The sequence below is a fragment of the Escherichia sp. S10b genome (genome assembly GCF_028421345.1).
Lineage (GTDB): Bacteria > Pseudomonadota > Gammaproteobacteria > Enterobacterales > Enterobacteriaceae > ECMA0423.
The window spans coordinates 57672-115342 of record NZ_JAHZSO010000162.1 but is presented as its reverse complement, the minus strand read 5'-3'; the positions used below and the strand labels follow the sequence as shown (position 1 = coordinate 115342).

Here is a 57671-nt window from a genome sequence, read left to right as displayed (position 1 = left end):
AGATCGACGGTCAGGCCGTGATTCTGGCGAAAGATCTGGTTGAAAGCGTAATGCAGCGTATCGGCGTGACCGATTACACCATTCTCGGCACGGTAAAAGGTGCGGAGCTTGAGTTGCTGCGCTTTACCCATCCGTTTATGGGCTTCGACGTTCCGGCAATCCTCGGCGATCACGTTACCCTGGATGCCGGTACCGGTGCCGTTCACACCGCGCCTGGCCACGGCCCGGACGACTATGTGATCGGTCAGAAATACGGCCTGGAAACCGCTAACCCGGTTGGCCCGGACGGCACTTATCTGCCGGGCACTTATCCGACGCTGGATGGCGTGAACGTCTTCAAAGCGAACGACATCGTCGTTGCGCTGCTGCAGGAAAAAGGCGCGCTGCTGCACGTTGAGAAAATGCAGCACAGCTATCCGTGCTGCTGGCGTCACAAAACGCCGATCATCTTCCGCGCGACGCCGCAGTGGTTCGTCAGCATGGATCAGAAAGGTCTGCGTGCGCAGTCACTGAAAGAGATCAAAGGCGTGCAGTGGATCCCGGACTGGGGCCAGGCGCGTATCGAGTCGATGGTTGCTAACCGTCCTGACTGGTGTATCTCCCGTCAGCGCACCTGGGGCGTACCGATGTCACTGTTCGTGCACAAAGACACGGAAGAGCTGCATCCGCGTACTCTCGAACTAATGGAAGAAGTGGCAAAACGCGTTGAAGTTGACGGCATCCAGGCGTGGTGGGATCTTGATGCGAAAGAGATCCTCGGCGATGAAGCTGATCAGTACGTGAAAGTGCCGGACACATTGGATGTATGGTTTGACTCCGGATCTACCCACTCTTCTGTTGTTGACGTGCGTCCGGAATTTGCCGGTCACGCAGCGGACATGTATCTGGAAGGTTCTGACCAGCACCGTGGTTGGTTCATGTCTTCCCTGATGATCTCCACCGCGATGAAAGGCAAAGCGCCGTATCGTCAGGTACTGACCCACGGCTTTACCGTGGATGGTCAGGGTCGCAAGATGTCTAAATCCATCGGCAACACCGTTTCGCCGCAGGATGTGATGAACAAACTGGGCGCGGATATTCTGCGTCTGTGGGTGGCATCAACTGACTACACCGGTGAAATGGCCGTTTCTGATGAGATCCTGAAACGTGCTGCCGACAGCTATCGTCGTATCCGTAACACCGCGCGCTTCCTGCTGGCAAACCTGAACGGTTTTGATCCGGCAAAAGATATGGTGAAACCGGAAGAGATGGTGGTACTGGATCGCTGGGCCGTAGGTTGTGCGAAAGCGGCACAGGAAGACATCCTCAAGGCGTACGAAGCATACGATTTCCACGAAGTGGTACAGCGTCTGATGCGCTTCTGCTCCGTTGAGATGGGTTCCTTCTACCTCGACATCATCAAAGACCGTCAGTACACCGCCAAAGCGGACAGTGTGGCGCGTCGTAGCTGCCAGACTGCGCTGTATCACATCGCAGAAGCGCTGGTGCGCTGGATGGCACCAATCCTCTCCTTCACCGCTGATGAAGTGTGGGGCTACCTGCCGGGCGAACGTGAAAAATACGTCTTTACCGGTGAGTGGTACGAAGGCCTGTTTGGTCTGGCAGACAGTGAAGCGATGAACGATGCGTTCTGGGACGAGCTGTTGAAAGTGCGTGGCGAAGTGAACAAAGTCATTGAGCAAGCGCGTGCCGACAAGAAAGTGGGTGGCTCGCTGGAAGCGGCAGTAACCTTGTATGCAGAACCGGAACTGTCGGCGAAACTGACCGCGCTGGGCGATGAATTACGATTTGTCCTGTTGACCTCCGGCGCTACCGTTGCAGACTATAACGACGCACCTGCTGATGCTCAGCAGAGCGAAGTACTCAAAGGGCTGAAAGTCGCGTTGAGTAAAGCCGAAGGTGAGAAGTGCCCACGCTGCTGGCACTACACCCAGGATGTCGGCAAGGTGGCGGAACACGCAGAAATCTGCGGCCGCTGTGTCAGCAACGTCGCCGGTGACGGTGAAAAACGTAAGTTTGCCTGATGAGTCAATCGATCTGTTCAACAGGGCTACGCTGGCTGTGGCTGGTGGTAGTCGTGCTGATTATCGATCTGGGCAGCAAATACCTGATCCTCCAGAACTTTGCTCTGGGGGATACGGTCCCGCTGTTCCCGTCGCTTAATCTGCATTATGCGCGTAACTATGGCGCGGCGTTTAGTTTCCTTGCCGATAGCGGCGGCTGGCAGCGTTGGTTCTTTGCCGGTATTGCGATTGGTATTAGCGTGATCCTGGCAGTGATGATGTATCGCTCGAAGGCCACGCAGAAGCTAAACAATATCGCTTATGCGCTGATTATTGGCGGCGCGCTGGGCAACCTGTTCGACCGCCTGTGGCACGGCTTCGTTGTCGATATGATCGACTTCTACGTCGGCGACTGGCACTTCGCCACCTTCAACCTTGCCGATACTGCCATTTGTGTCGGTGCGGCACTGATTGTGCTGGAAGGTTTTTTGCCTTCTAAAGCGAAAAAACAATAATAAACCCTGCCGGATAAGGCCTACAGATTGCTGCGAAATCGTAGGCCGCATCCGGCAAAAATCCTCAAAATATAAGAGCAAACCTGCATGTCTGAATCTGTACAGAGCAATAGCGCCGTCCTGGTGCACTTCACGCTAAAACTCGACGATGGCACCACCGCCGAGTCTACCCGCAACAACGGTAAACCGGCGCTGTTCCGCCTGGGTGATGCTTCTCTTTCTGAAGGGCTGGAGCAACACCTGTTGGGGCTGAAAGTGGGCGATAAAACCACCTTCTCGTTGGAGCCAGATGCGGCGTTTGGCGTGCCGTCACCGGACCTGATTCAGTACTTCTCCCGCCGTGAATTTATGGATGCAGGCGAGCCAGAAATTGGCGCAATCATGCTTTTTACCGCAATGGATGGCAGTGAGATGCCTGGCGTGATCCGCGAAATTAACGGCGACTCCATTACCGTTGATTTCAACCATCCGCTGGCCGGGCAGACCGTTCATTTTGATATTGAAGTGCTGGAAATCGATCCGGCACTGGAGGCGTAACATGCAGATCCTGTTGGCCAACCCGCGTGGTTTTTGTGCCGGGGTAGACCGCGCTATCAGCATTGTTGAAAACGCGCTGGCCATTTACGGCGCACCGATATATGTCCGTCACGAAGTGGTACATAACCGCTATGTGGTCGATAGCTTGCGTGAGCGTGGGGCTATCTTTATTGAGCAGATTAGCGAAGTACCGGACGGCGCGATCCTGATTTTCTCCGCACACGGTGTTTCTCAGGCGGTACGTAACGAAGCAAAAAGTCGCGATTTGACGGTATTTGACGCGACCTGTCCGCTGGTGACCAAAGTGCATATGGAAGTCGCCCGCGCTAGTCGCCGTGGCGAAGAATCTATTCTCATCGGTCACGCCGGGCACCCGGAAGTGGAAGGCACGATGGGTCAGTACAGCAACCCGGAAGGGGGAATGTATCTGGTTGAATCACCAGACGATGTGTGGAAACTGACGGTCAAAAACGAAGAGAAACTCTCCTTTATGACCCAGACCACGCTGTCGGTGGATGACACGTCTGATGTGATCGACGCGCTGCGTAAACGCTTCCCGAAAATTGTCGGTCCGCGCAAAGATGACATCTGCTACGCCACGACTAACCGACAGGAAGCGGTACGTGCCCTGGCCGAACAGGCGGAAGTTGTGCTGGTGGTCGGTTCGAAAAACTCCTCTAACTCCAACCGTCTGGCGGAGCTGGCCCAGCGTATGGGCAAAAGCGCGTTTTTGATTGATGATGCGAAAGATATCCAGGAAGAGTGGGTGAAAGAGGTTAAATGCGTCGGCGTGACTGCGGGCGCATCGGCTCCGGATATTCTGGTGCAGAATGTGGTGGCACGTTTGCAACAGCTGGGCGGTGGTGAAGCCATTCCGCTGGAAGGACGTGAAGAAAACATTGTTTTCGAAGTGCCGAAAGAGCTGCGTGTCGATATTCGTGAAGTCGATTAAGTCATTAGCAGCCTAAGTTATGCGAAAATGCCGGTCTTGTTACCGGCATTTTTTATGGAGAAAACATGCGTTTACCTATCTTCCTCGATACTGACCCCGGCATTGACGATGCCGTCGCCATTGCCGCCGCGATTTTTGCACCCGAACTCGACCTGCAACTGATGACCACCGTCGCGGGTAATGTCTCGGTTGAGAAAACTACCCGCAATGCCCTGCAACTGCTGCATTTCTGGAATGCGGAGATTCCGCTCGCCCAAGGGGCCGCTGTGCCGCTGGTACGCGCACCGCGTGATGCGGCATCTGTGCACGGCGAATCGGGAATGGCTGGCTACGACTTTGTTGAGCACAACCGAAAGCCGCTCGGGATACCGGCGTTTCTGGCGATTCGGGATGCCCTGATGCGTGCACCAGAGCCTGTTACCCTGGTGGCCATTGGCCCGTTAACCAATATTGCGCTGTTACTTTCACAATGCCCGGAATGCAAGCCGTATATTCGCCGTCTGGTGATCATGGGTGGTTCTGCCGGACGCGGCAACTGTACGCCAAACGCCGAGTTTAATATCGCTGCCGATCCAGAAGCGGCTGCCTGTGTCTTCCGTAGCGGAATCGAAATCGTCATGTGCGGTCTGGATGTCACCAATCAGGCAATATTAACCCCTGACTATCTCGCTACTTTGCCGGAGTTGAATCGCACCGGAAAAATGCTTCATGCACTGTTTAGCCACTACCGTAGCGGCAGTATGCAAAGCGGTCTGCGAATGCACGATCTCTGCGCCATCGCCTGGCTGGTGCGCCCGGACTTATTCACCCTCAAGCCGTGTTTTGTCGCGGTAGAAACTCAAGGCGAATTTACCTCAGGCACGACGGTGGTTGATATCGACGGTTGCCTGGGCAAACCAGCCAATGTAAAGGTGGCATTGGATCTGGATGTGAAAGGCTTCCAGCAGTGGGTGGCTGAGGTGCTGGCTCTGGCGTCGTAACCTGTCACATGTTATCGGCATGCAGTCATTCATCGACTCATGCCTTTCACTGATATCCCTCCCTGTTTATCATTAATTTCTAATTATCAGCGTTTTTGGCTGGCGGCGTAGCGATGCGCTGGTTACTCTGAAAACGGTCTATGCAAATTAACAAAAGAGAATAGCTATGCATGATGCAAACATCCGCGTTGCCATCGCGGGAGCCGGGGGGCGTATGGGCCGCCAGTTGATTCAGGCGGCGCTGGCATTAGAAGGCGTGCAGCTGGGCGCGGCGCTGGAGCGCGAAGGATCTTCTTTACTGGGCAGCGACGCCGGTGAGCTGGCTGGTGCAGGGAAAACAGGCGTTACCGTGCAAAGCAGCCTCGATGCGGTAAAAGATGATTTTGATGTGTTTATCGATTTTACCCGTCCGGAAGGTACGCTGAACCATCTCGCTTTTTGTCGCCAGCATGGCAAAGGGATGGTGATCGGCACTACGGGGTTTGACGAAGCCGGTAAACAGGCGATTCGTGACGCCGCCGCCGATATTGCGATTGTCTTTGCCGCCAATTTTAGCGTTGGCGTTAACGTCATGCTTAAGCTGCTGGAGAAAGCAGCCAAAGTGATGGGTGACTACACCGATATCGAAATTATTGAAGCACATCATAGACATAAAGTTGATGCGCCGTCAGGCACCGCACTGGCAATGGGAGAGGCGATCGCCCACGCCCTTGATAAAGATCTGAAAGATTGCGCGGTCTACAGTCGTGAAGGCCACACCGGTGAACGTGTGCCTGGCACCATTGGTTTTGCCACCGTGCGTGCAGGTGACATCGTTGGCGAACATACCGCGATGTTTGCCGATATTGGCGAGCGTCTGGAGATCACCCATAAGGCGTCCAGCCGCATGACATTTGCTAACGGCGCGGTAAGATCGGCTTTGTGGTTGAGTGGTAAGGAAAGTGGTCTTTTTGATATGCGAGATGTGCTTGATCTCAATAGTTTGTAACCACAAAATATTTGTTATGGTGCAAAAATAACACATTTAATTTATTGATTGTAAAGGGCTTTAATTTTTGGCCCTTTTATTTTTAGTGTTATGTTTTTAAATTGTCTATAAGTGCCAAAAATTACATGTTTTGTCTTCGGTTTTTGTTGTTTTAATGTAAATTTTGACCATTTGGTCCACTTTTCCCTACTCGCTTTTATTTCATGCAATCTTCTTGCTGCGCAAGCGTTTTCCAGAACAGGTTATATGATCTTTTTGCCGCTTAATGCCTGTAAAACATGCATGAGCCACAAAATAATATAAAAAATCCCGCCATTAAGTTGACTTTTAGCGCCCATATCTCCAGAATGCCGCCGTTTGCCAGAAATTCGTCGGTAAGCAGATTTGCATTGATTTACGTCATCATTGTGAATTAATATGCAAATAAAGTGAGTGAATATTCTCTGGAGGGTGTTTTGATTAAGTCAGCGCTATTGGTTCTGGAAGACGGAACCCAGTTTCACGGTCGGGCCATAGGGGCAACAGGTTCGGCGGTTGGGGAAGTCGTTTTCAATACTTCAATGACCGGTTATCAAGAAATCCTCACTGATCCTTCCTATTCTCGTCAAATCGTTACTCTTACTTATCCCCATATTGGCAATGTCGGCACTAATGACGCCGATGAAGAATCTTCTCAGGTACATGCACAAGGTCTGGTGATTCGCGACCTGCCGCTGATTGCCAGCAACTTCCGTAATACCGAAGACCTCTCTTCTTACCTGAAGCGCCATAACATCGTGGCGATTGCCGATATCGATACCCGTAAGCTGACACGTTTACTGCGCGAGAAAGGCGCACAGAATGGCTGCATTATCGCAGGCGATAACCCGGATGCGGCGTTGGCGTTAGAAAAAGCCCGCGCGTTCCCAGGTCTGAATGGCATGGATCTGGCAAAAGAAGTGACCACCGCAGAAGCCTATAGCTGGACACAAGGGAGCTGGACGTTGACCGGCGGCCTGCCAGAAGCGAAAAAAGAAGACGAGCTGCCGTTCCACGTCGTGGCTTATGATTTTGGTGCCAAGCGCAACATCCTGCGCATGTTGGTGGACAGAGGCTGTCGCCTGACCATCGTTCCGGCGCAAACTTCTGCGGAAGATGTGCTGAAAATGAATCCAGACGGCATCTTCCTCTCCAACGGTCCTGGCGACCCGGCCCCGTGCGATTACGCCATTACCGCCATCCAGAAATTCCTCGAAACCGATATTCCGGTCTTCGGCATCTGCCTCGGTCATCAGCTGCTGGCGCTGGCGAGCGGTGCGAAGACTGTCAAAATGAAATTTGGTCACCACGGCGGCAACCATCCGGTTAAAGATGTTGAGAAAAACGTGGTGATGATCACCGCCCAGAACCACGGTTTTGCGGTGGACGAAGCAACATTACCAGCAAACCTGCGTGTCACGCATAAATCCCTGTTCGACGGTACGTTACAGGGCATTCATCGCACCGATAAACCGGCGTTCAGCTTCCAGGGGCACCCTGAAGCCAGCCCTGGTCCACACGACGCCGCGCCGTTGTTCGACCACTTTATCGAGTTAATTGAGCAGTACCGTAAAACCGCTAAGTAATCAGGAGTAAAAGAGCCATGCCAAAACGTACAGATATAAAAAGTATCCTGATTCTGGGTGCGGGCCCGATTGTTATCGGTCAGGCGTGTGAGTTTGACTACTCTGGCGCGCAAGCATGTAAAGCCCTGCGCGAAGAGGGTTACCGGGTCATTCTGGTGAACTCCAACCCGGCGACCATCATGACCGACCCGGAAATGGCCGATGCGACCTACATCGAGCCGATTCACTGGGAAGTGGTACGCAAGATTATTGAAAAAGAGCGCCCGGACGCGGTGCTGCCAACGATGGGCGGTCAGACGGCGCTGAACTGCGCGCTGGAGCTGGAGCGTCAGGGCGTGTTGGAAGAGTTCGGCGTGACTATGATTGGTGCGACCGCCGATGCGATTGATAAAGCAGAAGACCGCCGTCGTTTCGACGTAGCGATGAAGAAAATTGGTCTGGAAACCGCGCGTTCCGGTATCGCACACACGATGGAAGAAGCGCTGGCGGTTGCCGCTGACGTGGGCTTCCCGTGCATTATTCGCCCATCCTTTACCATGGGCGGTAGCGGCGGCGGTATCGCTTATAACCGCGAAGAGTTTGAAGAAATTTGCGCCCGCGGTCTGGATCTCTCCCCAACCAAAGAGCTGCTGATTGATGAGTCGCTGATCGGCTGGAAAGAGTACGAGATGGAAGTGGTGCGTGATAAAAACGACAACTGCATCATCGTCTGCTCTATCGAAAACTTTGATGCGATGGGCATCCATACCGGTGACTCCATCACTGTCGCGCCAGCCCAAACGCTGACCGACAAAGAATATCAAATCATGCGTAACGCCTCGATGGCGGTGCTGCGTGAAATCGGCGTTGAAACCGGTGGTTCCAATGTCCAGTTTGCGGTGAACCCGAAAAACGGTCGCCTGATTGTTATCGAAATGAACCCACGCGTGTCCCGTTCTTCGGCGCTGGCGTCGAAAGCGACCGGTTTCCCGATTGCTAAAGTGGCGGCGAAACTGGCGGTGGGTTACACCCTCGACGAACTGATGAACGACATCACTGGCGGACGTACTCCGGCCTCCTTCGAGCCGTCCATCGACTATGTGGTTACTAAAATTCCTCGCTTCAACTTCGAAAAATTCGCTGGTGCTAACGACCGTCTGACCACTCAGATGAAATCGGTTGGCGAAGTGATGGCGATTGGTCGCACGCAGCAGGAATCCCTGCAAAAAGCGCTGCGCGGCCTGGAAGTCGGTGCGACTGGATTCGACCCGAAAGTGAGCCTCGATGACCCGGAAGCGTTAACCAAAATCCGTCGCGAACTGAAAGATGCTGGCGCAGAGCGTATCTGGTACATCGCCGATGCCTTCCGTGCGGGCCTGTCTGTGGACGGCGTGTTCAACCTGACCAATATTGACCGTTGGTTCCTGGTACAGATTGAAGAACTGGTGCGTCTGGAAGAGAAAGTAGCGGAAGTGGGCATCACTGGCCTGAACGCTGAATTCCTGCGCCAGCTGAAACGCAAAGGCTTTGCCGATGCGCGTCTGGCAAAACTGGCGGGCGTGCGCGAAGCGGAAATCCGCAAGCTGCGCGACCAGTATGACCTGCACCCGGTTTATAAGCGCGTGGATACCTGTGCGGCAGAGTTCGCCACCGACACCGCTTACATGTACTCCACTTATGAAGAAGAGTGCGAAGCGAATCCGTCTACCGACCGTGAAAAAATCATGGTTCTCGGCGGCGGCCCGAACCGTATCGGTCAGGGTATCGAATTCGACTACTGCTGTGTACACGCCTCGCTGGCGCTGCGCGAAGACGGTTACGAAACCATTATGGTTAACTGTAACCCGGAAACCGTCTCCACCGACTACGACACTTCCGATCGCCTCTACTTCGAGCCGGTAACTCTGGAAGATGTGCTAGAAATCGTGCGTATTGAGAAGCCGAAAGGCGTTATCGTTCAGTACGGCGGTCAGACCCCGCTGAAACTGGCGCGCGCGCTGGAAGCTGCTGGCGTACCGGTTATCGGCACCAGCCCGGATGCTATCGACCGTGCAGAAGACCGTGAACGCTTTCAGCATGCGGTTGAGCGTCTGAAACTGAAACAACCGGCGAACGCCACCGTTACCGCTATTGAAATGGCGGTAGAGAAGGCGAAAGAGATTGGCTACCCGCTGGTGGTACGTCCGTCTTACGTTCTCGGCGGTCGGGCGATGGAAATCGTCTATGACGAAGCTGACCTGCGTCGCTACTTCCAGACGGCGGTCAGCGTGTCTAACGATGCGCCAGTGTTGCTGGATCACTTCCTTGATGACGCGGTAGAAGTTGACGTGGATGCCATCTGCGACGGCGAAATGGTGCTTATTGGCGGCATCATGGAGCACATCGAGCAGGCGGGCGTGCACTCCGGTGACTCCGCATGTTCTCTGCCAGCCTACACCTTAAGTCAGGAAATTCAGGATGTGATGCGCCAGCAGGTGCAGAAACTGGCCTTCGAATTGCAGGTGCGCGGTCTGATGAACGTGCAGTTTGCGGTGAAAAACAACGAAGTCTACCTGATTGAAGTTAACCCGCGTGCGGCGCGTACCGTTCCGTTCGTCTCCAAAGCCACCGGCGTACCGCTGGCAAAAGTGGCGGCGCGTGTGATGGCTGGCAAATCGCTGGCTGAGCAGGGCGTAACCAAAGAAGTTATCCCGCCGTACTACTCGGTGAAAGAAGTGGTGCTGCCGTTCAATAAATTCCCGGGTGTTGACCCGCTGTTAGGGCCAGAAATGCGCTCCACCGGGGAAGTGATGGGCGTGGGCCGCACCTTCGCTGAAGCGTTTGCCAAAGCGCAGCTGGGCAGCAACTCCACCATGAAGAAACACGGTCGTGCGCTGCTTTCCGTGCGCGAAGGCGATAAAGAACGCGTGGTGGACCTGGCGGCAAAATTGCTGAAACAGGGCTTCGAGCTGGATGCGACCCACGGCACGGCGATTGTGCTGGGCGAAGCGGGCATTAATCCGCGTCTGGTGAACAAGGTGCATGAAGGCCGTCCGCACATTCAGGACCGCATCAAGAATGGCGAATATACCTACATCATCAACACCACTTCAGGCCGTCGCGCGATTGAAGACTCCCGCGTGATCCGTCGCAGTGCGCTGCAATATAAAGTGCATTATGACACCACCCTGAACGGTGGTTTCGCTACCGCGATGGCGCTGAATGCCGACGCGACCGAAAAAGTAATTTCGGTGCAGGAAATGCACGCGCAGATCAAATAATAGCGTGTCATGGCGGATATTTTTCATCCGCTAATTTGATCGAATAAGTAATACGGTTCTCTGATGAGGACCGTTTTTTTTGCCCATTAAGTAAATCTTTTGGGGAATCGATATTTTTGATGACATAAGCAGGATTTAGCTCACACTTATCGACGGTGAAGTTGCATACTATCGATATATCCACAATTTTAATATGGCCTTGTTTAATTGCTTCAAAACGAGTCATAGCCAGACTTTTAATTTGTGAAACTGGAGTTCGTATGTGTGAAGGATATGTTGAAAAACCACTCTACTTGTTAATCGCCGAATGGATGATGGCTGAAAATCGGTGGGTGATAGCAAGAGAGATCTCTATTCATTTCGATATTGAACACAGCAAGGCGGTTAATACCCTGACTTATATTCTGTCGGAAGTCGCAGAAATAAGCTGCGAAGTTAAGATGATCCCTAATAAGCTGGAAGGACGGGGATGCCAGTGCCAGCGACTGGTAAAAGTGGTCGATATCGATGAGCAAATTTACGCGCGCCTGCGCAATAACAGCCGGGATAAATTAGTCGGCGTAAGAAAGACGCCGCGTATTCCTGCCGTTCCGCTCACGGAACTTAACCGCGAGCAGAAGTGGCAGATGATGTTGTCAAAGAGTATGCGTCGTTAATTTTATCTCGTTGATACCGGGCGTCCTGCTTGCCAGATGCGATGTTGTAGCATCTTATCCAGCAACCAGGTCGCATCCGGCAAGATCACCGTTTAGGCGTCACATCCGTCGTCCCCTGCAAACGGGGGCGATTTTCCTCCATTTGCCTCAGTGGCTGTGTTTCATGTAACGATGCATGACAGCGCCCGACAAGATCCTGATACTCTTTGGTATTCAACCGTTTCCAGTGTAACTCGTCGTCACTAACACTGCGTACAGCGCGGGCTGGCGTACCCATCAACAACTGGCGTTTCTCGCCGTGAAAGCCTGCTTTGACAAAGCTCATGGCGGCAACAATGCTCTCTTCGCCAATGACCGCGCCATCCATAATCACGCTGTTCATCCCGACCAATGCATCGCGACCAATCACACAACCATGCAGGATCGCTCCGTGCCCGATATGGCCGTTTTCCCCAACGATGGTGTCAGTGTCGCAGTAGCCATGCATAATGCAGCCATCCTGAATATTGGCTCCCGCTTGCACGATCAACCGCCCGTAGTCACCACGCAGTGAGGCGAGTGGGCCGATGTAGACACCGGCTCCCACAATCACATCGCCAATCAAGACGGCACTGGGATGGACAAACGCCGTCGGGTGAACCACCGGAATTAACCCCTCAAAGGCGTAATAGCTCACGGTTGTTAACGTCCTTTCCACACCGGATCGCGCTTCTCGGCAAACGCCAGCGGCCCTTCAATGGCATCCTCCGAATGCAGAACCGACGGATAGTGTTTCAACACGCCGCTGCGAATATAGCGATACGCTTCTTCTACCGGCATTTCGCTGGTGGTGCGGAAGATCTCTTTCAGCGCCGCAATCGCCAGCGGGGCGCTGTTAACCAGCTGCTGCGCCAGTTCGCGGGCGTTATCCATCAGTTCCGCCTGGCTAACCACGCGGTTGACTATCCCCCAACGCAGCGCCTCTTCTGCGCCCATTCGTCTGCCGGTCATCACCATTTCATTGACGATGGCAGGCGGCAGGATCTTCGGTAGACGCAGCACGCCGCCGCTGTCAGGAACGATGCCCAGCTTGGCTTCCGGCAGGGCGAAGCTGGCGTTATCGGCACAAACAATAAAATCTGCCGCCAGCGCCAGTTCGAAACCGCCGCCAAAGGCATAGCCGTTCACAGCTGCGATAACCGGTTTGTCGAGATTGAAAATTTCGGTTAATCCCGCAAATCCACCCGGGCCAAAGTCAGCATCCGGTGCTTCGCCTTCTGCTGCCGCTTTTAAATCCCAGCCCGCGGAAAAGAACTTCTCTCCGGCACCGGTAATAATGGCGACACGTAATTGCGGATCGTCACGGAAATTTAGAAATACTTCGCCCATTTCAAAGCTGGTTTTTGCATCAATAGCATTCGCTTTTGGACGATCAAGGGTAATTTCCAGAATTGATCCATTGCGGGTCAGATGTAATGATTCACTCATTCCTTTTCTCCATTTTTGCTTTTTCAGGGACGACAACATCCCTGCAAAAAATGCATATTGTTTTATAGCGTGATTATTAGCTGGCAGGGTAGTTCCCTGCTGTTTCATTTATTTCAGATTCTTTCTAATTATTTTCCCCGAGCAATTACGTGGCAGATCTTTTCTGATCTCCAGATAAGAGGGCACTTTAAATTTCGCCATATTTTGTTCGCAGAAGCGGAAAAATTCCTCTTCGCTCAATGTTTCACCTTCATTCAGCACCACAAATGCTTTGATGGCTTCATCGCGAATCGAATCTTTAATACCCACAACCACGATATCCTGAATTTTTGGATGGGTGGCGATGATATTTTCCAGCTCCACGCAGGAGACATTCTCGCCACCGCGTTTGATCATATTGCAGCGGCGATCGACGAAATAAAAAAAGCCCTCTTCGTCGCAGTATCCGGTATCGCCGGTATGTAGCCAGCCGTCGGCTTCCAGCACTTTCGCAGTGGCTTTCGGGTTGAGAAAATACTCTTTGAAGATGGTTTTCCCTGGTACGCCTTTAATACAGATTTCACCGATCTCACCTGCCGGGAGCGGGCGATTGTGATCGTCGCGGATCTCCGCTTCGTAGCAAAACCCCGCCCGACCAATCGACGGCCAGCGTCGTTTATCGCCAGGGCGATCGCCGATAATGCCCACAATGGTTTCCGTCATCCCATAAGACGTCAGCAAGCGAACGCCGAAGCGTTCACAAAACGCATCTTTTTCCTGCTCCGACAAGTTGAGATAAAACATCACTTCCCGCAGGCGGTGTTGCCGATCGTTCGCTGAAGGCGGCTGCACCATCAACGTACGGATCATCATCGGAATACATTCGGTAATGGTGGCGCGGTACTTCTGCACCTGTCCCCAGAAGGCGCGGGCGCTGTATTTCTCGACCAGCACAAAGGTGGCCCCGGCAGAAAACGCCGCCATCGCCGCAGTACACTGGCAATCGATATGAAACGCAGGCATTACCGTCAGGTAGACGTCATCGTCACGCAGTGCACACTGCCAGGCGGAGTAATATCCAGCGAAGCGCAGGTTGTAATGGGTAATCACCACACCTTTCGGTCGGGAGGTGGTGCCGGAGGTGAAGAGAATTTCCGCCGTATCGTCAGTCGATAGCGGCGGTGCATAGCACAAGGTGGCAGGTTGTTGATTTTTCAGTTGAGTAAACGAACTCACGCCATCATCAGCGGGAAGTGCCACATCTGTCAGGCAAATGTGCCGCAATTGAGTGGCATCTTCCTGCTGAATCTGTTGATACATAGGATAGAATTGCGCACTGGTCACCAGCAGGCACGCCTGGCTATTTTGCAGGATCCACGCGCTTTCCTCGCGTAACAGGCGGGCGTTAATCGGCACCATAATCGCGCCAATTTTTGCCAGCCCGAACCAGCAAAAGATAAATTCCGGGCAGTTGTCGAGATGTAGTGCAACCTTGTCGCCTTTGCGAATCCCCAGCGTATAAAACAGGTTTGCCGTGCGGTTAATCTCCTGATTTAACTCAAGATAACTATACCGGTTAACGACTCCGCCGCTGGATTCACAAATCAGCGCCGTTTTATGACCGTAAACGTCCGCAAGATCGTCCCACATTTGACGTAGATGTTGTCCGCCAATGATATCCATTGCACCTCTATCCATTTTTGTTCGTTTGTTATTGGGCGGGCGCTAGTCAGGCAAGCCGACTGACGCCACGCGTTTAGTCCTCAACTTTGGCCAGACCTTTGCTGACCAACTCCTGAATGTCGTTTTCGCTGTAGCCGATATTTTTCAAAATGGCAGCCGTGTCCATGCCATGTGAGGGCATTCCGCGCCAGATTTGTCCGGGGTTATTTTTGAATTTCGGCATGATGTTCGGCCCTTTGCAGGTGCGACCATCCATCGTTTGCCACTGAGTGATTGATTCACGGGCAACATACTGTGGATTGCTTTCCAGTTCCGGTACGGTCAGTACTTTGGCACAGGCGATATTCAGTTCGGCAAAGCGTTCTTTAACTTCTGCGATGGTATGTGCCGCCAGCCAGGCATCGAGTTTTTCTTCTACCAGTGGGCCGTAAGGGCATTCGATACGGTGGATAAGCTGAGTGCCTTCCGGGATTTCCGGCGTACTGAGTAGATGTGCGAGGCCAATATCTTTAAAGCACTCTTCAATTTGGGTAATGCCCACCAGTTCCATCACGATGTAGCCGTCGGCACATTTATACAGACCGCAACCGGCGTAGTAGGGATCTTTACCTTTGCTCATGCGCGGGCACATTTCGCCGCCGTTGAAGTAATCCATCATGAAGTACTGGCCCATACGCAGCATCACTTCGTACATGGCGATGTCGATACTTTCGCCTTTACCGGTTTCACGCACTTTATGCAGTGCTGCCAGCGCCGCCGTGGTGGCGGTCAGGCCAGAAAAGTAATCGGCGGTATACGGGAAGGCAGGCATTGGCTGGTCAACATCACCGTTCTGAATCAGGTAACCACTGAAGGCCTGGGCGATGGTGTTATAGGCCGGAAGATTGGTGTACTCCTCGGTGCCGTACTGACCAAAACCGGACAGGTGAGCGATAACCAGTTTCGGGTTGTGCTGCCACAGTACTTCATCGGTAATGCCACGACGGGCAAAGGCCGGACCTTTACTGGCTTCGATGAAGATATCGGTGGTTTCCATTAATTTCAGAAACGCTTCGCGGCCTTCATCTTTGAAAATATTTAACGACAGCGCGTGCAAATTGCGGCGGGAGAGCTGCGGGTAGTTCGGTTGAACGCGAATGGTGTCGGCCCAGGCGACGTTCTCGATCCAAATAACTTCCGCCCCCCATTCTGCGAACATTTGCCCGGCAAACGGTCCGGCGATTTCGATACCGGAGAAGACAACGCGCAATCCGGCCAGCGGCCCGAATTTCGGCATGGGTAGATGATCCATTATTAGCTCCTGAAAAATTTATGTAGCGCATGACTGCCGGATGCGGCGTAAACGCTTTATCCGGCCTACATTCGTGCTCCCGTAGGCCTGATAAGACGCATTAGCGTCGCATCAGGCAGCGCACGGACTTAGCGGTATTGCTTCAGCACCGCGCGACCCAGCGTCAGGATCTGCATTTCGTCAGATCCCCCGGAGACGCGGTCTACACGCAGGTCACGCCAGAAGCGGCTGATGCGGTGGTTGCCCGCAATCCCGACACCGCCCAGCACCTGCATTGCGCTATCCACCACTTCAAATGCCGCATTGGCGCAGAAGTATTTGCACATCGCTGCATCGCCAGAGGTGATGGTGCCGTTGTCTGCTTTCCACGCTGCTTCATACAGCATGTTTTTCATGGAGTTTAATTTGATCGCCATGTGGGCGAATTTTTCCTGAATCAACTGGAAACGACCAATAGCCTCGCCAAACTGCACGCGCTGGTTGGCGTAGCGCGCCGCATCTTCAAAGGCGCACATCGCCGTACCGTAGTTGGTCAGGGCTACCAGGAAACGTTCATGGTCGAACTCTTCTTTGACGCGGTTAAAGCCGTTACCTTCCCGACCGAACATGTCTTTCTCGTCCAGTTCCACGTCGTCAAAGGTGATTTCACAGCAGCTATCCATACGCAGACCGAGCTTTTCAAGTTTGGTCACTTTGATGCCCGGTTTGCTCATATCAACAAACCATTCGGTGTAGACAGGTTTGTCCGGAGAAGCCCCGTCGCGCGCCATCACCACGATGTACGGGGTATAGGCGCTGCTGGTAATAAAACACTTACTACCATTAAGATAAATCTTACCATTTCTACGGGTATAAGTCGTTTTCAGGCTACCCACGTCGGAGCCCGCGCCCGGTTCGGTAATCGCTGAGTTCCACATCTGCTTACCGGTGCCGCGGAAAGCCATAATCTTGTCGATCTGCTCTTGTGTGCCTTCGCGCAGGAAGGTGTTGAACCCGCCCGGCAACTGGTACAGTACATAGGTTGGTGCCCCCAGACGTCCCAGCTCCATCCACACGGCGGCGAGAGTAACAAACCCCGCGTCCAGACCACCGTGCTCTTCAGGGATCAGCAGACTGTCGATACCCATATCCGCCAGTGCTTTGACAAAACGTTCCGGGTAGACGCTGTCACGGTCGCACTCGGCAAAATAGGCCTCCCAGTTTTCGCTGGCCATCAGTTCGCGGATACCGGCGACAAACAGTTCCTGCTCATCATTTAAATTAAAATCCATCTTTCAACCTCTTGATATTTTGGGGGTTAATTAATCTTTCCAGTTCTGTTTCGCGTCTTTAATAAAGGAGAGCGTCACCATAATGTTGACGAAGAACAGCGGGCATCCTCCGGCGATAATGGCAGTTTGAATCGGTTTCAGGCCGCCGAGCGCCAGCAAAACAATACCGATAATGCCAACCAGAATTGACCAACCGATACGCACCAGCAGCGGTGGTTCTTCACCATCGCGTACTTCGCGGCAAGTGGACATCGCCAGGGTATAAGAGCAGGCGTTAACCAGCGTAACGGTGGCAATAAAGCAGAGGATGAAGAAGCCCCACATGGTGGCGGTGCTGAGTGGCAGAGCAGCCCAGGTTTCGATAATGGCGCGCGCCACACCGTACTGTTCGATCAGATTTGGAATGTTGATAATGTTTTTATCTATCAACAGCAGAGTGTTACTACCGAGTACAGTCCACAGGATCCAGGTTGACGCTGTCAGCCCCAGCACCATGCCGAAGCACAGTTCACGCACAGTACGACCACGGGAGATGCGGGCGAGGAAGATACTCATCTGGATAGCATAAATCACCCACCATGCCCAGTAGAACACGGTCCAGCCCTGCGGGAAGCCGCCTTTAGCGATGGGATCGGTATAGAACAACATGCGCGGCAGATACATCAGCAACATCCCCACCGAATCGGTGAAGTAGTTCATGATGAAGCTGGCACCGCTGACAATGAACACCCAACCCAGCATCAGGAAGCTCAGGTAACTACGCACGTCACTGGCGATACGTACCCCTTTTTGCAGACCGCAAGCGACGCAAATGGCGTTGAGGATAATCCAGCAGGTAATGATGATAGCGTCCAGTTGCAGGGTATGCGGAATGCCAAACAACCATTGCATACACTCGGTCACCAGCGGCGTGGCAAGGCCCAGACTGGTACCCATCGCGAAGATCAAGGCGACGAGATAGAAGTTGTCGACGATAGTGCCGAACAACCCTTTGGCGTGTTTTTCACCTACCAGCGGCACCAGTGTCGAGCTGGGGCGAATCACTTCCATTTTGCGGACAAAGAAGAAGTAAGCGAAGGCGACTGAAAGGAAGCTGTAAGTGGCCCACGGCAGAGGTCCCCAGTGGAACAAGCTGTAAGCCAGCCCCAACTCTTTCGCCCCTGTCGAGTTCGGTTCTAAGCCAAACGGCGGGGTGGAGATGTAGTAGTAGATCTCAATCGATCCCCAGAACAGTACGGCAGCAGACGTACAGGAGGCGAACATCATAAAGATCCAACTGGCGGTACTAAATTCAGGTGGTTCGTTACCTAAACGCTTTTTGGCATACGGGCCAAACACCAGCCAGAACCAACCGAAAAGCATCACCACCATATACCATTCAAATGCCCATCCCCATACATTGGTGACGTAACTGAATACAGCATTAATAACGACATTCGCTGCATCCAGATCTCTGACTGTAAGCCAACAAAGTATGCCGACGATTATTAACGGCGGAAAGAAAACCTTCGGTTCTATTCCCGTTTTTCTCTTTTCATTCTTCATGAGTTAATTCCACTGTGAAAACGAATATTTATTTTGCGTTCCCGTTTGTTTTATTTTTGTTAACATTTAATATAATTATTATTAACCTCGTGGACGCGTTAATGGCTAACTCATAATGGGTATTCAATAAGCTGCATTCTGTGATTGTTATCACATTTTTGTTTCGGGTGAATAGAGGGCGCTTTTCTCGTTAATTTTGATTATTAATCAGTTTGTTATGTTGTGTTGTGAGTAAAAAAATAGCATCTGACTTTCAATATTGGTGATCCATAAAGCAATATTGAAAATTTCTTTTTGCTACGCCATGTTTTCAATATTGGTGAGGAACTTAACAATATTGAAAGTTGGATTTATCTGCGTGTGACATTTTCAATATTGGTGATTAAAGTTTTATTTCCAAATTAAAGGGCGTGATATCTGTAATTAACACCACCGATATGAACGACGTTTCCTTCATGATTTCTGGAGATGCAATGAAGATTATTACTTGCTATAAGTGCGTGCCTGATGAACAGGATATTGCGGTCAATAATGCTGATGGTTCATTAGACTTCAGCAAAGCCGATGCCAAAATAAGCCAATACGATCTGAACGCTATTGAAGCGGCTTGCCAGCTAAAGCAACAGGCAGCAGAGGCGCAGGTGACGGCCTTAAGTGTGGGCGGTAAAGCCCTGACCAACGCCAAAGGGCGTAAAGATGTGCTATCGCGCGGCCCGGATGAACTGATTGTGGTGATTGATGACCAGTTCGAGCAGGCACTGCCGCAACAAACGGCGAGCGCACTGGCTGCAGCCGCCCAGAAAGCAGGCTTTGATTTGATCCTCTGTGGCGATGGTTCTTCCGACCTTTATGCCCAGCAGGTTGGTCTGCTGGTGGGCGAAATCCTCAATATTCCGGCAGTTAACGGCGTCAGCAAAATTATCTCCCTGACTGCAGATACCCTCACCGTTGAGCGCGAACTGGAAGATGAAACCGAAACCTTAAGCATTCCGCTGCCTGCGGTTGTTGCTGTTTCCACTGATATCAACTCCCCACAAATTCCTTCGATGAAAGCCATTCTCGGCGCGGCGAAAAAGCCCGTCCAGGTATGGTCGGCGGCGGATATTGGTTTTAACGCAGAGGCAGCCTGGTCAGAACAACAGGTTGCCGCGCCGAAACAGCGCGAACGTCAGCGCATCGTGATTGAAGGCGACGGCGAAGAACAGATCGCCGCATTTGCTGAAAATCTTCGCAAAGTCATTTAATTACAGGGGATGCTATGAACACGTTTTCTCAAGTCTGGGTATTCAGCGATACCCCTTCTCGTCTGCCGGAACTGATGAACGGTGCGCAGGCTTTAGCTAATCAAATCAACACCTTTGTCCTCAATGATGCCGACGGCGTACAGGCAATCCAGCTCGGCGCTAATCATGTCTGGAAATTAAACGGCAAACCGGACGATCGGATGATCGAAGATTACGCCGGTGTCATGGCTGACACTATTCGCCAGCACGGCGCAGACGGCCTGGTGCTGCTGCCAAACACCCGTCGCGGCAAATTACTGGCGGCAAAACTGGGTTATCGCCTTAAAGCGGCGGTGTCTAACGATGCCAGCACCGTCAGCGTACAGGACGGTAAAGCGACAGTGAAACACATGGTTTACGGTGGTCTGGCGATTGGCGAAGAACGCATTGCCACGCCGTATGCGGTACTGACCATCAGCAGCGGCACGTTCGATGCGGCTCAGCCAGACGCGTCACGCACTGGCGAAACGCACACCGTGGAGTGGCAGGCTCCGGCTGTGGCGATTACCCGCACGGCAACCCAGGCGCGCCAGAGCAACAGCGTCGATCTCGACAAAGCCCGTCTGGTGGTCAGCGTCGGTCGCGGTATTGGCAGCAAAGAGAACATTGCGCTGGCAGAACAGCTTTGCAAGGCGATAGGTGCGGAGTTGGCCTGTTCTCGTCCGGTGGCGGAAAACGAAAAATGGATGGAGCACGAACGCTATGTCGGTATCTCCAACCTGATGCTGAAACCTGAACTGTACCTGGCGGTGGGGATCTCCGGGCAGATTCAGCACATGGTTGGTGCTAATGCATCGCAAACCATTTTCGCCATCAATAAAGATAAAAATGCGCCGATCTTCCAGTACGCGGATTACGGCATTGTTGGTGACGCCGTGAAGATCCTTCCGGCGCTGACCGCAGCTTTAGCGCGTTGATCCACTCTGGCAGGGCTGCATTTTGGCCCTGCCGCTGACAGGGAGCTCTTATGTCCGAAGATATCTTTGACGCCATCATCGTCGGTGCTGGGCTTGCCGGTTCGGTTGCCGCACTGGTGCTCGCCCGCGAAGGGGCGCAAGTGTTAGTTATCGAGCGTGGCAATTCCGCAGGTGCCAAGAACGTCACCGGCGGGCGTCTCTATGCCCACAGCCTGGAACACATTATTCCTGGTTTCGCCGACTCCGCCCCCGTAGAACGCCTGATCACCCATGAAAAACTCGCGTTTATGACGGAAAAGTCAGCGATGACTATGGACTACTGCAATGGTGACGAAACCTCGCCATCCCTGCGTTCTTACTCCGTTTTGCGCAGTAAATTTGATGCCTGGCTGATGGAGCAGGCCGAAGAAGCGGGCGCGCAGTTAATTACCGGGATCCGCGTCGATAACCTCGTACAGCGCGATGGCAAAGTCGTCGGTGTAGAAGCCGATGGCGATGTGATTGAAGCGAAAACGGTGATCCTTGCTGATGGAGTGAACTCCATCCTTGCCGAAAAGCTGGGGATGGCAAAACGCGTTAAACCGACGGATGTGGCGGTTGGCGTGAAGGAACTGATCGAGTTACCGAAGTCGGTAATCGAAGACCGTTTTCAGTTGCAGGGTAATCAGGGCGCGGCTTGTCTGTTTGCGGGATCACCCACCGATGGCCTGATGGGCGGCGGCTTCCTTTATACCAATGAAAATACCCTGTCGCTGGGGCTGGTTTGTGGTCTGCATCATCTGCATGACGCAAAAAAATCGGTGCCGCAAATGCTGGAAGATTTCAAACAGCATCCGGCAGTGGCACCGCTGATCGCGGGCGGCAAGCTGGTGGAATATTCCGCTCACGTAGTGCCGGAAGCAGGCATCAACATGCTGCCGGAGTTGGTTGGTGACGGCGTATTGATTGCCGGTGATGCCGCCGGAATGTGTATGAATCTCGGTTTTACCATTCGCGGTATGGATCTGGCGATTGCCGCCGGGGAAGCCGCAGCAAAAACCGTGCTTTCAGCGATGAAAAGCGACGATTTCAGTAAGCAAAAACTGGCGGAATATCGTCAGCATCTTGAGAGTGGTCCGCTGCGCGATATGCGTATGTATCAGAAACTACCGGCGTTCCTTGATAACCCACGCATGTTTAGCGGCTACCCGGAGCTGGCGGTGGGTGTGGCGCGTGACCTGTTCACCATTGATGGCAGCGCGCCGGAACTGATGCGCAAGAAAATCCTCCGCCATGGCAAGAAAGTGGGCTTCATCAATCTAATCAAGGATGGCATGAAAGGAGTGACCGTTTTATGACTTCTCCCGTCAATGTGGACGTCAAACTGGGCGTCAATAAATTCAATGTCGATGAAGAGCATCCGCACATTGTTGTGAAGGCCGATGCTGATAAACAGGCGCTGGAGCTGCTGGTGAAAGCGTGCCCCGCAGGTCTGTACAAGAAGCAGGATGACGGCAGTGTGCGCTTCGATTACGCCGGATGTCTGGAGTGCGGCACCTGTCGCATTCTGGGGCTGGGGTCGGCGCTGGAACAGTGGGAATACCCGCGCGGCACCTTTGGTGTGGAGTTCCGTTACGGCTGATGTTGGTTTGATACGTAACGCCGTACTGACTCTCATTGCAAAAAAACAGGAATAACCCATGCAACCGTCCAGAAACTTTGACGATCTCAAATTCTCCTCAATTCACCGCCGCATTTTGCTGTGGGGAAGCGGTGGTCCGTTTCTGGATGGTTATGTACTGGTAATGATTGGCGTGGCGCTGGAGCAACTGACTCCGGCGCTAAAACTGGACGCTGACTGGATTGGCTTGTTGGGCGCGGGAACGCTCGCCGGGCTGTTCGTTGGCACATCGCTGTTTGGCTATATTTCCGATAAAGTCGGACGGCGAAAAATGTTCCTCATTGATATCATCGCCATCGGCGTGATATCGGTGGCGACGATGTTTGTTTCATCCCCCGTCGAACTGTTGGTGATGCGGGTACTTATCGGCATTGTCATCGGTGCAGATTATCCCATCGCCACCTCAATGATCACCGAGTTCTCCAGTACCCGTCAGCGGGCATTTTCCATCAGCTTTATCGCCGCCATGTGGTATGTCGGCGCGACCTGCGCCGATCTGGTCGGCTACTGGCTTTATGATGTGGAAGGCGGCTGGCGCTGGATGCTGGGTAGCGCGGCGATCCCCTGTTTGTTGATTTTGATTGGTCGATTCGAACTGCCTGAATCTCCCCGCTGGTTATTACGCAAAGGGCGAGTAAAAGAGTGCGAAGAGATGATGATAAAACTGTTTGGCGAACCGGTGGCTTTCGATGAAGAGCAGCCGCAGCAAACCCGTTTTCGCGATCTGTTTAATCGCCGCCATTTTCCTTTTGTTCTGTTTGTTGCCGCCATCTGGACCTGCCAGGTGATCCCAATGTTCGCCATTTACACCTTTGGCCCGCAAATCGTTGGTTTGTTGGGATTGGGTGTTGGCAAAAACGCGGCGCTGGGGAACGTGGTGATTAGCCTGTTCTTTATGCTCGGCTGTATTCCGCCGATGCTGTGGTTAAACACTGCCGGACGGCGTCCATTGTTGATTGGCAGCTTTGCCATGATGACGCTGGCGCTGGCGGTTTTGGGGCTGATCCCGGATATGGGGATCTGGCTGGTAGTGATGGCCTTTGCGGTGTATGCCTTTTTCTCTGGCGGGCCGGGTAATTTGCAGTGGCTCTATCCTAATGAACTCTTCCCGACAGATATCCGCGCCTCTGCCGTGGGCGTGATTATGTCCTTAAGTCGTATTGGCACCATTGTTTCGACCTGGGCACTGCCGATCTTTATCAATAATTACGGTATCAGTAACACGATGCTAATGGGGGCGGGTATCTCGCTGTTTGGCTTGTTGATTTCCGTAGCGTTTGCCCCGGAGACTCGAGGGATGTCACTGGCGCAGACCAGCAATATGACGATCCGCGGGCAGAGAATGGGGTAATTTGTTCAGATTTCTCTCTTTTCTGAATCAATATTATTGACTATAAGCCGCGTGAATATATGACTACACTTTGTGGGAAAACAAAGGCGTAATCACGCGGGCTACCTATGATTCTTATAATTTATGCGCATCCGTATCCGCATCATTCCCATGCGAATAAACGGATGCTTGAACAGGCAAGGACGCTGGAAGGCGTCGAAATTCGCTCTCTTTATCAACTCTATCCTGACTTCAATATCGATATTGCCGCCGAGCAGGAGGCGCTGTCTCGCGCCGATCTGATTGTCTGGCAGCACCCGATGCAGTGGTACAGCATTCCTCCGCTCCTCAAACTTTGGATCGATAAAGTTTTCTCCCACGGCTGGGCTTACGGTCATGGCGGCACGGCGCTGCATGGCAAACATTTGCTGTGGGCGGTGACGACCGGCGGCGGGGAAAGCCATTTTGAAATTGGTGCGCATCCGGGTTTTGATGTGCTGTCGCAGCCGCTACAGGCGACGGCAATCTACTGCGGGCTGAACTGGCTGCCACCGTTTGCCATGCACTGTACCTTTATTTGTGACGACGAAACCCTCGAAGGGCAGGCGCGTCGCTATAAGCAACGTCTGCTGGAATGGCAGGAGGCCCATCATGGATAGCCATACGCTGGTTCAGGCGCTGATCTACCTCGGTTCGGCGGCGCTGATTGTACCCATTGCGGTACGTCTTGGTCTGGGATCGGTACTTGGCTACCTGATCGCCGGCTGCATTATTGGCCCGTGGGGGCTGCGACTGGTGACCGATGCCGAATCTATTCTGCACTTTGCCGAGATTGGCGTGGTGCTGATGCTGTTTATTATCGGCCTCGAACTCGATCCACAAAGGCTGTGGAAGCTGCGTGCGGCAGTGTTCGGCGGTGGCGCATTGCAGATGGTGATTTGCGGCGGCCTGCTGGGGCTGTTCTGTATGTTACTTGGGCTGCGCTGGCAGGTCGCGGAATTGATCGGCATGACGCTGGCGCTCTCATCAACGGCGATTGCCATGCAGGCGATGAATGAACGCAATCTGATGGTGACGCAAATGGGCCGCAGTGCTTTTGCGGTGCTGCTGTTCCAGGATATCGCGGCGATCCCGCTGGTGGCGATGATCCCGCTACTGGCAGCGAGCAGTGCCTCGACGACGATGGGCGCATTTGCTCTCTCGGCGTTAAAAGTGGCGGGCGCGCTGGTGCTGGTGGTACTGCTGGGGCGCTATGTCACGCGTCCGGCGCTGCGTTTTGTTGCCCGCTCTGGCTTGCGGGAAGTGTTTAGTGCCGTGGCGTTATTCCTCGTGTTTGGCTTTGGTTTGCTGCTGGAAGAGGTCGGCTTGTCGATGGCGATGGGCGCGTTTCTGGCGGGCGTACTGCTGGCAAGCTCGGAATACCGTCATGCGCTGGAGAGTGATATCGAACCATTTAAAGGTTTGCTGCTGGGGCTGTTTTTCATCGGTGTTGGCATGTCGATAGACTTTGGCACGCTGCTTGAAAACCCATTGCGCATTGTCATTTTGCTGCTCGGTTTCCTCATCATCAAAATCGCCATGCTGTGGCTGATTGCCCGACCGTTGCAGGTGCCAAATAAACAGCGTCGCTGGTTTGCGGTGCTGTTAGGGCAGGGCAGTGAGTTTGCCTTTGTGGTATTTGGTGCGGCGCAAATGGCGAATGTGCTGGAGCCGGAGTGGGCGAAATCGCTGACTCTGGCGGTGGCGTTGTCGATGGCGGCAACGCCGATTCTGCTGGTGATCCTCAATCGCCTTGAGCAATCTTCTACTGAAGAAGCGCGTGAAGCCGATGAGATCGATGAAGAACAGCCGCGCGTGATTATCGCCGGATTCGGTCGTTTTGGGCAGATTACCGGACGTTTACTGCTCTCCAGCGGGGTGAAAATGGTGGTGCTCGATCACGATCCGGACCATATCGAAACGCTGCGTAAATTTGGTATGAAAGTGTTTTATGGCGATGCAACGCGGATGGATTTACTGGAATCTGCCGGAGCGGCGAAAGCGGAAGTGCTGATTAATGCTATTGATGATCCGCAAACCAACCTGCAACTGACGGAGATGGTGAAAGAACATTTCCCGCATTTGCAGATTATTGCCCGCGCCCGCGATGTCGACCACTACATTCGTTTGCATCAGGCAGGCGTTGAAAAGCCGGAGCGTGAAACCTTCGAAGGTGCGCTGAAAACCGGGCGTCTGGCACTGGAAAGTTTAGGTCTGGGGCCGTATGAAGCGCGAGAACGTGCCGATGTGTTCCGCCGCTTTAATATTCAGATGGTGGAAGAGATGGCAATGGTTGAGAACGACACCAAAGCCCGCGCAGCGGTCTATAAACGCACCAGCGCGATGTTAAGTGAGATCATTACCGAAGACCGCGAACATCTGTCATTAATTCAACGACATGGCTGGCAGGGAACCGAAGAAGGGAAACATACCGGCAACATGGCGGATGAACCGGAAACGAAACCCTCATCCTAATAAAGAGTGACGTAAATCACACTTTACAGCTAACTGTTTGTTTTTGTTTCATTGTAATGTGGCGAGTCCAGTGGGAGAGCGTGGACTCGCCAGCAGAACGTAAAATTTTACTCAACATCATCCTTGCGCCAGTCGACGACGGTTTATGCTTTACGTATAGTGGCGACAATTTTTTATATCCAGGATAAATCAATGATTAGTCTGATTGCGGCGTTAGCGGTAGATCGTGTTATCGGCATGGAAAACGCCATGCCGTGGAACCTGCCTGCCGATCTCGCCTGGTTTAAACGCAACACCTTAAATAAACCCGTGATTATGGGCCGCCATACCTGGGAATCCATCGGTCGTCCGTTGCCAGGACGCAAAAATATTATCCTCAGCAGTCAACCGGGTACGGACGATCGCGTAACGTGGGTGAAATCGGTGGATGAAGCCATCGCGGCGTGTGGTGACGTACCAGAAATCATGGTGATTGGCGGCGGTCGCGTTTATGAGCAGTTCCTGCCAAAAGCGCAGAAACTGTATCTGACGCATATCGACGCAGAAGTGGAAGGCGACACCCATTTCCCGGATTACGAGCCGGATGACTGGGAATCGGTATTCAGCGAATTCCACGATGCTGATGCGCAGAACTCTCACAGCTATTGCTTTGAGATTCTGGAGCGGCGGTAATTTTTTGCCAGGACTACAAATTGAACGATAAGACGTTTGATTTTACCAGTGAGCGCGATTTTGTGAGTCGCGCTCATTGCGTAGGTCTAAACCTTCAAGCCACTCTACAGTGGAATGAAGTAAACGAGGATGCCATCTCGGCATTAAATGAATTTGCAGAAGAAACTGGATGTTTCTCTGATGAGTACCGGAAGTTTTAAGTTTTTAAACTCTGCTATTTCTGTACAGAAGTCAGAATGTTGAGTATCTGCTAAATACTTTCTTTTTGGTCTATCGTCTGGCGATATATTTTGGATTGTTACACATCACATCGTAGCTGAATAACATCAGCAAAGTGTTTTTTGAATAATCGAATCCAGGTTTGGTCATCAAAAACATCACCGATGATGTCAGGAATTTCAATTATTCGAAGATCGTCAGGACTAGAAAGTAGCAGTTCAAGCAATTCCTTAGTGGGTAACTTCTGGGCGTAGGGAATAGTTTCTGGCGGATAAAGCTGTTTAAGTTGTTGCCAAATATCAATGAGTTGGGTCGTTTTACTTTCTGTTATCCATACATCTTCAGCCATCTTGGTTATGTTCATTATTGACTGCTGAGAGACAGAACAGAAGAAGCCGTAGTCGACAGCAACGCTGATGCAATCACATAGAAAAGCGATTCGCCTGCGATGCCAGGTCCGCTGCTCAGCAAACGGGGGGTCATCTGCTTCGTCAATCATTTCCAGAATAATTTCTCTGGTATTAAGCCCGGTGTTGATTTGTCGCACTTAGATATTTTCCGCTTAATAGGTGCGTATTTGTCTCAGGAATTTTTCATTCCCAAAGCCTTTCTCGCTGCTGCACTAACTGGGTAAATTTTTTCTGGCGGCAGGAAGGATTTCGCCTGTGTTGTTTTGCCGTTTATCAAAAGGTTATGACACTTTCGCACCAGCGGCGTCAGATCATCAATAGCAACAATCGCGTCTTCGTTAAATTGACTGATCAAGTTACGAGAAATACCAAGCTGTAATGATCGGTGCTCCAGTTTTTTACCATTTATGCTGCGTTCTGGGTCCCACTGAACATACACATTTGCTTGTGCAAATAACGTTTCCCAAATTCCTGCATGTGGATACACATGGGCTTCCGGCGTGGTTAGCACCGCTTGTTCCAGCAATGTATCAAAGAAGGTGCGTTTGATTCGGATTGCGAGAATGTGTTGTTGATCTTTTTTCAGTCCCCAGTTGCTACGCTCCATCATCCACATAAAAGAGGGTTTAATCCAGGTCATGCGGTTGAATGAAAAAGGTGCGCCAAATCGCCCGTCACGTACGGCGACGTCAGCGATTGCATCATTGTAAGCCTGATAAATCGTGATGGTGTGCTGATTGTAATCAGCACGTATTTCAAAATAGTCAGCCATTATTCCTCCCTGAATGGTAATTCGTTAAGACGCGACCGCCTCTCCCTCACCCAAATCCTTATGCCGGTTCGACGGCTGGACAAAATACTGCTTATCTTCCCAGCGCAGGCAGGTTAATGACCCACCCCAGCAGCAGCCGGTATCCAGCGCGTAAATACCTTCCGGCGTACCTTTGCCTTCCAGCGATGCCCAGTGACCAAAGGCGATGCTGTATTCTTCAGCGACAGGGCCAGGAATCGCAAACCACGGTTTCAGTGGGGCAGGGGCTTCTTCCGGCGATTCTTTGCTGTACATATCCAGTTGACCGTTTGGAAAGCAAAAACGCATACGGGTAAAGGCGTTGGTGATAAAACGCAGTCTTCCCAGCCCCCGCAATTCCGGTGACCAGTTATTTGGCATATCGCCGTACATAGCGTCGAGAAAGAAGGGATAGGAGTCACTCGATAGCACCGCTTCTACATCGCGCGCGCACTCTTTGGCGGTCTGTAGATCCCACTGCGGCGTGATCCCTGCGTGGGCCATCACCAACTTTTTCTCTTCGTCGATTTGCAGCAAAGGCTGGCGACGCAGCCAGTTAAGCAGCTCGTCGGCATCCGGCGCTTCCAGCAGCGGTGTCAGGCGATCTTTCGGTTTATTGCGGCTGATCCCGGCAAATACCGCCAGCAGATGCAGATCGTGATTGCCCAGCACCAGACGTACGCTGTCGCCTAAGGATTTCACATAGCGCAGAACATCCAGCGAACCCGGCCCGCGCGCGACCAGATCGCCCGTCAGCCAGAGGGTATCTTTCCCAGGGGTAAATTCTACTTTATGCAGCAATGCGATCAGTTCATCGTAACAACCATGAACGTCGCCAATAAGGTATGTCGCCATATTCTTTTAATGAATGAGTGTGGGAACGGCGAGTCGGAATACGGGAATGTCGATGCTGAAAGGGACGCCATTTTCATCGATCATTTCGTAGTGACCCTGCATGGTGCCCAGCGGGGTTTCAATGATTGCACCGCTGGTGTACTGGTACTCTTCGCCAGGCGCGATAAGTGGCTGGACGCCAACCACTCCTTCGCCCTGGACTTCGGTTTCACGGCCATTGCCATTGGTGATCAGCCAGTAACGCCCCAACAACTGCACTGGCGCTCGCCCCAGATTGCGTATGGTTACGGTATAAGCAAAAACGTAACGTTCATTATCAGGTGAAGATTGTGCCTCAATGTAGACGCTTTGAACCTGAATACACACTCGGGGCGAATTGATCATCGTTAACTCTCCTGCAAAGGCGCGTTCTCCGCCAGATAGTTCGCCATCTGGCAATATTGCGCGACAGAGATATTTTCCGCTCGCATCGCCGGGTCGATCCCCATTCCCGTTAACACCTCGACGCTAAACAGGTTGCCGAGGCTGTTACGAATGGTTTTACGACGCTGGTTAAAGGCTTCGGTGGTGATGCGGCTCAACACACGAACATCTTTAACCGGGTGAGGCATCGTTGCATGAGGAACCAGGCGCACGACGGCGGAATCCACTTTGGGTGGTGGTGTAAAGGCTGACGGCGGAACTTCCAGTACCGGGATCACGTTGCAATAGTATTGCGCCATGACGCTTAATCGACCATACGCTTTGCTGTTCGGTCCTGCAACTAGACGATTCACCACCTCTTTTTGCAACATAAAGTGCATGTCGGCAATGGCATCAGTATAGCTAAACAGATGGAACATCAACGGCGTGGAGATGTTATAAGGCAGGTTGCCGAAAACACGCAGCGGCTGACCCATTTTCTCGGCCAGTTCGCCAAAGTTAAAGGTCATCGCATCCTGCTGATAAATCGTCAGTTTCGGGCCTAAGAATGGATGCGTTTGCAGACGTGCCGCCAGATCGCGGTCAAGTTCGATGACCGTCAGCTGGTCCAGACGTTCGCCGACCGGCTCGGTCAATGCCGCCAGACCGGGGCCGATTTCGACCATTGCCTGGCCCTTTTGCGGGTTAATGGCAGAAACAATGCTGTCGATCACGAACTGATCGTTGAGAAAGTTTTGCCCGAAGCGTTTACGGGCTAAGTGGCCCTGGTGGACTCGATTATTCATTGGGTGTTAACAATCATTTTGATGGCGAGATTAAGCGCCGTAATAAAACTGCCGACATCGGCTTCGCCACGTCCCGCCAGTTCAAGCGCGGTGCCGTGGTCCACTGATGTGCGAATAAAGGGCAGGCCCAGCGTAATGTTCACACCGCGCCCGAAGCCCTGGTATTTTAGCACGGGAAGACCCTGATCGTGGTACATCGCCAGCACGGCGTCGGCGTTATCGAGATATTTCGGCTGAAACAGGGTATCGGCAGGCAGCGGCCCGTTGAGTTTCATCCCCTGCGCCCGCAGCTCGTCGAGCACCGGAATAATGGTGTCTATCTCTTCCGTACCCATATGACCGCCTTCGCCCGCGTGCGGATTCAGCCCGCAGACCAGAATGCGCGGTTCGGCAATACCAAATTTTGTACGCAAATCGTGATGCAAAATAGCAATCACTTCGTGCAAAAGTGCAGGGGTGATAGCATCTGCGATATCGCGCAGCGGTAAATGCGTCGTTGCCAGCGCCACGCGAAGTTCTTCGGTCGCCAGCATCATCACCACTTTTTTCGCCTGCGAACGCTCTTCGAAAAACTCGGTATGACCGGTAAACGGAATGCCTGCGTCGTTAATGACGCCTTTATGCACGGGGCCTGTGATCAGCGCAGCAAATTCACCGTTCAGACAGCCATCACACGCTCGCGCCAGCGTCTCCACCACGTAATGTCCATTTTCAATCGCTAACTGCCCCGCAGTGACAGATTCACGTAGCGCGACAGGAAGTAGCGTTAATGTGCCCGTAGTTTGCGGTTGTGCAGGGGAGTTGGGGGAATAAGGGCGGAGGGTGAGCGGCAAACCGAGCATCGCTGCCCGGTCGGTAAGGAGAGTGGCATCGGCACAAACAACCAGTTCGACCGGCCACTCACGCTGTGCAAGCTGGACAACTAAGTCCGGGCCAATCCCGGCGGGCTCGCCGGGAGTGATCACAACACGTTGGGTTTTAACCATTAGTTGCTCAGGATTTTAACGTAGGCGCTGGCACGTTGTTCCTGCATCCAGCTTGCTGCTTCTTCCGAGAACTTACGGTTCATCAGCATGCGGTATGCACGATCTTTCTGCGCAGCGTCGGTTTTATCGACATTACGGGTATCCAGCAGTTCGATTAAATGCCAGCCGAATGAAGAGTGAACCGGTGCACTCATTTGACCTTTGTTCAGGCGAGTCAGGGCGTCACGGAAGGCCGGATCGAAAATATCTGGTGTAGCCCAGCCGAGATCACCGCCCTGGTTAGCAGAGCCTGGATCCTGAGAGAACTCTTTCGCTGCGGCAGCAAAAGTCGTTTTACCACTCTTGATATCAGCAGCAATCTGTTCCAGTTTCACACGGGCCTGTTCGTCAGTCATGATCGGCGACGGTTTCAGCAGAATATGGCGAGCATGAACTTCGGTCACCGAGATATTTTTGCTTTCGCCGCGCAGGTCGTTAACTTTCAGAATATGGAAGCCAACGCCGGAACGAATCGGGCCAACAATGTCGCCTTTCTTCGCGGTGCTTAATGCCTGGGCGAAGATCCCGGGTAACTCCTGAATACGGCCCCAGCCCATCTGGCCGCCGTTCAGCGCCTGCTGGTCGGCAGAATGAGCAATCGCCAGCTTACCGAAATCAGCGCCGTTACGCGCCTGATCGACAATGGCGCGCGCCTGGCTTTCCGCTTCGTTCACCTGATCAGAGGTCGGGTTTTCCGGCAGCGGGATCAGGATGTGGCTCAGGTTCAGCTCAGTGCTGGCGTCGTTTTGGTTACCCACCTGCTGCGCCAGGGATTCGACTTCCTGCGGCAGGATGGTGATGCGACGACGCACCTCGTTGTTACGCACTTCAGAGATAATCATCTCTTTGCGGATCTGGTTACGATAGGTGTTGTAGTTCAGTCCATCGTAAGCCAGACGGCTGCGCATCTGATCCAGCGTCATGTTGTTCTGTTTCGCGATGTTAGCAATCGCCTGATCCAGCTGCTCATCGGAGATTTTCACTCCCATTTTCTGCCCCATCTGCAGGATGATTTGATCCATGATCAAACGTTCCATGATTTGGTGGCGTAGCGTCGCGTCATCAGGAAGTTGCTGCCTTGCCTGAGCAGCGTTCAGTTTTACCGACTGCATTAATCCATCAACGTCGCTTTCCAGCACGACGCCGTTATTGACGACGGCTGCGACTTTATCGACTACCTGGGGGGCAGCGAAACTGGTATTCGCGATCATGGCGATACCGAGAAGCAGCGTTTTCCAGTTCTTCATACTTTTTCCATTTCAATTAACCGCACTGCGGATTACGTGGTAAATCAACAAATCACAAAGTGTTTTGATACGGCAGAATGTTCGAACGCAGCATCTCTTGCGTACCCAGACCGTAGTTGGAGCTCAGGCCGCGAAGTTCGATGTTAAAGCCGATTGCGTTGTCATATACCGCATGTTGTTTATCGTTATCCCAACCGTTCAGCTTCCGCTCGTAACCGACGCGAATTGCATAGCAGCAGGAGCTGTATTGCACACCTAACATAGAGTCGGCTTGCTTGTTCGCATTGGTGTCGTAGTAGTAGGCCCCAACAATGGACCAACGATCGGCAATTGGCCAGCTGGCGACAGCACCTACCTGCGAAATACCATTCTTATATTGCTCAGCAGTGGAATAGTACTTAGGCAGCGTAGCCTGAATATATTCCGGGCTGGCGTAACGGTAATTCAGCTGTACCAGACGGTCTTCATCCCGACGGTATTCAATGCTGGAGTTACTGGTCGCTACGTTATCCAGACGTGTATCGTACTGAATCCCGCCACGCAATCCCCAACGCTCGGAGATACGCCAGTAAGTATCGCCTGCCCACACCAGTGAACCCGTTTTGTCGTCATTCTCCCATGTTATGTTGTCATCGCCAGTGCGAGACTCCGTGAAATAGTAGATTTGACCAACGGAAATATTAAAACGTTCAACGGCAGCATCATCATATATGCGAGATGTGACACCGGTCGTCACCTGGTTAGCGGAGGCAATACGGTCAAGACCGCCGTAAGTCCGGTCCCGGAACAGGCCAGAGTAGTCAGATTGCAGCAGAGACGAGTCGTAGTTATAGATGTCGCTCTGATCGCGATACGGCACGTACAAATACTGCGCGCGCGGTTCCAGCGTTTGGGTATAACCCGGAGCCAGCATTTCCATATCGCGTTCAAAGACCATTTTGCCGTCAACTTTGAATTGCGGCATTACGCGGTTAACGGATTCGTCCAGCTTGGTCGTGTTTCTGGAGTTATACCAGTCAAGATTGGTTTGCTGATAATGGGTTGCCAGCAACTTCGCTTCGGTATTGATGCTGCCCCAGTTATTAGAGAGCGGCAAATTGATGGTCGGTTCCAGGTGAACACGGGTTGCTTCAGGCATGTCGTCTCTGGTGTTAACAAAGTGCACTGCCTGGCCGTAAATACGCGTATCAAACGGACCAACATCATTCTGGTAGTAATTAACGTCTAACTGCGGCTCTGCCGAGTAGCTACTGGTGTTCTGTTCGCTGAAAACCTGGAACTGCTTGGTTGAAACGGTGGCATTGAAGTTTTGCACCGCATAGCCAACGCTGAATTTTTGCGTTGCGTAGCCGTCAGTACTGGAACCGTACTTGTTATCGAAATCATTGAAGTAGCTAGGATCGCTGACCTTGGTGTAGTCGACGTTGAAACGCCACACCTGATCCATGACCCCGGAGTGGTTCCAGTAGAATAACCAACGACGTGAACTGTCATCGTTCGGGTGTTCATCTTCATAGACTTTATCTGAAGGCAGATAGTCCAGTTCCATCAAGCCAGCGCCCGCTTGGGAGAGGTAGCGGAATTCGTTCTCCCACATGATGTTGCCACGACGATGCATATAATGCGGCGTGATGGTGGCATCCATATTTGGCGCGATGTTCCAGTAATATGGCAGGTAGAACTCAAAGTAGTTGGTGGTGGTGTACTTGGCGTTCGGGATCAAGAAACCAGAGCGACGTTTGTCACCCACCGGCAACTGCAAATAGGGGCTATAAAAGATCGGTACCGGACCCACCTTAAAGCGGGCGTTCCAGATCTCCGCAACTTGTTCTTCGCGGTCATGAATAATTTCGCTACCTACCACGCTCCAGGTGTCAGAACCCGGCAGACAGGAGGTAAAGCTACCGTTATCCAGAATGGTATAGCGGTTTTCGCCACGTTGTTTCATCAGGTCCGCTTTACCGCGACCCTGGCGACCCACCATCTGGTAATCACCTTCCCAGACGTTGGTATCTTTGGTGTTCAGATTCGCCCAGCCTTTCGGCCCTTTGAGGATCACCTGGTTATCGTCGTAATGGACATTACCGAGCGCATCAACGGTACGTACCGGCTCCGGTTGTCCTGGTGCCTCTTTTTGATGGAGCTGCACTTCGTCGGCCTGCAGACGGCTGTTACCCTGCATGATATCCACGCTGCCAGTAAACACGGCGTCATCCGGGTAGTCCCCTTTCGCGTGGTCAGCATTGATAGTCACGGGTAAGTCATTGGTATCGCCCTGTACCAGAGGACGGTCATAGCTTGGCACGCCCAACATGCACTGTGAGGCGAGGTCGGCTGCCAGTCCCTGTTGACTATAAAGGGCGGTGGCAATCATGGTGGCCAGGAGAGTGGGGATACGTTTTTTCATACGTTGATTTTATTGTTCCATCATCGGTAACGTTGCGCGTGACAAACGGTCAGAGACTAACGTACTCGTCATCTCTACGCTAGTGTTAATCCTGTCCGAATAGCGTCAGTGGTGTTAGGCACGGCATTGAATGACAGGTATGATAATGCAAATTATAGGCGATGTCCCACAATTGACCGCAGCCGGAAAACGGTAAAAGCACCTTTATATTGTGGGAGATAGCCCTGATATCCGTGTGTCGATTTGGGGAATATATGCAGTATTGGGGAAAAATCATTGGCGTGGCCGTGGCCTTACTGATGGGCGGCGGCTTTTGGGGCGTAGTGTTAGGCCTGTTAATTGGCCATATGTTTGATAAAGCCCGTAGCCGTAAAATGGCGTGGTTCGCCAACCAGCGTGAGCGTCAGGCGCTGTTTTTTGCCACCACTTTTGAAGTGATGGGGCATTTAACCAAATCCAAAGGTCGCGTCACGGAGGCTGATATTCATATCGCCAGCCAGTTGATGGACCGAATGAATCTTCATGGCGCTTCCCGTACTGCGGCGCAAAATGCGTTCCGGGTGGGAAAATCAGACAATTACCCGCTGCGCGAAAAGATGCGCCAGTTTCGCAGTGTCTGCTTTGGTCGTTTTGACTTAATTCGTATGTTTCTGGAGATCCAGATTCAGGCGGCGTTTGCTGATGGTTCACTGCACCCGAATGAACGGGCGGTGCTGTATGTTATTGCTGAAGAATTAGGGATCTCCCGCGCCCAGTTTGACCAGTTTTTGCGCATGATGCAGGGCGGTGCACAGTTTGGCGGCGGTTATCAGCAGCAATCTGGCGGTGGTAACTGGCAGCAAGCGCAGCGTGGCCCGACGCTGGAAGATGCCTGTAATGTGCTGGGCGTGAAGCCGACGGATGATGCGACCACCATCAAACGTGCCTACCGTAAGCTGATGAGTGAACACCATCCCGATAAGCTGGTGGCGAAAGGTTTGCCGCCTGAGATGATGGAGATGGCGAAGCAGAAAGCGCAGGAAATTCAGCAGGCATATGAGCTGATAAAGCAGCAGAAAGGGTTTAAATAAGTTTTAAACTGTAGGCCTGATAAGACGCGGCCCGCGTCGCATCAGGCAATCGGCGCACAATTGCCGGATGCGGCGTGAACGCCTTATCCGCCTACCGAACTGCGCCAGCGTGACGATTAAAAATCCGCTGGCGCTTTAAACGTCATACTATTGCCATACGCCGGATGGGTAATCGTCAACATCTCTGCATGTAGCAACAAACGCGGTGCCATCGCTCTCGCTTCTGGTGATGCATAAAAACGATCGCCGAGAATCGGATGCCCCAGCGCCAGCATATGCACACGCAATTGATGCGAACGCCCGGTAATCGGTTTTAACACCACTCTTGCCGTGTTATCCGCCGCATACTCCACCACTTCATATTCCGTCTGCGCAGGTTTACCCGTTTCGTAACAGACTTTCTGTTTCGGGCGGTTTGGCCAGTCGCAAATCAGCGGCAGATCCACCAGACCTTCTGCGGGGGATGGATGCCCCCAGACGCGGGCCACATACTGCTTTTTCGGCTCGCGCTCGCGGAACTGGCGTTTTAACTCCCGCTCCGCGGCTTTGGTCAGCGCCACTACAATCACGCCGCTGGTAGCCATATCCAGACGATGCACCGATTCTGCCTGCGGATAATCACGCTGAATGCGCGTCATCACGCTGTCTTTGTGCTCTTCCAGACGACCCGGCACCGACAACAAACCGCTCGGCTTGTTGACCACCATAATATGGTCATCCTGATACAGGATAACCAACCAGGGTTCCTGCGGTGGATTGTAGTTTTCCATCCCCATTTTCGGCTCCGTTACTGATGCGTTACAACGATCAAACGCAGGGCATCCAGACGCCAACCTGCCTGATCCAGGCTTTCCATTACCTGCTGACGGTTGCTCTCAATGGCGGTCAGTTCGTCGTCACGAATGTTCGGGTTCACTGCGCGCAGCGCTTCCAGACGAGACAGCTCGGCAGACAGTTTTTCGTCGGCTTCGTTACGTGCGGCATCAATCAATGCACGGGCAGATTTCTCGATCTGCGCTTCACCCAGCTGAAGGATAGCGTGAACATCCTGCTGCACGGCGTTAACCAGTTTGCTGCCGGTGTGACGGTTAACCGCGTTAAGCTGGCGGTTAAAGGTTTCAAACTCCACCTGGGCCGCCAGGTTGTTGCCGTTTTTATCCAGCAGCATACGTACCGGCGTCGGTGGCAGGAAGCGGTTGAGCTGCAACTGCTTCGGCGCCTGGGCTTCGACCACGTAAATCAGTTCCACCAACAGCGTACCTACCGGCAACGCTTTGTTTTTTAACAGTGAAATCGTGCTGCTACCGGTATCGCCAGAAAGGATCAGATCCAGACCGTTGCGGATCAGCGGATGTTCCCAGGTAATAAACTGAGCATCTTCACGCGCCAGCGCCACTTCACGATCAAAGGTGATGGTGATGCCATCTTCCGACAGGCCAGGGAAGTCCGGCACCAGCATATGATCGGACGGCGTCAGCACGATCATGTTGTCGCCGCGATCGTCCTGATTGATACCGATAATATCGAACAGGTTCATGGCGAAGGCGATCAGGTTGGTATCGTCATCCTGCTCTTCAATGCTTTCTGCCAGTGCCTGGGCTTTTTCGCCACCGTTGGAGTGGATTTCCAGCAGGCGATCACGCCCCTGTTCCAGTTGTGCTTTCAGCGCTTCATGTTGCTCGCGGCAGTTTTTGATCAGATCGTCAAAGCCTTCGGTTTGATCCGGTGAAGCCAGATAGTTAATCAGATCGTTGTAGACGCTATCGTAAATAGTGCGTCCGGTCGGGCAGGTGTGCTCGAATGCATCCAGACCTTCGTGATACCAGCGCACCAGCACCGACTGAGCAGTTTTTTCCAGATAAGGCACATGGATCTGAATATCGTGCGCCTGACCGATACGATCCAGACGACCAATACGCTGCTCCAGCAGATCCGGGTTGAATGGCAGGTCAAACATTACCATGTGGCTGGCGAACTGGAAGTTACGTCCTTCAGAACCGATTTCTGAGCACAGCAGTACCTGTGCGCCGGTGTCTTCTTCGGCAAACCAGGCGGCAGCGCGGTCACGTTCGATAATCGACATACCTTCGTGGAACACCGCAGCGCGAATACCTTCACGTTCGCGCAGTACCTGCTCCAGTTGCAGCGCAGTGGCAGCTTTGGCGCAGATCACCAGCACTTTCTGAGAGCGATGGCTGGTCAGGTAGCCCATCAGCCACTCAACGCGCGGATCGAAGTTCCACCAGGTGGCGTTATCACCTTCAAATTCCTGATAAATACGCTCCGGGTAGAGCATATCGCGAGCACGATCTTCCGCACTTTTACGTGCGCCCATAATGCCGGAGACTTTAATAGCCGTCTGATACTGCGTCGGTAGCGGCAGCTTAATGGTGTGCAGCTCGCGTTTCGGGAATCCTTTCACACCGTTACGGGTGTTACGGAACAGCACGCGGCTGGTGCCGTGGCGATCCATCAGCATCGAAACCAGTTCCTGACGGGCGCTCTGGGCATCTTCGCTGTCGCTGTTTGCTGCTTGCAACAGCGGCTCGATATCCTGCTCGCCGATCATCTCGCCAAGCATGTTCAGTTCGTCATTGCTCAGTTTGTTACCTGCCAGCAGCATGGCAACGGCGTCCGCAACCGGACGATAATTTTTCTGCTCTTCAACGAACTGCGCAAAATCGTGGAAACGGTTCGGGTCCAGCAGACGCAGACGGGCGAAGTGGCTTTCCATCCCCAGCTGTTCCGGGGTCGCGGTCAGCAGCAGAACGCCCGGCACGTGCTCTGCCAGTTGTTCAATGGCCTGATATTCACGGCTTGGCGCATCTTCGCTCCACACCAGGTGATGCGCTTCATCGACCACCAGCAGGTCCCATTCGGCTTCACAGAGATGTTCCAGGCGCTGTTTGCTACGACGGGCAAAATCCAGCGAGCAAATCACCAGCTGTTCGGTGTCAAACGGGTTGTAAGCATCGTGCTGAGCTTCGGCATAACGCTCATCATCAAATAGCGCAAAGCGCAGGTTGAAACGGCGCAGCATTTCTACCAGCCACTGATGCTGTAAGGTTTCCGGGACGATAATTAGCACACGTTCAGCAGCGCCAGAGAGCAGTTGCTGATGCAGGATCATCCCGGCTTCAATGGTTTTCCCTAAACCCACTTCGTCAGCCAGCAGGACGCGCGGCGCGTGGCGGCGACCAACATCATGAGCGATGTTGAGCTGATGCGGAATCAGGCTGGTACGCTGACCGCGCAGGCCGCTGTACGGCATACGGAACTGTTCGCTGGAATACTTACGCGCGCGATAACGCAGCGCAAAGCGGTCCATACGGTCAATCTGCCCGGCAAACAGACGGTCCTGCGGTTTGCTGAACACCAGTTTGCTATCAAGGAAAACTTCACGCAGGGCTACGCCGGACTCTTCAGTATCCAGGCGAGTACCGATATAGGTCAGCAAGCCATTTTCTTCTTTTACTTCTTCGACTTGCATCTGCCAGCCGTCATGGCTGGTAATAGTATCACCAGGGTTGAACATCACGCGGGTCACGGGGGAATCACTGCGTGCGTACAGACGGTTTTCACCAGTAGATGGGAAAAGTAAAGTGACAGTTCGCGCATCCACCGCGACAACGGTTCCAAGTCCCAATTCGCTTTCTGTATCGCTGATCCAGCGTTGACCAAGTGTAAAAGGCATATGTGTTCGGCTCTATATCTTTAATTGCAGGCAATAACCACCCGCTACCGTGCTTATGAGGTAGTGGTGTTATTCAGGTCCAGGAATGGAAAGGGCGCTATGGTACTGGATGGCAAAGCATTCGTCACGCATCAAAATGGTATCTGGCGAACTCTTTTTTTTGCTCAAAATAGCCCAAGTTGCCCGGTCATAAGTGTAGCAAAATTATCCTCAATAAAAGGGAGTATTCCCTCCGCCACGGGTTGTAGCTGGCGGGTCAGATAGTGTTCGTAATCCAGTGGTGAACGTTGGTAGTCCAGCGGCTCCGGGCCGTTGGTGGTCCATACGTACTTAATGGTGCCGCGATTCTGATATTGCAAGGGGCGACCGCGCTTTTGGTTTTCTTCATCGGCAAGGCGAGCGGCGCGTACATGAGGCGGCACATTACGCTGATACTCGCTCAGCGGACGGCGAAGGCGTTTACGGTAAACCAGTCGCGCATCCAGTTCACCCGCCATCAGTTTGTCGATGGTTTGGCGGACGTACTCCTGATATGGCTCGTTGCGGAAGATACGCAGGTACAGCTCCTGCTGAAACTGCTGGGCCAGCGGCGTCCAGTCGGTGCGCACGGTTTCCAGTCCTTTAAACACCATCCGCTGCTTGTCGCCCTCCTGAATCAGCCCGGCGTAGCGCTTTTTACTGCCGGTATCAGCTCCGCGAATGGTTGGCATAAGAAAACGGCAGAAATGAGTTTCATACTCCAGTTCTAATGCGCTGGTCAGCCGTTGTTTTTGCAGCGTTTCCGCCCACCAGGCGTTAACGTGCTGCACCAGTGCACGACCGATTTTCGCCGCCTCTTCTTCCGAATGTGCACCTTTTAGCCAGACAAAAGTCGAGTCGGTATCTCCGTAGATAACGTCGTAGCCCTGCGTTTCAATCAATGCTTTGGTTTGCCGCATGATCTGATGACCACGCATGGTGATCGACGATGCCAGGCGCGGATCGAAGAAGCGGCAGGCGGTGGTGCCGAGCACGCCATAAAAGGCATTCATAATGATCTTCAGCGCCTGCGAAAGCGGCTTATTACCCTGACGTTTGGCTTCATCGCGCCCGTGCCAGATGTTAGTCACAATCTCCGGCAGGCAATGTTTCTCCCGTGAGAACCAGGCATCGAGAAAACCTTCGGTACTGTGCTCTGGATCAGGTTGCGCCATGCCTTCAACCAGCCCGACGGGATCAATCAGAAAGGTGCGGATGATCGACGGGTACAGGCTTTTATAGTCCAGCACCAGCACTGAATCATAAAGCCCTGGCCGTGAATCCATCACGTAGCCGCCAGGGCTGGCGTGCGGTGGCACTTCGCCGAGATTAGGCGCGACATAACCAGCGCGATGCATTCGCGGAAAATAGAGATGACCAAACGCTGCCACCGAACCGCCGTGCCGATCCACCGGCAGGCCGTTCACCGTTGCTCGTTCGAGTAAAAATGGCATGATTTCAGTTTTGTGGAAGATCTGCGTCACCAGCTCGCAATCTTTCAGGTTATAAGTTGCCAGCGCAGGTTTATCTTCGGCGAAACGGCGGTCAATTTCGTCCATTCGATCCCACGGGTTATCGATAGATTTTCCTTCGCCTAATAGCTCCTGAGCGACAGTTTCCAGCGAGAATGAAGAGAAATTCCAGAACGCGGATTTCAGCGCCTCGATACCGTCGATAATTAGCCGACCTTTAGCCTGGGCAAAAAAGACGCCGTTTTTAAAGCCGTGCTCGCGCCACTCCAGCTCGCTATTATCGCGCCCAAGACGCAGCGGAAGACGGTAACGCTCGGCATGTTTTTGCAGCATTCGCAGATCGAACTGCACCACGTTCCAACCGATGATCACATCAGGATCGTAGTTGGCAAACCAGGCGTTGAGTTTTTCCAGCAACTGCGGGCGGCTGGCGACGTATTCCAGTTCGAAATCAAGCGAGGAGGCGTCGCCATTCTCCGGCCCCAGCATATAAACGATGCGCTGCCCGCAGCCTTCCAGGCCGATGCAGTACAGCTCACCGTGGCGGGTGGTTTCAATATCTATAGAAACCCACTTGAGCGGCGGACGATAGTCGGGATGCGGTTTCAGACGGGCATTAACGATAGTGCCATTGTGCATATCACCCTCGACCCACACCGGTGAGGTGATAAACCGCTCCATCAGATAGCGTTCTGGCGGGCGCACATCGGCCTCGTAGACGGTAACGCCACCTTCACGCAGGCGCTTTTCGTAATTCATCAATTGGCGATGGGCGCGACAGTAAAGGCCATACACCGGCTGGCGGTGAAAATCCTTTAACGCCAGCGGTGTCAGGCGAAAGCCTTGTTCACCCTGCAAAATATGCTGAGCGCGGGGAACCTGATCGGCGGGAATAAACGCCACGGACTCTTGCGGTGCAAGCGTAACCTGCAACGGCCCGTTGTCCGTCGCCAGCCAGAAGGAGACTTCTGTCCCTTGCGGGGTGTCCCGCCAGTGTCGGGTTAAGATAAAACCTGCCTGCGCCACGCTGAAAATCCATCAAAAAACCAGGCTTGAGTATAGCCTGGTTTCGTTTGATTGGCTGTGGTTTTATACAGTCATTACTGCCCGTAATATGCCTTCGCGCCATGCTTACGCAGATAGTGTTTATCCAGCAGCGTTTGCTGCATATCCGGTAACTGCGGCGCTAACTGACGGCAGAATATCCCCATATAAGCGACCTCTTCCAGCACGATGGCGTTATGCACCGCATCTTCGGCATTTTTGCCCCATGCAAACGGGCCGTGGGAATGGACCAGAACGCCGGGCATTTGCGCTGCATCGATACCCTGTTTTTCAAAGGTTTCTACGATGACGTTACCGGTTTCCCACTCATATTCGCCGTTGATTTCTGCGTCGGTCATTTTGCGGGTGCAGGGAATGGTGCCGTAGAAATAGTCGGCGTGGGTGGTGCCGGTTGCTGGAATCGACTGACCCGCCTGCGCCCAGATGGTGGCGTGGCGCGAGTGCGTATGCACAATGCCGCCAATGGAGGGGAATGCCTGATAGAGCAGCCGGTGAGTTGGCGTGTCGGAGGAGGGCTTTTTCGTACCTTCAACCACTTCACCGGTTTCGATGCTAACCACGACCATATCGTCAGCGGTCATGACGCTGTAATCGACGCCGGAAGGTTTGATCACAAAGACGCCGCGCTCGCGATCAACGGCGCTGACGTTGCCCCATGTGAGCGTGACCAGGTTGTGTTTTGGCAGCGCCAGGTTGGCTTCTAATACCTGGCGTTTGAGATCTTCTAACATGTTGACTCCTTCGTGCCGGATGCGCTTTGCTTATCCGGCCTACAAAATCGCAGCGTGTAGGCCTGATAAGACGCGCCAGCGTCGCATCAGGCGTTGAATGCCGGATGCGCTTTGCTTATCCGGCCTACAAAATCGCAGCGTGTAGGCCAGATAAGACGCGTCAGCGTCGCATCAGGCGTTACATACCGGATGCGGCTACTTAGCGACGAAACCCGTAATACACTTCGTTCCAGCGCAGCGCGTCTTTAAACGCTGGCAGGCGTGTGTCGTTATCAATCACCGTGATTTCAATGTCGTGCATCTCGGCGAATTGGCGCATATCGTTGAGGTTCAGTGCATGGCTGAAGACGGTATGGTGCGCGCCACCAGCGAGGATCCACGCTTCGGAAGCAGTTGGCAGATCCGGTTGCGCTTTCCACAGCGCATTCGCCACCGGCAGTTTCGGCAGGGAGTGCGGTGTTTTCACCGTGTCGATGCAGTTAACCAGTAGACGGTAACGATCGCCGAGATCAATCAAGCTGGCGACAATCGCTGGGCCGGTTTGGGTATTGAAGATCAGGCGGGCAGGATCGTCCTTACCACCAATACCGAGATGCTGAACGTCGAGGATCGGTTTCTCTTCTGCGGCGATCGACGGGCAGACTTCCAGCATATGGGAGCCGAGCACCAGGTCATTACCTTTCTCGAAGTGATAGGTGTAGTCCTCCATAAAGGAGGTGCCGCCCTGCAGACCGGTTGACATCACCTTCATGATGCGAAGCAGGGCGGCAGTTTTCCAGTCGCCTTCGCCCGCAAAGCCGTAACCCTGCTGCATCAGACGCTGTACGGCCAGACCAGGAAGCTGTTTCAGACCGTGCAAATCTTCAAAGGTGGTGGTGAACGCGTGGAAGCCACCTTGTTCCAGGAAACGCTTCATCCCCAGCTCAATACGCGCCGCTTCCAGCACGTTCTGTCGTTTTTTGCCGTGGATTTGTGTGGCAGGCGTCATGGTGTAGCAGCTTTCGTACTCATCGACCAGCGCGTTAACATCGCCGTCGCTGATGGAGTTCACCACCTGCACCAGATCGCCAACCGCCCAGGTATTGACGGAGAAACCGAACTTGATCTGTGCGGCAACTTTATCGCCATCGGTGACCGCCACTTCACGCATGTTATCGCCAAATCGGCAGACTTTCAGATGACGGGTATCCTGTTTAGAGACCGCCTGACGCATCCAGGAGCCGATACGCTCATGGGCTTGTTTATCCTGCCAGTGACCGGTAACCACGGCATGTTGCTGACGCATACGCGCGCCAATGAAGCCGAACTCGCGACCGCCATGTGCAGTCTGGTTCAGGTTCATAAAGTCCATATCGATACTGTCCCACGGCAGCGCCGCGTTGAACTGGGTGTGGAATTGCAGCAACGGTTTGTTGAGCATGGTCAGGCCGTTGATCCACATTTTGGCCGGGGAGAAGGTGTGCAGCCACACCACCAGACCAGCGCAACGATCGTCGTAATTCGCGTCGCGGCAAATAGCGGTGATTTCATCCGGCGTGGTGCCCAGCGGTTTCAACACCAGTTTGCAGGGCAGTTTCGCTTCCGTATTCAGCGCATTAACGACGTGCTCGGCATGTTGGGTGACCTGACGCAGGGTTTCCGGGCCATACAGATGCTGGCTGCCAATGACAAACCACACTTCATAATTATCAAAAATCGTCATTATCGTGTCCTTATAGAGTCGCAACGGCCTGGGCAGCCTGTGCCGGGGCGGAAGTTGGAAGATAGTGTTGTTCGGCGCTCATCGCCCATTGCTGATAGCGGCGATAAAGCTGTTCAAAGCGTTGTGCCTGCTCGCTGCACGGTTGCAGGGTTTTCTCTACCGCACTGGCCATTTTTTGCTGAGCTGATGGGATGTCTGCGTGCACTTTCGCGGCGACGGCAGCAAAAATCGCCGCACCGAGCGCACAGCACTGGTCAGAGGCAACAATTTGCAGCGGGCGATTCAGCACGTCGCAGCAGGCCTGCATAATGACCTGGTTTTTCCGCGCGATGCCGCCCAGTGCCATCACGTTATTAACGGCGATCCCCTGATCGGTAAAGCACTCCATGATTGCGCGTGCGCCAAAGGCGGTGGCAGCAATCAAACCGCCGAACAGCAGCGGAGCGTCGGTAGCGAGGTTAAGATCGGTAATCACCCCTTTCAGGCGTTGGTTAGCGTTCGGTGTGCGGCGGCCGTTAAACCAGTCGAGCACCACCGGCAGGTGATCCAGAGACGGATTTTTGGCCCATGCTTCGGTCAGCGCCGGAAGCAGTTGTTTCTGGCTGGCGTTGATTTGCGTTTTCAGTTCCGGATGCTGGGCGGCAAGCTGTTCCAGCGGCCAGCCGAGTACGCGACCAAACCAGGCGTAGATATCACCAAACGCCGATTGGCCTGCTTCCAGACCGATAAATCCAGGCACCACGCTGCCATCAACCTGACCGCAAATACCTTTAACTGCCCGCTCGCCAACGCTCTGTTTGTCGGCAATCAGAATGTCGCAGGTGGAAGTACCGATAACTTTTACCAGTGCGTTAGGCTGTGCGCCTGCGCCAACTGCGCCCATATGGCAGTCAAACGCGCCGCCGGAAATCACCACGCTTTCAGGCAGGCCGAGACGCTGCGCCCATTCCGGGCATAAGGTGCCCACCGGAATATCGGCAGTCCAAGTGTCAGTGAACAGCGGGGAAGGCAAATGGCGATTGAGGATCGGGTCCAGCTCATCAAAGAAACTGGCTGGCGGCAGGCCGCCCCAGCTTTCGTGCCACAGAGATTTATGCCCGGCGCTGCAACGTCCGCGACGAATATCCTGCGGGCGGGTGGTACCGGAAAGCAGAGCTGGCACCCAGTCGCACAGCTCAATCCACGATGCGGCAGATTGCGCCACGGCGCTGTCCTGGCGAGTCACATGCAGGATTTTTGCCCAGAACCATTCGCTGGAATAAATACCACCAATGTAGCGGGAGTAGTCAACGTTGCCCGGCGCGTGGCACAAACGGGTAATCTCTTCCGCTTCTTCAACCGCAGTGTGGTCTTTCCACAATACGAACATCGCGTTCGGGTTTTCGGCAAACTCCGGGCGCAGCGCCAGCACGTTTCCGTCGGCATCAATCGGTGCGGGCGTCGAGCCGGTACTGTCAACGCCAATCCCGACCACAGCTGCGCGCTGTTCGACGCTAAGCTCTGCAAGCACGGTTTTCAGTGCCGCTTCCATTGACTCAATGTAGTCACGCGGATGATGACGGAACTGGTTATTCGGGGCATCACAAAATTGCCCTTTCTGCCAACGGGGATACCACTCTACGCTGGTGGCGATCTCTTCACCGGTAGCGCAGTCCACCGCCAAAGCTCGCACAGAATCACTGCCAAAATCGAGGCCAATTGCAATCGCCATCGTTTCACTCCATCCAAAAAAACGGGTATGGAGAAACAGTAGAGAGTTGCGATAAAAAGCGTCAGGTAGGATCCGCTAATCTTATGGATAAAAATGCTATGGCATAGCAAAGTGTGACGCCGTGCAAATAATCAATGTGGACTTTTCTGCCGTGATTATAGACACTTTTGTTACGCGTTTTTGTCATGGCTTTGGTCCCGCTTTGTTACAGAATGCTTTTAATAAGCGGGGTTACCGGTTGGGTTAGCGAGAAGAGCCAGTAAAAGACGCAGTGACGGCAATGTCTGATGCAATATGGACAATTGGTTTCTTCTCTGAATGGTGGGAGTATGAAAAGTATGGCTGAAGCGCAAAATGATCCCCTGCTGCCGGGATACTCGTTTAACGCCCATCTGGTGGCGGGTTTAACGCCGATTGAGGCCAACGGTTATCTCGATTTTTTTATCGACCGACCGCTGGGAATGAAAGGTTATATTCTCAATCTCACCATTCGCGGTCAGGGGGTGGTGAAAAATCAGGGACGAGAATTTGTCTGCCGACCGGGTGATATTTTGCTGTTCCCGCCAGGAGAGATTCATCACTACGGTCGTCATCCGGAGGCTCGCGAATGGTATCACCAGTGGGTTTACTTTCGTCCGCGCGCCTACTGGCATGAATGGCTTAACTGGCCGTCAATATTTGCCAATACGGGTTTCTTTCGCCCGGATGAAGCGCACCAGCCGCATTTCAGCGACCTGTTTGGGCAAATCATTAACGCCGGGCAAGGGGAAGGGCGCTATTCGGAGCTGCTGGCGATAAATCTGCTTGAGCAATTGTTACTGCGGCGCATGGAAGCGATTAACGAGTCGCTCCATCCACCGATGGATAATCGGGTACGCGAGGCTTGTCAGTACATCAGCGATCACCTGGCAGACAGCAATTTTGATATCGCCAGCGTCGCACAGCATGTTTGCTTGTCGCCGTCGCGTCTGTCACATCTTTTCCGCCAGCAGTTAGGGATTAGCGTCTTAAGCTGGCGCGAGGACCAACGCATTAGTCAGGCGAAGCTGCTTTTGAGCACTACCCGGATGCCTATCGCCACCGTCGGTCGCAATGTTGGTTTTGACGATCAACTCTATTTCTCGCGAGTATTTAAAAAATGCACCGGGGCCAGCCCGAGCGAGTTTCGTGCCGGTTGTGAAGAAAAAGTGAATGATGTAGCCGTCAAGTTGTCATAATTGGTAACGAATCAGACAATTGACGGCTTGACGGAGTAGCATAGGGTTTGCAGAATCCCTGCTTCGTCCATTTGACAGGCACATTATGCAAGCATTGCTGGAACACTTTATTACCCAATCCACCGTGTATTCATTGATGGCGGTGGTGTTGGTGGCCTTTCTGGAGTCGCTGGCGCTGGTCGGTTTGATTCTACCCGGTACGGTGCTGATGGCGGGGCTGGGAGCGCTGATTGGCAGCGGCGAGTTAAGTTTCTGGCACGCCTGGCTGGCAGGGATTATTGGCTGCTTGATGGGCGACTGGATTTCTTTCTGGCTGGGTTGGCGTTTTAAAAAGCCGTTGCATCGCTGGTCATTTCTGAAGAAAAACAAAGCACTACTTGATAAAACTGAACATGCGTTGCATCAACACAGCATGTTCACCATTCTGGTCGGTCGTTTTGTTGGCCCGACGCGTCCGCTGGTGCCAATGGTGGCGGGAATGCTGGATCTGCCGGTGGCTAAATTTATTACGCCGAATATTATCGGCTGCCTGCTGTGGCCGCCGTTTTACTTCCTGCCAGGGATTCTGGCGGGCGCGGCGATCGATATTCCTGCCGGAATGCAGAGCGGTGAGTTTAAATGGTTGCTGCTGGCAACAGCGGTGTTTTTGTGGGTTGGTGGCTGGCTGTGCTGGCGGTTATGGCGCAGCGGTAAAGCGACTGACCGTTTGAGTCATTATTTGTCCCGCGGTCGTTTGTTGTGGCTGACGCCGTTGATTTCTGCCATCGGCGTGGTGGCGCTGGTGGTGTTAATTCGCCACCCGTTGATGCCGGTGTATATCGATATTTTGCGTAAAGTGGTTGGGGTTTAGGAGATAGTCTTGTGCGGGTTGCCTGATGCGACGCTTGCCGCGTCTTATCAGGCCTACAAAACGCACTACCCGTAGGTCGGATAAGGCGTTCACGCCGCATCCGACAGTGCATACTAACCCGTAATCCCCAATAGTGCCGAAGCACTCGCCTTACCGCTCAACAACTCATTGGTCATACCCTGCCAGGCGATGCGCCCGTCGGCGACTACTACCGAGCGCGTGGCGATCCGCGCCGCATCTTCCACGCTGTGCGACACCATCAATAGCGTCATTTTTTGCTGCTGGCAGCTCGTGCTCACCAGCGTCAACATCTCCTGACGTAACGCCGGATCGAGCGCAGAGAACGGTTCATCGAGCAATAAAATCGGCTGTTCGCGTACCAGACAACGCGCTAACGCCACTCGCTGTCGCTGACCGCCGGAAAGCTCGCCCGGTAACCGCGCCATTAAATTATCAATCCCCATCTGGCGGGCGATAGCGTGCATTTTCCCCTGCTGTACCGCGTTCAGTTTCAATCCCGGATTTAGCCCCAGCCCGATGTTCTGTGCGACCGTCAGGTGGCTGAACAGGTTGTTCTCCTGAAACAGCATCGACACCGGACGGCGTGACGGCGGCATAGTTGTGTGATCTACGCCATCGATAGTCAGCGAACCGCTGGCTGGCGTCAGAAAACCGGCGATCAAATTCAGCAGGGTACTTTTACCCGCGCCGCTTGGCCCGAGGATCGCCACCTGCTCGCCGCGTTCCACCGTTAAGCTAAAACGCATCGGCAAATGGTGGTAAAGCCAGGTGATATCAGTCAGTTTTAACATTTCGCCCCGGTAGTTTTTCAATCACGGTAAACAGCAGAAAACAGAGCAGCAGCAGAATTAACGCGGTGACCGCACCGTCCTGGCTGCGATAGGAGCCAATTTGCTGGTAGAGATAAAACGGCAGGGTGCGGAAATCATCGTTACCGAACAACGCCACCACGCCAAAATCACCAATCGACAGCACGCATGCAAAGGCCAGCGCCTGCGCCAGTGGACGTTTCAGGGCGCGCAGCTCCACCACTTTTAAGCGTGACCAGCCTTCAATCCCCAGCGACTGACATAACATGCTGTAGCGGGCGGTGATATCGCGCATCGGGTTTTCCAGCACTTTCAGCGCATAAGGGATCGCCATTAACGCATTGGTGAAAATCACAATGCCGTCAGCAGATTGTGGCAGGCCGATAGTGTTGTTGAGCAGTAAAAAGAAGCCGGTAGCCAGCACAATCCCCGGCATGGCGAGGATCAACATGCCGCTCATCTCCAGCACCTGACCCGCCAGCATTTTCTGCCGCGCCCGCAGTTCGCGACTGCTCCATAGCAGCATCATGGTCAGCACTACGCACAATACACCTGCCGCCAGCGCAATACGCAACGAGGTCCACAGCGCCTGCCACAGCACCGGTTGTGCCAGCACTTCCGGCAACTGGCGATTTACCCCATCGACGATCACCGCCAGTAACGGTGGCAGCAACAGCAGCAGCGCCAGCACAATTAACACCGTGTCGCAAATGCGGCTATGCAGACGATCGTCCGGGTCGCGCCAGCCTTGCAGCAGCGTGGTGCCGGGCGCAATGGCCTTACTCAATCGCTGACTCAACAGCACCAGCCCGAGGCAGCACACCATCTGGAGCAGCGCCAGCATTGCCGCGCGGGCAGGATCGTAGTCGTAACTCAGCGCCTGATAGATTGCCAGCTCGATAGTGGTCGCCTGCGGACCGCCCCCCAGCGATAGCACGGTGGCGAAGCTGGCGAAACAGAGCATAAAGATAAGCGCAGCAACCGGCGGGATTTGTCGCCGTAACCACGGCCATTCGACGAAGCGGAAAAAATGCCAGCTACGCATCCCAAGCTGGGCGGCAAGTTGACGCTGTTCGCCGGGGATGTTTTCCAGTGCCTGGAGTAATAAGCGGCTCGCCATCGGCAGATTAAAAAACACATGGGCCAGCAAAATACCTTGCAGGCCGTAGGGCGAAAAGGTCCACTCCAGACCGAGCGATTGGCAGAGTGTTGCCAGCCAGCCCTGGCGACCATAGACGCTAAGAATGCCGAAAACAGCGACCAACACCGGGAGGATCAAGGTCATTGCACACAGACGCAACAGCGCCAGCCGACCCGGAAAGCGCCTGCGATAGAGCGCGCGGGCGAGGAATATCGCGGGTATGACAGAGAGCAGTGCCGAGAGAAACGCCTGCCAGAAGGAGAAGCGCACCACATGCCACAGATAGCTGTCCTGCCAGACTGCCACCCAGTCATCCTGCGGCGCGTTCCACCACAGGGCGAGAAACGCCGCCAGCGCAACCGCTACCACCAGCGTGGTGGCGCTTACACCTGGAATTAACCAGCCGGGAATTAACGGCTGACGGCGCGTTGCCATTCGCTAATCCATGCCTGACGTTGTGCCGCCACTTCGGCTGGCGTGAACTCCAACGTGGTTGCGGGTTTGGTCAATTTTTCAAAACCGGCAGGCAGCGTGACGTTTGCCACCGGATACATCCAGTTGCCGGTTGGGATCGCATTCTGGAAAGCCGGAGAAACCATAAACTGGAGGAATTTTTGCGCCAGCTCCGGCTGCTTGCTGGCAGCGGTGCGGGCGGCGACTTCCACTTGCAGATAGTGACCTTCGCTGAAGTTCGCGGCGGCGTAGTTATCTTTCTTCTCTTCGAGAATGTGATAAGCCGGAGAGGTGGTGTAACTCAGTACCAGATCGCTTTCACCTTTTAAAAACAGGCCGTAGGCTTCGCTCCAGCCTTTGGTGACCGTGACCGTTTTCTTCGCCAGTTTCTGCCAGGCTTGTGGGGCGTCATCGCCATAGACTTTTTGCATCCATAGCAACAGACCCAGCCCCGGTGTACTGGTGCGCGGATCCTGATAAATCACCCGCCAGTTTTGATCGCTCTCAACCAGTTCTTTCAGGCTTTGTGGCGGGTTTTTCAGTTTGTTCTTGTCATAAACGAAGGCGAAGTAGCCATAATCAAACGGTACGAAAGTGTCATTATTCCAGCCGCCGGGAACGTTAACGGCATCCGCTGCCACACCGCTTTTGGCAAACAGTCCGGTTTTACTGGCGGCGTCTAACAGGTTGTTATCCAGCCCCAGCACCACATCGGCTTTACTGTTTTTGCCTTCCATCCGTAGACGGTTGAGAAGCGAAACGCCATCTTCCAGCGCCACCAGTTTCAGTTCGCAATTACAGTCGGCTTCAAAGGCTTTTTTAACCACCGGACCAGGCCCCCAGTCGGCGGCGAAGGAATCGTAGGTATAAACAGTCAGAACGGGTTTAGCGAAAACGGGCGCTGTGCACAGCAACAGCAGGGGCAGACATTTTTTTAACACTTTGCACCTCAAAAAAGAGTGGCAAAGGACTTGAGAAGGAGCCTCAAATCCCTTCGCCGGCGTTATCCGGATCAGGTTCGACGGGTATTTTCTCAGCGCACGCGTACGCGTGGCACCCCGTTGAGAACGGCGTTAGTGTAGTGATTTTGTTATCAACCAGCAATCATGGATCCGGTGGCGCAAACCACGCTGATTTAAAATCGAACCAGCCGAGGGTATTCATGCGCAGGCCGCGCATACTGCGTTGCCCCTGAATGATCAGCCAGTGGTGCAATAATGGCACCATCGCTTTGCTGGCGACCAGTTGCTGGCACCAGTTCGCCAGATTCATCTCGCCATTGCGCCAGCGAGCAGCGTCGGCTTGCCAGTCAATGGGAATGCAATGTTGTAGCAGTGGCACTTCGCATAAATGTGCGAAAACAGAGAAGTCCAGCGGCAGGGTAAAGTTGGCGCTGTTTAGCCAGATATCACTTTCGATCTCTCCTGTATGCCACTGATCGTAGTCGATCTCTTTGATTTTCAGCGTGACCTGGTGACTTGCCAGAATCTGCTGCATGATCCCGGCAATCACCCGATGCTCACTGTGATCCTGATAAAAGGTTAGGGTGAGGCTTTCCAGGCCAGCCGGTTTTTCGCTCTTTATGGTGCGGGCATGGTGCCAACGGGGGAGCAGTCCATAAGCCGGGAACCACAGTTGCTGGTACTGTTCCTCAGCGAAATAGACCAGATTAGTTGGAGAAAGCACATAGCTTACCCAGTCCCTGACTTGCTGATTCGCCCCGCGATGGGTGCGGCTGTCGAACAGTAAATAGTAGCAACCTTCCTCCAGGCGGCTTTCAATCTCTTTTTCCTCGCCCTGTGGACCTTTTAGCATCAGCCCTCCGGCTGGCTCGTCGGCAATTTCCGGCAGAACCCAGACGTTAACTTCGTCGATTAATGCCCGGTAACCGAAGAAGTCATCGAATGCCTGAATTTTCAGTTGATTGGTGCTGTTGCGAATCACCGCATACGGACCGGTGCCGATGGGATGGCTGGCAAAGTTACTGAGGGTTTCCCATTCGCGCGGCAGGATCATCGCCGGAACTTGCCCCAGCAGTAACGGTAACCAGCGGTCCGGTTGCGTGAGATGGATATCCAGCGTCCAGGGCGTCGGCGACACAATGTCAGCAATATGCGAATAGAGCGGCAGCGTATTGATTCGTTTTAAAGAGGCGATCACATCGTCCATTTCCAGTTCACGACCATGGTGAAAATGGACTCCTGGACGCAAAAAGAAACGCCAGTGAAGCGGTGAAATTTGCTGCCAGTGGTGGGCGATGTCTGCTTCCAGTTCCCCATTTTCCTCATTTATGCGCGTTAGCGAACTGAAGATTTGCCGGGCGATATGGGTTTCGGAACGGCGCAATGCGCTGCCAGGTAGCAGATTACGCAACGGACGATAGTAGAGCACGCGCAGGATGTGCCGCCCCTGGCGGAAGCTGCGGCCCAGATGAGAAACCAGCATTTGCCGCACAGTCGCTTTGTCGCCAACCAACTGCACCAGTTGATCGATACGATCCTGCTCCAGCAGGTCTTCCGCCCGCTGTTGCTGAAGCGCCAGCCCGGTATAGAGGAATGTCAGACGCGAGCGTTTACCGCGCCCGACTTCCGCTTCCCACGTCAGCCAGCCGCGATCCTGCATGGTGTTGAGCAGGGTGCGCATATGACGACGCGAGCAGCTCAATAACGCTGCCAGTTCGTTGAGCGTTGTGTCCTGCGATTTACCCTCGCAGCATTGCCACAGGCGGATGAACTGTTGTTGCAGACGAGCAGATGGCATAAAAGGGGAACTCCTGTGCAAAAGACAGCAATTTTATTTTCCCTATATTAAGTCAATAATTCCTAACGATGAAGCAAGGGGGTGCCCCATGCGTCAGTTTTATCAGCACTATTTTACCGCGACAGCGAAGTTGTGCTGGTTGCGTTGGTTAAGCGTCCCACAACGATTAACCATGCTTGAAGGACTGATGCAGTGGGATGACCGCAATTCTGAAAGTTGACTTGCCTGCATCATGTGTGACTGAGTATTGGTGTAAAATCACCCGCCAGCAGATTATACCTGCTGGTTTTTTTTATTCTCGCCGCGCTAAAAAGGGAACGTATGATCTGGATAATGACGATGGCTCGCCGTATGAACGGTGTTTACGCGGCATTTATGCTGGTCGCTTTTATGATGGGGGGGGCCGGGGCGCTACAGGCTCCTACATTGAGCTTATTTCTGAGTCGTGAGGTTGGCGCGCAACCTTTCTGGATCGGCCTCTTTTATACGGTGAATGCTATTGCTGGGATCGGCGTAAGCCTCTGGTTGGCAAAACGTTCTGACAGTCAGGGCGATCGGCGAAAACTGATTATATTTTGCTGTTTGATGGCTATCGGCAATGCGCTATTGTTTGCATTTAATCGTCATTATCTGACGCTTATCACCTGTGGTGTGCTTCTGGCATCTCTGGCCAATACGGCAATGCCACAGTTATTTGCTCTGGCGCGGGAATATGCGGATAACTCGGCGCGAGAAGTGGTGATGTTTAGCTCGGTGATGCGTGCGCAGCTTTCTCTGGCATGGGTTATCGGTCCACCGTTGGCCTTTATGCTGGCGTTGAATTACGGCTTTACGGTGATGTTTTCGATTGCCGCCGGGATATTCACACTCAGTCTGGTATTGATTGCATTTATGCTTCCGTCTGTGGCGCGGGTAGAACTGCCGTCGGAAAATGCTTTATCAATGCAAGGTGGCTGGCAGGATAGTAACGTACGGATGTTATTTGTCGCCTCGACGTTAATGTGGACCTGCAACACCATGTACATTATTGATATGCCGTTGTGGATCAGTAGCGAGTTAGGATTGCCAGACAAACTGGCGGGTTTCCTGATGGGGACGGCAGCTGGACTGGAAATACCAGCAATGATTCTGGCTGGCTACTATGTCAAACGTTATGGTAAGCGGCGAATGATGGTCATAGCAGTGGCGGCAGGAGTACTGTTTTACACCGGATTGATTTTCTTTAATAGCCGTATGGCGTTGATGACGCTGCAACTTTTTAACGCTGTATTTATCGGCATTGTTGCGGGTATTGGGATGCTATGGTTTCAGGATTTAATGCCTGGAAGAGCGGGGGCAGCTACCACCTTATTTACTAACAGTATTTCTACCGGGGTAATTCTGGCTGGCGTTATTCAGGGAGCAATTGCACAAAGTTGGGGGCACTTTGCTGTCTACTGGGTAATTGCGGTTATTTCTGTTGTCGCATTATTTTTAACCGCAAAGGTTAAAGACGTTTGATGACGTGGACGATAGCGGAAAGCCCGGTCATTTGACCGGGCAAGGGGATTAATTCATAAACGCAGGTTGTTTTGCTTCATAAGCGGCAATGGCGTCGTCGTGCTGCAAGGTAAGCCCAATACTGTCCAGACCGTTCATCATGCAGTGGCGGCGGAAGGCATCGATGGTAAAGCGATAGGTTTTCTCTCCCGCTTTCACCTCTTGCGCTTCCAGATCCACGTCGAAATGGATCCCCGGATTAGCTTTCACCAGCGCAAACAGTTCGTCCACTTCTGCATCGCTTAATTTCACCGGCAGCAGCTGGTTGTTAAAGCTATTGCCGTAGAAGATGTCAGCAAAACTCGGCGCAATCACCACTTTAAAACCGTAGTCGGTCAATGCCCAGGGCGCGTGCTCACGCGAAGAGCCACAGCCGAAGTTTTCTCGTGCCAGCAAAATGGAAGCGCCCTGATACTGCGGGAAGTTCAGCACGAAGTCCGGGTTTGGCTGTTGGCCTTTTTCATCCAGAAAACGCCAGTCGTTAAACAGATGCGCGCCAAAACCCGTACGGGTCACTTTCTGCAAAAACTGTTTCGGGATGATTGCATCGGTATCGACATTGGCGGCATCCAGCGGAACCACCAGGCCTGTGTGTTTGATAAATTTCTCTGCCATGGTGTGCTCCTTATTTAATGTTGCGAATGTCGGCGAAATGTCCGGTCACAGCAGCAGCGGCAGCCATTGCCGGGCTGACCAGATGCGTGCGCCCGCCGCGCCCCTGGCGGCCTTCAAAGTTACGGTTGCTGGTGGAGGCACAACGTTCGCCCGGATTCAGACGGTCGTTGTTCATCGCCAGACACATTGAGCAGCCAGGCAAGCGCCATTCAAAACCGGCTTCAATAAAGATTTTATCCAGACCTTCCGCTTCCGCCTGGGCTTTTACCGGGCCAGAGCCGGGAACCACCAGTGCCTGCACGCCTGGCGCGACTTTTCGCCCTTTGGCGATCTCCGCTGCCGCGCGTAAATCTTCAATGCGCGAGTTGGTACAGGAACCGATAAACACTTTGTCGATAGCCACTTCGGTCAGCGGAATACCCGGTTTCAGCCCCATATAGGCCAGCGCTTTTTCTGCCGACGCGCGTTCAACCGGATCGGCAAACGAAGCCGGATCGGGAATATTGTCGTTCACGGAAATCACCTGGCCGGGATTGGTGCCCCAGGTGACCTGCGGTGAAATTTCTTCTGCTTGCAGAGTGACAACGGTATCGAAAGTTGCGCCTTCGTCGGTTTGCAGGGTTTTCCAGTAGGCAACGGCGTCGTCGAAATCTTTGCCTTTCGGCGCATGCAGACGGCCTTTGACATAGTTAAAGGTGGTTTCGTCCGGTGCAACCAGACCGGCTTTTGCGCCCATTTCGATTGCCATATTGCACAGGGTCATACGACCTTCCATGCTTAAATCACGGATTGCTTCGCCGCAAAACTCCACCACATGCCCGGTGCCGCCTGCGCTACCGGTTTTACCGATAATTGCCAGCACGATATCTTTTGCGGTAATACCCGGCGCGGCTTTGCCCTGGACTTCAATTTTCATGGTTTTTGCGCGGCCCTGTTTCAGGGTTTGCGTTGCCAGTACGTGTTCAACTTCGGAAGTGCCGATACCAAAGGCCAGTGCGCCAAACGCGCCGTGGGTGGCGGTATGCGAGTCGCCGCAGACAATGGTCATCCCCGGCAAGGTGACGCCCTGTTCCGGCCCCATTACGTGGACGATCCCCTGATACGGGTGATTCAGGTCATACAGTTCGACGCCAAATTCTTTGCAGTTTTTGATCAGTTCCTGCATCTGGATACGCGCCATTTCACCGCAGGCATTAATGTCTTTGGTCTGGGTAGAGACGTTGTGATCCATGGTAGCGAAGGTTTTGCCCGGCTGACGTACCGGGCGACCGTGGGCGCGCAGACCATCGAACGCCTGCGGTGAGGTCACTTCATGCACCAGGTGGCGGTCGATATATAACAGTGGGGTTTCGTTTTCGGCTTCGTACACAACGTGAGCGTCGAACAATTTTTCGTATAACGTCTTAGCCATGATTACACCCCTTCTGCTACATAGCGGGCAATGATATCGCCCATTTCATCGGTACTAACGGCGGCAGCGCCACGGGCTAAATCCCCGGTGCGAATGCCTTCTTCTAATGCGCGGTTAATGGCGCGTTCAATGGCGCAAGCCGCAT

Annotated in this window: 50 protein-coding genes and 1 riboswitch (2 of these 51 cut by a window edge); of the genes, 23 read left to right on the top strand and 27 right to left on the bottom strand. The window is 53.3% G+C overall.

Annotated features, from left to right (window positions below):
* The 9 genes from ileS to caiF all read left to right on the top strand — a co-directional run.
* A protein-coding gene (gene ileS / locus FTE26_RS12440; protein WP_001286857.1) for an isoleucine--tRNA ligase crosses the window boundary here: on the top strand, positions 1-2024 show its 3' portion. The gene continues 793 nt to the left of window position 1, outside the view; 2024 of the gene's 2817 nt are visible here — the last part of the coding sequence; its start codon lies beyond the left edge, outside the window; the stop codon is at positions 2022-2024.
* Positions 2024-2518 (top strand): signal peptidase II, encoded by a 495-nt coding sequence (gene lspA, locus FTE26_RS12435; protein ID WP_000083369.1) that lies wholly within the window; start codon positions 2024-2026, stop codon positions 2516-2518. Before ileS ends, lspA begins: the two co-directional genes overlap by 1 nt.
* An 87-nt stretch (positions 2519-2605) precedes the next feature.
* Positions 2606-3055, top strand: coding sequence for an FKBP-type peptidyl-prolyl cis-trans isomerase (gene fkpB / locus FTE26_RS12430; protein ID WP_000004655.1), 450 nt, complete (start codon positions 2606-2608; stop codon positions 3053-3055).
* A gap of 1 nt (position 3056) precedes the next feature.
* Positions 3057-4007: a 4-hydroxy-3-methylbut-2-enyl diphosphate reductase gene (gene ispH, locus FTE26_RS12425; RefSeq protein ID WP_001166405.1), complete on the top strand. Its 951-nt coding sequence runs from the start codon at positions 3057-3059 to the stop codon at positions 4005-4007.
* A 65-nt stretch (positions 4008-4072) separates the two neighbouring features.
* Positions 4073-4987 carry a ribonucleoside hydrolase RihC gene (gene rihC, locus FTE26_RS12420; protein ID WP_001239133.1) on the top strand — a complete coding sequence of 305 codons (915 nt, stop codon included), beginning with the start codon at positions 4073-4075 and terminating at the stop codon, positions 4985-4987.
* 166 nt (positions 4988-5153) lie between these two features.
* Positions 5154-5975 (top strand): 4-hydroxy-tetrahydrodipicolinate reductase, encoded by an 822-nt coding sequence (gene dapB / locus FTE26_RS12415; protein ID WP_000543605.1) that lies wholly within the window; start codon positions 5154-5156, stop codon positions 5973-5975.
* A 455-nt stretch (positions 5976-6430) separates the two neighbouring features.
* On the top strand, positions 6431-7579 hold the full coding sequence (carA, locus tag FTE26_RS12410) for a glutamine-hydrolyzing carbamoyl-phosphate synthase small subunit (RefSeq protein WP_000597260.1): 1149 nt from the start codon (positions 6431-6433) through the stop codon (positions 7577-7579).
* 17 nt (positions 7580-7596) lie between these two features.
* On the top strand, positions 7597-10818 hold the full coding sequence (carB, locus tag FTE26_RS12405) for a carbamoyl-phosphate synthase large subunit (RefSeq protein ID WP_001126376.1): 3222 nt from the start codon (positions 7597-7599) through the stop codon (positions 10816-10818).
* Positions 10819-11078: 260 nt separating this feature from the next.
* Positions 11079-11474 (top strand): carnitine metabolism transcriptional regulator CaiF, encoded by a 396-nt coding sequence (gene caiF, locus FTE26_RS12400; RefSeq protein ID WP_000333120.1) that lies wholly within the window; start codon positions 11079-11081, stop codon positions 11472-11474.
* A gap of 85 nt (positions 11475-11559) precedes the next feature.
* Here the strand turns inward: caiF and caiE are convergent, their stop codons facing one another.
* The 6 genes from caiE to caiT form a co-directional block, all read right to left on the bottom strand.
* Entirely contained in the window at positions 11560-12150 is a 591-nt protein-coding gene (gene caiE, locus FTE26_RS12395) for a carnitine operon protein CaiE (protein ID WP_000122876.1), read from the bottom strand.
* A 5-nt stretch (positions 12151-12155) separates the two neighbouring features.
* Positions 12156-12941: a crotonobetainyl-CoA hydratase gene (gene caiD, locus FTE26_RS12390; protein WP_000004397.1), complete on the bottom strand. Its 786-nt coding sequence runs from the start codon at positions 12939-12941 to the stop codon at positions 12156-12158.
* A gap of 108 nt (positions 12942-13049) precedes the next feature.
* Complete coding sequence (caiC, locus tag FTE26_RS12385; protein WP_001297614.1) at positions 13050-14603, bottom strand: crotonobetaine/carnitine-CoA ligase; 1554 nt, start codon at positions 14601-14603, stop codon at positions 13050-13052.
* A 73-nt stretch (positions 14604-14676) separates the two neighbouring features.
* A complete protein-coding gene (gene caiB / locus FTE26_RS12380) occupies positions 14677-15894 on the bottom strand; it encodes an L-carnitine CoA-transferase (protein WP_000349938.1) in 1218 nt (405 codons plus the stop codon).
* Positions 15895-16022: 128 nt separating this feature from the next.
* Entirely contained in the window at positions 16023-17165 is a 1143-nt protein-coding gene (gene caiA, locus FTE26_RS12375; protein ID WP_000347117.1) for a crotonobetainyl-CoA dehydrogenase, read from the bottom strand.
* Positions 17166-17195: 30 nt separating this feature from the next.
* A complete protein-coding gene (gene caiT / locus FTE26_RS12370; RefSeq protein ID WP_000787103.1) occupies positions 17196-18710 on the bottom strand; it encodes an L-carnitine/gamma-butyrobetaine antiporter in 1515 nt (504 codons plus the stop codon).
* Positions 18711-19183: 473 nt separating this feature from the next.
* On the opposite strand from caiT, the gene FTE26_RS12365 reads away from it, so the two are divergent.
* From FTE26_RS12365 to FTE26_RS12325, 9 genes are all read left to right on the top strand, one after another.
* Entirely contained in the window at positions 19184-19954 is a 771-nt protein-coding gene (locus FTE26_RS12365; RefSeq protein WP_000692204.1) for an electron transfer flavoprotein FixA, read from the top strand.
* A 14-nt stretch (positions 19955-19968) separates the two neighbouring features.
* On the top strand, positions 19969-20910 hold the full coding sequence (locus FTE26_RS12360) for an electron transfer flavoprotein subunit alpha/FixB family protein (RefSeq protein ID WP_001091528.1): 942 nt from the start codon (positions 19969-19971) through the stop codon (positions 20908-20910).
* Between the two features lie 50 nt (positions 20911-20960).
* Positions 20961-22247, top strand: coding sequence for an FAD-dependent oxidoreductase (locus FTE26_RS12355; protein WP_001287704.1), 1287 nt, complete (start codon positions 20961-20963; stop codon positions 22245-22247).
* Complete coding sequence (gene fixX / locus FTE26_RS12350; RefSeq protein WP_000203741.1) at positions 22244-22531, top strand: ferredoxin-like protein FixX; 288 nt, start codon at positions 22244-22246, stop codon at positions 22529-22531. Before FTE26_RS12355 ends, fixX begins: the two co-directional genes overlap by 4 nt.
* Before the next feature lie 58 nt (positions 22532-22589).
* A complete protein-coding gene (locus FTE26_RS12345) occupies positions 22590-23921 on the top strand; it encodes an MFS transporter (protein ID WP_001183198.1) in 1332 nt (443 codons plus the stop codon).
* 107 nt (positions 23922-24028) lie between these two features.
* Positions 24029-24559: a glutathione-regulated potassium-efflux system oxidoreductase KefF gene (kefF, locus tag FTE26_RS12340; RefSeq protein WP_000600727.1), complete on the top strand. Its 531-nt coding sequence runs from the start codon at positions 24029-24031 to the stop codon at positions 24557-24559.
* Positions 24552-26414, top strand: a complete 1863-nt coding sequence (gene kefC / locus FTE26_RS12335) for a glutathione-regulated potassium-efflux system protein KefC (RefSeq protein ID WP_000377190.1) — start codon at positions 24552-24554, stop codon at positions 26412-26414. The genes kefF and kefC overlap by 8 nt, the downstream gene beginning before the upstream one ends.
* A 192-nt stretch (positions 26415-26606) precedes the next feature.
* Positions 26607-27086 (top strand): type 3 dihydrofolate reductase, encoded by a 480-nt coding sequence (folA, locus tag FTE26_RS12330; RefSeq protein WP_000624375.1) that lies wholly within the window; start codon positions 26607-26609, stop codon positions 27084-27086.
* A gap of 62 nt (positions 27087-27148) precedes the next feature.
* Positions 27149-27286 (top strand): type II toxin-antitoxin system CcdA family antitoxin, encoded by a 138-nt coding sequence (locus FTE26_RS12325; RefSeq protein ID WP_009453545.1) that lies wholly within the window; start codon positions 27149-27151, stop codon positions 27284-27286.
* A 98-nt stretch (positions 27287-27384) separates the two neighbouring features.
* Here FTE26_RS12325 and FTE26_RS12320 read toward each other — a convergent pair whose 3' ends face one another.
* Genes FTE26_RS12320 through lptD form a run of 8 tightly spaced genes read right to left on the bottom strand, consistent with a single transcriptional unit; the run spans position 27385 to position 35247 of the window.
* Complete coding sequence (locus FTE26_RS12320; protein ID WP_001248982.1) at positions 27385-27852, bottom strand: hypothetical protein; 468 nt, start codon at positions 27850-27852, stop codon at positions 27385-27387.
* 35 nt (positions 27853-27887) lie between these two features.
* Positions 27888-28487, bottom strand: a complete 600-nt coding sequence (locus FTE26_RS12315; RefSeq protein WP_000796358.1) for a DUF4291 domain-containing protein — start codon at positions 28485-28487, stop codon at positions 27888-27890.
* Positions 28488-28511: 24 nt separating this feature from the next.
* The gene (gene apaH / locus FTE26_RS12310) at positions 28512-29360 is read right to left on the bottom strand and encodes a bis(5'-nucleosyl)-tetraphosphatase (symmetrical) ApaH (RefSeq protein ID WP_000257187.1); all 849 of its coding nucleotides are present in this window, start codon (positions 29358-29360) and stop codon (positions 28512-28514) included.
* A 6-nt stretch (positions 29361-29366) separates the two neighbouring features.
* A complete protein-coding gene (apaG, locus tag FTE26_RS12305) occupies positions 29367-29744 on the bottom strand; it encodes a Co2+/Mg2+ efflux protein ApaG (RefSeq protein WP_000610901.1) in 378 nt (125 codons plus the stop codon).
* A gap of 2 nt (positions 29745-29746) precedes the next feature.
* A complete protein-coding gene (gene rsmA, locus FTE26_RS12300; RefSeq protein ID WP_001065381.1) occupies positions 29747-30568 on the bottom strand; it encodes a 16S rRNA (adenine(1518)-N(6)/adenine(1519)-N(6))-dimethyltransferase RsmA in 822 nt (273 codons plus the stop codon).
* Entirely contained in the window at positions 30565-31554 is a 990-nt protein-coding gene (pdxA, locus tag FTE26_RS12295; RefSeq protein WP_000241259.1) for a 4-hydroxythreonine-4-phosphate dehydrogenase PdxA, read from the bottom strand. The genes rsmA and pdxA overlap by 4 nt, the downstream gene beginning before the upstream one ends.
* Complete coding sequence (gene surA, locus FTE26_RS12290) at positions 31554-32840, bottom strand: peptidylprolyl isomerase SurA (protein ID WP_000800457.1); 1287 nt, start codon at positions 32838-32840, stop codon at positions 31554-31556. The genes pdxA and surA overlap by 1 nt, the downstream gene beginning before the upstream one ends.
* A 52-nt stretch (positions 32841-32892) precedes the next feature.
* The gene (gene lptD / locus FTE26_RS12285; protein ID WP_000746151.1) at positions 32893-35247 is read right to left on the bottom strand and encodes an LPS assembly protein LptD; all 2355 of its coding nucleotides are present in this window, start codon (positions 35245-35247) and stop codon (positions 32893-32895) included.
* Positions 35248-35501: 254 nt separating this feature from the next.
* Here lptD and djlA point away from each other — a divergent pair, with 254 nt between their 5' ends.
* On the top strand, positions 35502-36317 hold the full coding sequence (djlA, locus tag FTE26_RS12280; RefSeq protein WP_001200573.1) for a co-chaperone DjlA: 816 nt from the start codon (positions 35502-35504) through the stop codon (positions 36315-36317).
* A gap of 116 nt (positions 36318-36433) precedes the next feature.
* On the opposite strand, the gene rluA is transcribed toward djlA, so the two are convergent.
* The 6 genes from rluA to araB all read right to left on the bottom strand — a co-directional run bounded on the left by rluA (position 36434) and on the right by araB (position 46710).
* Positions 36434-37093, bottom strand: a complete 660-nt coding sequence (gene rluA, locus FTE26_RS12275; RefSeq protein WP_000525176.1) for a bifunctional tRNA pseudouridine(32) synthase/23S rRNA pseudouridine(746) synthase RluA — start codon at positions 37091-37093, stop codon at positions 36434-36436.
* Positions 37094-37104: 11 nt separating this feature from the next.
* Positions 37105-40011 carry an RNA polymerase-associated protein RapA gene (gene rapA / locus FTE26_RS12270; protein WP_001117011.1) on the bottom strand — a complete coding sequence of 969 codons (2907 nt, stop codon included), beginning with the start codon at positions 40009-40011 and terminating at the stop codon, positions 37105-37107.
* 164 nt (positions 40012-40175) lie between these two features.
* A complete protein-coding gene (gene polB / locus FTE26_RS12265; RefSeq protein WP_000035675.1) occupies positions 40176-42527 on the bottom strand; it encodes a DNA polymerase II in 2352 nt (783 codons plus the stop codon).
* A 74-nt stretch (positions 42528-42601) separates the two neighbouring features.
* Positions 42602-43297, bottom strand: a complete 696-nt coding sequence (araD, locus tag FTE26_RS12260; RefSeq protein WP_000888666.1) for an L-ribulose-5-phosphate 4-epimerase — start codon at positions 43295-43297, stop codon at positions 42602-42604.
* Positions 43298-43496: 199 nt separating this feature from the next.
* Complete coding sequence (gene araA, locus FTE26_RS12255) at positions 43497-44999, bottom strand: L-arabinose isomerase (protein WP_000151748.1); 1503 nt, start codon at positions 44997-44999, stop codon at positions 43497-43499.
* A gap of 10 nt (positions 45000-45009) precedes the next feature.
* Positions 45010-46710, bottom strand: coding sequence for a ribulokinase (araB, locus tag FTE26_RS12250; RefSeq protein ID WP_000951856.1), 1701 nt, complete (start codon positions 46708-46710; stop codon positions 45010-45012).
* A 338-nt stretch (positions 46711-47048) separates the two neighbouring features.
* On the opposite strand from araB, the gene araC reads away from it, so the two are divergent.
* On the top strand, positions 47049-47927 hold the full coding sequence (gene araC / locus FTE26_RS12245; protein ID WP_001300811.1) for an arabinose operon transcriptional regulator AraC: 879 nt from the start codon (positions 47049-47051) through the stop codon (positions 47925-47927).
* A gap of 85 nt (positions 47928-48012) precedes the next feature.
* A complete protein-coding gene (locus tag FTE26_RS12240) occupies positions 48013-48777 on the top strand; it encodes a DedA family protein (RefSeq protein WP_001148390.1) in 765 nt (254 codons plus the stop codon).
* 113 nt (positions 48778-48890) lie between these two features.
* Here the strand turns inward: FTE26_RS12240 and thiQ are convergent, their stop codons facing one another.
* The 4 genes from thiQ to sgrR form a co-directional block, all read right to left on the bottom strand.
* Positions 48891-49589 (bottom strand): thiamine ABC transporter ATP-binding protein ThiQ, encoded by a 699-nt coding sequence (gene thiQ, locus FTE26_RS12235; protein WP_000916281.1) that lies wholly within the window; start codon positions 49587-49589, stop codon positions 48891-48893.
* Complete coding sequence (gene thiP / locus FTE26_RS12230) at positions 49573-51183, bottom strand: thiamine/thiamine pyrophosphate ABC transporter permease ThiP (RefSeq protein ID WP_000235721.1); 1611 nt, start codon at positions 51181-51183, stop codon at positions 49573-49575. The genes thiQ and thiP overlap by 17 nt, the downstream gene beginning before the upstream one ends.
* Positions 51159-52142, bottom strand: a complete 984-nt coding sequence (thiB, locus tag FTE26_RS12225; RefSeq protein ID WP_001301364.1) for a thiamine ABC transporter substrate binding subunit — start codon at positions 52140-52142, stop codon at positions 51159-51161. Before thiB ends, thiP begins: the two co-directional genes overlap by 25 nt.
* A 30-nt stretch (positions 52143-52172) precedes the next feature.
* A riboswitch (TPP riboswitch) is annotated at positions 52173-52272 on the bottom strand.
* A 33-nt stretch (positions 52273-52305) separates the two neighbouring features.
* Positions 52306-53961: a DNA-binding transcriptional regulator SgrR gene (sgrR, locus tag FTE26_RS12220; protein ID WP_001138624.1), complete on the bottom strand. Its 1656-nt coding sequence runs from the start codon at positions 53959-53961 to the stop codon at positions 52306-52308.
* An 88-nt stretch (positions 53962-54049) separates the two neighbouring features.
* On the opposite strand from sgrR, the gene sgrT reads away from it, so the two are divergent.
* Together sgrT and setA are read left to right on the top strand one after the other, a co-directional pair.
* The gene (gene sgrT / locus FTE26_RS12215; protein WP_001248770.1) at positions 54050-54181 is read left to right on the top strand and encodes a glucose uptake inhibitor SgrT; all 132 of its coding nucleotides are present in this window, start codon (positions 54050-54052) and stop codon (positions 54179-54181) included.
* 101 nt (positions 54182-54282) lie between these two features.
* Complete coding sequence (gene setA / locus FTE26_RS12210; RefSeq protein WP_000637831.1) at positions 54283-55461, top strand: sugar efflux transporter SetA; 1179 nt, start codon at positions 54283-54285, stop codon at positions 55459-55461.
* 48 nt (positions 55462-55509) lie between these two features.
* On the opposite strand, the gene leuD is transcribed toward setA, so the two are convergent.
* The 3 genes in view from leuD to leuB are tightly spaced (at most 10 nt apart) and all read right to left on the bottom strand, a layout consistent with a single transcriptional unit that may run on beyond the window.
* Positions 55510-56115 carry a 3-isopropylmalate dehydratase small subunit gene (gene leuD, locus FTE26_RS12205; RefSeq protein WP_000818228.1) on the bottom strand — a complete coding sequence of 202 codons (606 nt, stop codon included), beginning with the start codon at positions 56113-56115 and terminating at the stop codon, positions 55510-55512.
* Positions 56116-56125: 10 nt separating this feature from the next.
* Positions 56126-57526, bottom strand: coding sequence for a 3-isopropylmalate dehydratase large subunit (leuC, locus tag FTE26_RS12200; RefSeq protein WP_001140652.1), 1401 nt, complete (start codon positions 57524-57526; stop codon positions 56126-56128).
* Between the two features lie 2 nt (positions 57527-57528).
* Positions 57529-57671, bottom strand: partial view of a 3-isopropylmalate dehydrogenase gene (gene leuB / locus FTE26_RS12195; protein ID WP_000042353.1) — the end only. The gene runs 949 nt beyond the window's last position; only the last 143 of its 1092 coding nucleotides appear in the window; its start codon lies off the right edge, out of view; the stop codon is at positions 57529-57531.

Coding starts and splice junctions, on each gene's coding strand:
- lspA (WP_000083369.1), top strand. CDS start 2,024: ATGAGTCAATCGATCTGTTCAACAGGGCTACGCTGGCTGTGGCTGGTG.
- fkpB (WP_000004655.1), top strand. CDS start 2,606: ATGTCTGAATCTGTACAGAGCAATAGCGCCGTCCTGGTGCACTTCACG.
- ispH (WP_001166405.1), top strand. CDS start 3,057: ATGCAGATCCTGTTGGCCAACCCGCGTGGTTTTTGTGCCGGGGTAGAC.
- rihC (WP_001239133.1), top strand. CDS start 4,073: ATGCGTTTACCTATCTTCCTCGATACTGACCCCGGCATTGACGATGCC.
- dapB (WP_000543605.1), top strand. CDS start 5,154: ATGCATGATGCAAACATCCGCGTTGCCATCGCGGGAGCCGGGGGGCGT.
- carB (WP_001126376.1), top strand. CDS start 7,597: ATGCCAAAACGTACAGATATAAAAAGTATCCTGATTCTGGGTGCGGGC.
- caiF (WP_000333120.1), top strand. CDS start 11,079: ATGTGTGAAGGATATGTTGAAAAACCACTCTACTTGTTAATCGCCGAA.
- caiD (WP_000004397.1), bottom strand. CDS start 12,941: ATGAGTGAATCATTACATCTGACCCGCAATGGATCAATTCTGGAAATT.
- caiC (WP_001297614.1), bottom strand. CDS start 14,603: ATGGATATCATTGGCGGACAACATCTACGTCAAATGTGGGACGATCTT.
- caiB (WP_000349938.1), bottom strand. CDS start 15,894: ATGGATCATCTACCCATGCCGAAATTCGGGCCGCTGGCCGGATTGCGC.
- caiA (WP_000347117.1), bottom strand. CDS start 17,165: ATGGATTTTAATTTAAATGATGAGCAGGAACTGTTTGTCGCCGGTATC.
- caiT (WP_000787103.1), bottom strand. CDS start 18,710: ATGAAGAATGAAAAGAGAAAAACGGGAATAGAACCGAAGGTTTTCTTT.
- FTE26_RS12365 (WP_000692204.1), top strand. CDS start 19,184: ATGAAGATTATTACTTGCTATAAGTGCGTGCCTGATGAACAGGATATT.
- FTE26_RS12360 (WP_001091528.1), top strand. CDS start 19,969: ATGAACACGTTTTCTCAAGTCTGGGTATTCAGCGATACCCCTTCTCGT.
- FTE26_RS12355 (WP_001287704.1), top strand. CDS start 20,961: ATGTCCGAAGATATCTTTGACGCCATCATCGTCGGTGCTGGGCTTGCC.
- fixX (WP_000203741.1), top strand. CDS start 22,244: ATGACTTCTCCCGTCAATGTGGACGTCAAACTGGGCGTCAATAAATTC.
- FTE26_RS12345 (WP_001183198.1), top strand. CDS start 22,590: ATGCAACCGTCCAGAAACTTTGACGATCTCAAATTCTCCTCAATTCAC.
- kefF (WP_000600727.1), top strand. CDS start 24,029: ATGATTCTTATAATTTATGCGCATCCGTATCCGCATCATTCCCATGCG.
- kefC (WP_000377190.1), top strand. CDS start 24,552: ATGGATAGCCATACGCTGGTTCAGGCGCTGATCTACCTCGGTTCGGCG.
- folA (WP_000624375.1), top strand. CDS start 26,607: ATGATTAGTCTGATTGCGGCGTTAGCGGTAGATCGTGTTATCGGCATG.
- FTE26_RS12315 (WP_000796358.1), bottom strand. CDS start 28,487: ATGGCTGACTATTTTGAAATACGTGCTGATTACAATCAGCACACCATC.
- apaH (WP_000257187.1), bottom strand. CDS start 29,360: ATGGCGACATACCTTATTGGCGACGTTCATGGTTGTTACGATGAACTG.
- apaG (WP_000610901.1), bottom strand. CDS start 29,744: ATGATCAATTCGCCCCGAGTGTGTATTCAGGTTCAAAGCGTCTACATT.
- rsmA (WP_001065381.1), bottom strand. CDS start 30,568: ATGAATAATCGAGTCCACCAGGGCCACTTAGCCCGTAAACGCTTCGGG.
- pdxA (WP_000241259.1), bottom strand. CDS start 31,554: ATGGTTAAAACCCAACGTGTTGTGATCACTCCCGGCGAGCCCGCCGGG.
- surA (WP_000800457.1), bottom strand. CDS start 32,840: ATGAAGAACTGGAAAACGCTGCTTCTCGGTATCGCCATGATCGCGAAT.
- lptD (WP_000746151.1), bottom strand. CDS start 35,247: ATGAAAAAACGTATCCCCACTCTCCTGGCCACCATGATTGCCACCGCC.
- djlA (WP_001200573.1), top strand. CDS start 35,502: ATGCAGTATTGGGGAAAAATCATTGGCGTGGCCGTGGCCTTACTGATG.
- rluA (WP_000525176.1), bottom strand. CDS start 37,093: ATGGGGATGGAAAACTACAATCCACCGCAGGAACCCTGGTTGGTTATC.
- rapA (WP_001117011.1), bottom strand. CDS start 40,011: ATGCCTTTTACACTTGGTCAACGCTGGATCAGCGATACAGAAAGCGAA.
- araD (WP_000888666.1), bottom strand. CDS start 43,297: ATGTTAGAAGATCTCAAACGCCAGGTATTAGAAGCCAACCTGGCGCTG.
- araA (WP_000151748.1), bottom strand. CDS start 44,999: ATGACGATTTTTGATAATTATGAAGTGTGGTTTGTCATTGGCAGCCAG.
- araB (WP_000951856.1), bottom strand. CDS start 46,710: ATGGCGATTGCAATTGGCCTCGATTTTGGCAGTGATTCTGTGCGAGCT.
- araC (WP_001300811.1), top strand. CDS start 47,049: ATGGCTGAAGCGCAAAATGATCCCCTGCTGCCGGGATACTCGTTTAAC.
- FTE26_RS12240 (WP_001148390.1), top strand. CDS start 48,013: ATGCAAGCATTGCTGGAACACTTTATTACCCAATCCACCGTGTATTCA.
- thiQ (WP_000916281.1), bottom strand. CDS start 49,589: ATGTTAAAACTGACTGATATCACCTGGCTTTACCACCATTTGCCGATG.
- thiP (WP_000235721.1), bottom strand. CDS start 51,183: ATGGCAACGCGCCGTCAGCCGTTAATTCCCGGCTGGTTAATTCCAGGT.
- sgrR (WP_001138624.1), bottom strand. CDS start 53,961: ATGCCATCTGCTCGTCTGCAACAACAGTTCATCCGCCTGTGGCAATGC.
- sgrT (WP_001248770.1), top strand. CDS start 54,050: ATGCGTCAGTTTTATCAGCACTATTTTACCGCGACAGCGAAGTTGTGC.
- setA (WP_000637831.1), top strand. CDS start 54,283: ATGATCTGGATAATGACGATGGCTCGCCGTATGAACGGTGTTTACGCG.
- leuD (WP_000818228.1), bottom strand. CDS start 56,115: ATGGCAGAGAAATTTATCAAACACACAGGCCTGGTGGTTCCGCTGGAT.
- leuC (WP_001140652.1), bottom strand. CDS start 57,526: ATGGCTAAGACGTTATACGAAAAATTGTTCGACGCTCACGTTGTGTAC.